This is a genomic window from Campylobacter concisus (assembly GCF_003048905.1).
Taxonomy (GTDB): domain Bacteria; phylum Campylobacterota; class Campylobacteria; order Campylobacterales; family Campylobacteraceae; genus Campylobacter_A; species Campylobacter_A concisus_V.
The window spans coordinates 115,343-171,693 of the sequence record NZ_PIRO01000001.1 but is presented as its reverse complement, the minus strand read 5'-3'; the positions used below and the strand labels follow the sequence as shown (position 1 = coordinate 171,693).

Here is a 56,351-nt window from a genome sequence, read left to right as displayed (position 1 = left end):
CATCATAATGACAGGAAACGCGACACTTAACAAGGCGATAGAAAGCGTTAGGCTCGGCGTAAAGGACTTTTTAACCAAGCCGTTTGACGTCTCAACGCTTTACGAGGCGATAAAAAGGGTCGAACTTCTTAAGCAAAAAACTCCAAAAACTATAAAAAAAGTAGAAACCAAAAGCGAAAATAACGGCTTTTTAGCCACTTCAAAGGTACTTGAAACTACGCTAAATATCGCGCTAAAAGCCGCAAGAACCGACGCTTCTATCATGCTTAGTGGCGAAAGCGGCGTTGGCAAGGAGGTTTTTGCTAAATTTATCCACGCAAACTCACCTAGAAAAGATGCTGCATTTATCGCTTTAAATATGGCTGCGATCCCTGAAAATTTGATAGAAAGCGAGCTTTTTGGCTTTGAAAAGGGCGCCTTTACTGACGCTGCGACTACCAAAAAAGGGCAGTTTGAGCTGGCAAATGGCGGAACGCTATTTTTAGATGAGATCGGCGAGATGCCTATAAATTTACAGCCAAAATTGCTTCGTGCCTTGCAGGAGCGCGAGATAACAAGACTTGGCGCTACAAAGAGCGAAAAGATAGACGTTCGCATCATCTGCGCTACAAATGCAAATTTAGAGCTTGCTATGAAAGAGGGCAAGTTTAGAGAGGATCTTTTCTACCGCCTAAACACGATCCCGCTTTTCATCCCGCCACTTCGCGAGCGTAAGGATGAAATTTTGCCTATCGCGCAGGATGCTTTGGACAAATGCTGCAAAGAGTATGGCTTTGAGGCTAAAAATTTCTCAAAAGCAGCCAAAGAGGAGCTTTTAGGCTACGACTACCCAGGCAACATAAGAGAGCTTATCTCAGTCGTGCAGCGTGCAGCGATACTAAGCGAGGGCGATGAAATTTTGCCAAAAGATCTATTTTTGCAAGCAAGAAGTAAAAAATAGGTAAAAATTTAAGTTTTTGGCTAGTAAAATTATGCAAATTAAGAAAATTAAAAGAAACCAAGGAGAGCAGATGAGAAAATTTAACGTAGCGGTCGTTGGTGCTACTGGAGCGGTCGGCGAAGAGCTTTTTAGAGTTATGGAGGAGGTTGATTTCCCAGTTGGTGAGCTTTTGCCACTTGCAAGTGCAAAGAGCGTTGGCATGGAGATCGAATTTAAGGGCAAACACTATAAAGTAAAAGAGCTAACCGAGAAAGTTTTTAACGAGCACGAGATCGATATCGCATTTTTTAGTGCAGGCGGTTCAGTCTCAGAGAAATTTGCCAAATTTGCAGCTGATAGTGGCGCAGTAGTCATCGATAACACCAGCCATTTTAGGATGGATAAAGATATCCCTCTTGTTGTGCCAGAGTGCAATCCAAGTGACATTGCTATGTGGAAAAACCGCGGCATCATCGCAAATCCAAACTGCTCGACTATCCAAATGGTGCAAATTTTAAAACCGCTAAACGACGCTTTTAGTATCAATAGAGTCGATGTTTCTACATACCAAGCAGCAAGCGGTGCTGGCAAAGAGGGCATGGAAGAGCTTGTCGTTCAGATGCAAAAATTCTTTGAGTTTAAGCTTGATGAGTGCGAGCCAAAGGTATTTGCGCACCGCCTAGCACTAAATGTGATCCCTCACATCGACGTCTTTTTGGACAATGACTACACAAAAGAAGAGATGAAAATGGTCAATGAGACACAAAAAATTCTTCACAAAGATATAGAAGTTAGCGCTACCTGTGTGCGTGTGCCAGTGCTTAGAAGCCATTCTGAGGCGATCACTATCCACTTTGACAAAGACGTGAGCGCAGATGCAGCAAGAGAAATTTTAAGCAAAGCTCCAAGCGTCGTCGTAGTCGATAATCCAGCAAATAAAGAGTATCCGATGCCTATCATTTCAAGCGATACAAATGAGACTTACGTTGGCAGGATTAGAGTTGATAATTACAGACCTAATGTGCTTCACCTTTGGTGCAGCGCCGATCAGATCCGCGTAGGGGCTGCGACAAATGCTGTCAGGATCGCGCAAAAGTGGATCGCGATGCAAGAGTAAATAAAAAGGATTTTTATTGCGTAAGATATTTGAAAAAATTTTGCTTGCTAGCAACAGCTTCACACTTTTTCCAGTAATCTTTGGACTTTTAGGTGCGATCGTACTTTTTATCATCGCAAGTTACGACGTCGGCAAGGTACTTTTAGAGGTTTATAAATATTTCTTTGCCGCAGATTTTCACGTTGAAAATTTCCACTCAGAAGTCGTTGGCGAGATTGTTGGAGCGATTGATCTATACTTGATGGCGCTTGTTCTTTATATATTTAGCTTCGGAATTTACGAGCTTTTCATCTCGGAGATCACACAGTTAAAGCAGTCAAAGCAGAGCAAGGTGCTTGAAGTGCATTCACTTGATGAGCTAAAAGACAAGCTTGGCAAAGTGATCGTCATGGTTTTAATCGTAAATTTCTTCCAAAGAGTGCTTCACGCAAACTTCACAACTCCGCTTGAGATGGCCTATCTTGCGGCTTCTATCCTTGCACTTTGCCTTGGACTTTACTTCCTTCACAAGGGAGATCACTAAAATTTTAAGCGTTTTTACGCTTAAAATTTCTCCTACATCTTTTCTTTAGCTATTTTTAGGTAATATCCATTTAAAAATTTAAAGGAAATTTAATGATTTTTATAGACGCTTGTCTTAAAAAACCTACCCCTTATACGCCTGTTTGGATGATGCGCCAAGCTGGTAGATATCTACCAGAGTATATGCGAGTACGCGCGCAAGCAGGGGATTTTTTGTCACTTTGCAAAGACTACAAAAAGGCTAGCGAGGTTACGCTTCAACCAGTTGAAATTCTAGGCGTTGATGCGGCGATTTTATTTAGCGACATTCTCGTTGTGCCTCTTGAAATGGGCATGGATCTACGTTTTGAAAAAGGCGAAGGGCCAGTTTTTAGTGAGCCTTTGCGTGATAAGGCCGCACTTGATGCACTTAGTATCGAAAAATCGACTAAAAATTTAGCATACGTCTATGACACGATCAAACTTACAAGAGAAAAATTAGCCAAAGATAAGGCGCTCATTGGCTTTTGCGGCGCACCTTGGACGATAGCTACATATATGATCGAGGGTTGTGGCAGTAAAACTTATGCGATCTGCAAAAAAATGCTCTATCAAAATCCAGAATTTTTACATCAAATTTTAGAAAAAGTGACGCAAGCTCTCATCCTTTACGTGAAAGAGCAGATAAAAGCTGGTGTAAATGCGGTACAAATTTTTGACAGCTGGGCGGCTGCGCTTGAAGAGCAGGCATATTTTGAGTTTGGATTTAGCTATATAAATAAAATAGTTGATAGCGTCAAGGCTGAGTTTCCAGAGATCCCAGTCATCGTTTTTCCAAAAGGAATAAGTGGCTATCTGGATAAAATTTCAGGTAAATTTGACGTTTTTGGCGTTGACTGGAGCACGCCAATCGAGTTAGCCAAAGAAAAACTTAGCCCAAGATATGTCCTTCAGGGCAATATGGAGCCAACAAGGCTATATAGCAAGAAGGCGATCGATGAGGGCGTGGATAAAATTTTAAGCACGATGAAAGGCGTGCCTCATATTTTCAATCTTGGTCATGGAATTTTGCCTGATGTGCCAGTTGAGAATGCAAAATATTTTATAAAACAGGTACAGACAAAAAGTGCAAGGTAATAAGCCTTGCATCGTCTTTGGACCGATAAATTCTCGCCGTTTTGGCATGAGCCTTGGCATCGATCTAAGCCCTAATCAAAAATCATGTAATTTTGACTGTGTTTATTGCGAGCTAAGTGGCGCAAAAACAGTCAATGCGATAGAAAATCCGCCAAGTGTTGACGAGATCATAAGCGATCTAAAAGAAGCTTTAAAAGCTTATCAAAATATCGACGTCATCACGCTTACAGCAAATGGCGAACCAACTCTTTACCCACACTTAAAAGAGCTGATAGCAAAAGTAAATGAGCTAAAAGGTAGCGCAAAAACACTTATTTTGAGTAATGGCTCAGGCGCGAGGGATCAAAAAATTTGTGAAGCCTTGCAAGGGCTTGATATAGTGAAATTTAGCCTTGATAGCGCGGTGCAAAGCACATTTAAAAAGATAGACCGCAACAAAAGCGGTATAGAAGTTGGCGAGCTTATAAAAGCAATGGCTAAATTTCGCAAGGAATTCGCTGGTGAGCTTGTGCTTGAAATTTTGGTTGTGGCTGGATTTAACGACAAAGAAGAGGAATTTATAGCACTCAATGCTGCGATAAATGAGATAGCTCCGCACCGAGTGGATATTGGCACGATAGATCGCCCACCAGCTTATAATGTAAAGGGTGTAGACGCTAAAAAACTAGAGGAGCTAGCCAAGCAGATAAGTGGCGTACCAGTTAATATAGCCAAAGCTCACAAAATAGAGCAAAAGTATAACTTTAGTGAAGATGAAATTCTAGAAATGCTAAGGCGTCGTCCGCAAACTATTGCAAATGTTGAAGAAAATTTTTCTGACTCTTCAAAGCAAACTATAGCAAAATTCTTACAACAAGATGTGGTTTATCTAGCCAATGTTGCTGGAGTAAAATTTTACAAACTAAGAGCATAAATGAAAAGAATCCTTACAATACAAGATATCTCGTGCGTTGGCAAATGTTCCCTTACTGTCGCACTTCCGATAATTAGCGCTCAAGGCATTGAGGCGTGTATATTGCCTACTGCGCTACTTTCGACTCATACTGGCTTTAAAAATTTCACATTTCGTGATCTGACTGATGAATTTGACGCAATAACACGAGTATGGCACAAAGAAAATATCGCATTTGATGGAATTTATACTGGATTTTTAGGCAGCTTTAGCCAGCTTGAGCTGATAGAGAAAATTTTTAATGAGTTTAGTGGCTCTGCTCCACTAATACTTGTAGATCCTTGCATGGGCGACAATGGCAAGCTCTATCACGGATTTGATGAAAAATTTGTTATGAAAATGCGTGAACTTTGCACAAAGGCTCACGTCATCACGCCAAACATAACTGAAGCAAGCTTTATGTGTGGGATGCCGTTTTTTGGCAGTGACTATACGCAAGATTATATTTTAGAGTTGCTTGAAGGCTTAGCTAGCTTTGGAGTTAGAAAGATTGTGTTAAAGGGCATTAGATACAAGCAAAATGAATGTGGCATCATAGCTTACGACGCAAAGACAAAAGAGAAAGTAGAGTATTTTCACGAGTTTTTGCCATTTCACACGAGTGGAACCGGAGATATATTTGCTTCTGTGCTTTTTGGCTCACTCATAAATGGCGAAAGCATGCAAAACGCCATCAAAAAGGCAGCAAACTTTGTGCTTAGTAGCATTAAAGTCACGCTAAAAGATAAGAGTCGTGCATGGTATGGTGTACAGTTTGAAAAGGTGCTTGGCACTCTTTCAAAATAGGCTAGCAAACTACTTATTTAAAATTTTTAATAACACAACGATATGGCAAAGATTTATATCTTTGCTAGCTGTTAGAAGTGCTATATCGCCATGCTCTTTTTCTAGTTTCTTTAGCATTTTAAAGCAAGATTGCGCTTTTTCATTATCAAGCTCGAGCTCAAATTTCTCACAAAACTCATCAAATCTAGCTTCTCTATCTTCATGAAACCACTCTCTTAAAGCAGTGCTTGGTGTGATATCTTTTAACCAAAGAAAATTTGAAAATATCTCTTTTCTTATGCCTCTTGGATAGAGTCTATCAACAAAAGCCGCCTTCATATCCAAACTATCATCTTTGATAAAATCATAAATTCTATAAGCTTTAAACATGTTGTGATTGTAGTCCTATAATGTTTATAAATAAAAAAATATTCTTAGTTATCTTATATTTTTTATGTTTGTTTAATTTACCTTGCGTTTTCTTTAAATTTAAAATAGAATAATGCAAGAATTTATTTAAGGAGGTTAAATGAAAATTTCAAATTTGATAGTTTTTTGCACTTTCTTAGCTTTATTTTCTGGTTGCATGGCACCACAATTTATACCAAAGCCATTATCGCCAGACTCAAAAGGTATAGCTATGGTAAATTCTACACCTTATAGTTGCAAAGTTTTAGGCGAGGCAGAAGGAAGCGATGAGGCAAATGGTAGAATGAATCCAACTATTGAAGGACTTAGACAAGGTGCGATAAATGATCTAAAAAATGAAGCAGTTGAAATAGTAGGACTTCATAAAAGAGTTGTGCTTTACATTATAAAAGAAGAGGCGCTTTGCTACTGGCTTTTTGAAGGTATTAAAACCTGCCCAGATGGAAGCTCGTCTGCACTTGGTTATAGAGTAAGAGCTCAAATTTTTGATTGTGGCGATAAGAATTAAACTAGGGCTAGAAAATAGTCCTGAAAAGAATAAATTTAAATTAAAGCTCGTTTTGATAAAATCCCAACATAAAAATCACTAAAAGGGTTATCATTATGAGAGGCTATAAAATTTTCTCAGGAACGGCTAATATTGAGCTTTCAAAGAAAATTTCGCAATATCTTTCACTTCCTCTTAGCGAGGCAAGTATAAAAAGATTTAGCGATGGAGAGATCAGCGTGCAAATCGGCGAGAGCGTGCGTGGAAAAGATGTTTTTGTCATTCAGCCAACATGTGCACCGACAAATACAAATTTAATGGAGCTACTTATCTTAACTGACGCTTTAAGACGTAGTAGCGCAAGCTCTATAACAGCGATTGTGCCGTATTTTGGCTACGCTAGACAAGATAGAAAAGCAGCTCCTAGAGTGCCGATCACTGCAAAACTAGTGGCAAATATGATGCAAACAGCAGGTATCGATAGAGTCGTCACTATGGATCTTCACGCAGGACAAATTCAAGGATTTTTTGATATTCCGGTTGATAACCTTTATGGAAGTATCATTTTTAATGACTACGTAAGAGCTAAAAATTTACCAAATCCAATCGTTGCAAGCCCTGATGTAGGTGGCGTGGCTCGTGCTAGAGCCTTGGCTAAAAATCTAAATCTTGACATGGTTATCGTAGATAAGCGCCGCGAAAAAGCAAACGAGAGCGAAGTGATGAATATAATCGGTGACGTAAATGGCAAAGACGTGATCTTGGTTGATGATATGATAGATACAGCTGGTACGATCGTAAAAGCAGCTGAAATTTTTAAAGAGCGTGGCGCAACTAGCGTTATGGCGTTTTGTACGCACCCAGTCCTTAGCGGGCCAGCTTACGATAGGCTAAGACTAGGCTTTTTAGATGAACTAGTGGTAACAGATACGATACCTTTAGCAGAGGAGCTTCCTTGTATAAAAGTGCTAAGTGCTGCTTCTTTATTTGGCGAAGTGATACGCCGTGTATATCACAATGAAAGCGTAAATAGCTTATTTTAATTAATCTTGGCTTTTGTTTTGAGCATTTCAGGCAAAAGCCAAATCTTTCAATATTTATTAGAATTTAATTTTTGATAAATCAAAATTTATAGCAAAAAGATAGCCTCTATTTATAGCTGGAATTTTTAAAATTCTAGCCTTCTCTTTAAAAAATTTTGGCATTATGGTTTTACAAAATGGAGTTACTAGAAGGTAAGTATCTGCGTATCCGACAGCGATCTTGCCGCTTAGCACCACGCTTGTTTGCTTTGCTAAATTTGCACTTAGCTCATCTTTTTGAGCTTTGCTTAGAAGCACGTTTAGCTCTTTTGCCGCCATATCGACACCTCGTATCGCATTACTATCATTTTTTATGATAAAAATTTCATCACTTATTTTTGTGATATTTGGCATTAAAATTTGTCTATCGGCTTCTAAAAACTCAAAGCTCTTTTGCACGCCAATAAAATATCTATCCAAAAATGGCTCACTAAAATTTAGCCTCATGAAGCTTCTTTTAAACTCACCTTTTAAATTTGTCTCATCGATAAAATAGCGTAAATTTCTCTCATCAAGATAGTTTTGAAGCTCTTTTTTGCGTAAATTTAAAAGCGGCCTAACTAGCCAAAAGTGCTTTCTCTTTTCAAGCTCGCTCATGCCAAAGAGCTCTTTTAGTCCAGCACCCTTACTAAGTTGCATCAAAAACCACTCAAATTTATCGTCAAACTGATGAGCTAGGATTAAATTTTCGTAGCCAAATTTTTGGCAAATTTCTCCAAAAAATTCATATCTTACCTCGCGCGCATTTTTTTCAAAATTTGACTTATCTAAAAAAACGCTTTTGGTATAAATTTTTTTACCAAATTTATCTGCGAGCTCTTTTGCGCTTTTTATCTCGTTTTTACTTTGCTCTCGAACATTGTAATCAACCATCGCTAGATCAAATTTGATCCCAGCCTTTTCTAAAATGTAAAAAAGTGCAGTGCTATCTATACCGTGCGAGAATGCAAGCAGGTTTGCACCTGGGTTTAGCTTTTCTCGCACATTTTGGCTTATCATTTTGCTTTTTTGATGATTTTAGCGATTAGTTTTTGATCGACCACGTCAGTGACCTCACAAAGGTAGAGTGAGCCGATCTCAAGCTCTTTTACATCGCTCTCGTTTATCAGAATTTCGCCGTCTATATCTTTATCCCAAATGTCTTTTTTGGCTGCGTAAAACATCTCGCCCTCGCTGCTTTCGCCCTCAAGAGAAGCATAAATTTGCTTGCCAATCTCTTTTTGCAAGCTCTCATTTATCGATTTTTTAGTGATTTTTTCTATCTTGTTTAGTCTTTTTGAGATGATTTTAGCTAGGATTTGCTCCATTTCAAAAGAGGCTGTGTCTTCTTCTTTCGAGTAGGCAAAGGCTGAAATTCTATCGAAATTAAACTCTTCTAAAAATTTGCAAAGCTCCTCAAAATCCTCCTCGCTCTCGCCTGGATGTCCTACGATGACGCCAGTTCGTAAGAATGAATTTTTGGCATTTCTCATCAAATTTAAAAGCTCTTTTATCTTTTTAGCACCACTTCCACGCTTCATTATCTTTAGCATGTCTTCGCTGATGTGCTGGATAGGCATGTCAAAGTAGTTGTGAAAGACAGGCGAGGCGATGATACGCGAAATGAGCTCCTTGCTGGTCGTGCTTGGATAGAGATAAAGTATCCTGGCACTCCTTACGCCCTTTATCTTTTCTATCTCGTCTATTAAATTTATAAGCCCGTCACTAACGCCTTGATCGCGCATATATGAGCTTGAGTCCTGAGATAAAAAGCTAAAGTCGTAGTAGCCTTTTTTGACCAAATTTTTAACCTCATTTACGATATTTTCGAGCGAGCGTGATTTTAGTTTTCCTTTAAAAGTTGGAATGGCACAAAAACTACATTTTTGGTTACAGCCCTCTGAAATTTTGATGTAGGCGTGGTAGTTTGAGCCAGTTATCACACGCTCTTCATTTGCTTGCAGATAAGTTTGCGGGCTAAATAAATTTTGCTTTTTTAAGATGATCTCATCGATCTTGTCATAGTCAGCCACACCGGTAAAGAGATCTACCTCTGGTAGCTCTTTCATAAGCTCATCTTTGTAGCGCTGCATAAGACAGCCAGTCACTACTAGTAAAGAGCCATTTTTACGTGCTTCGTGCATCTCAAGTATGGTTTGTATGCTCTCTTCTTTGGCGGATTTGATAAAGCCACAGGTATTTACGATGATAACGTCAGCGTCACTGATATCGTCTGTGATATCGTAGTTTTGTAATCTGCCAAGCATTATTTCAGAATCAACTAAATTTTTGTTACAGCCAAGTGAAATTAAGTGAAGTTTTGGCATTTTTATATCCAGATATTATCTATTAGCCTAGTTTTGCCAACATAAGCTGCTACTAAGATGATAGTGTTGCCTTTTTCTACTTTTGAAATTTCATTTAAATTTCTATCCGTAATTGCGACATAATCAACCTTTAACGGCTCTAGCACTTCAAGCATCTTTGTTTTGATCTCGCTTGCGTCCTCTTCGCCGTTTTGGATCAAATTTTGTGCTTTATTTAGCGATCTTGAAAGCCTTAGAGCATTACATTTATCTTCGTCGCAGATATAGACGTTTCTGCTTGAAAGCGCTAAGCCGTCTGGCTCTCTAACGATATCACAAGCCACTAGGCTGGTATTAAGAAAAAATGTCTTTATCATGTTTTGCACGATGATTAATTGTTGTGTATCTTTTTTGCCCATGTAAACGCTATTTGCACGAGTTAGACGAAATAGCTTGTTTAGCACCCTTAAGACGCCGTCAAAGTGGCCTGGCCTAGTTTTGCCCTCTAAGATGGCTGAAAATTTCTTTGGAGCGACGATTAGAGGTTCATCTTCAAAGTAAAGCTCATTAGCATCTGGGATAAAAATAGCACTAACGCCATTTTGCTCGCAAATTTTAATGTCGTTTTGCTCGTTTCTTGGATATTTGTCTAGATCTTCGCCTGGTAAAAATTGAGTTGGATTAACGAATGTTGAGACGATACTTATCTCATTTTCACTCACGCATTTTTTAATAAGGCTAACGTGTCCGTTATGAAGCGCGCCCATGGTTGGCACAAAACCGATCTTTGCGCTTGTGCTAGAGACGAAATTTTCAAGTTCTTTTATAGTTCTTATGATTTGCATTTTGACTCTTTTTGTTTGAAATTTTAACTTGGCATTGTAACAAAAAAGGATTAAAAGGGCGTAAATTTAAAAATGTAAGCAACTTTTGGCTAAAATCGGCAAAAAATTTTGGAGAAAAACTTGGATAGTTACGAATACAACGAGCTTTTAAAGAAGCTACAAACAAAAGTTGAAAACATAGGCTCTATCGTAAAGCCTGACGAGATAAAGGCTAGACTAAAAGAGATCGAGGCCACCGAGCAAGATCCTGATTTTTGGCAAGATATCGCTAAAGCAGGGGCGCTAAATAAGGAAAAAACTAAGATTTCAAATATGCTTGCAAAATTTAACGATGCCAACCAGGCAGTAAGCGATGCAAAGGAGCTTTTTGAGCTAGCAAATTCTGAAAATGACGAAGAGACTATAAATTCTCTCTTTAATGACGCTAAAAATTTAGATGAAAAGATAGTAAATCTTGAAATTTCTATGCTTTTAAGTGGCGAAGATGATGGCAAAAACGCGATCGTATCGATCCATCCTGGAGCTGGTGGCACTGAGAGTAATGACTGGGCGAGCATGCTTTATAGGATGTATCTTAGATTTTGTGAGCGTGAAGGCTTTAAGGTTGAGACTCTTGACTTTCAAGAGGGCGATGAGGCTGGGCTAAAGGACGTGAGCTTTATAGTAAAAGGTGAAAACGCTTATGGCTACTTCAAAGCAGAAAATGGCATCCACAGGCTCGTTCGCACAAGCCCATTTGATAGTGCAGGGCGCCGTCATACAAGCTTTTCAAGTGTCATGGTAAGCCCTGAGATAGATGATGATATCGAGATCGAGATCGAGGAAAAAGATCTAAAGATAGACACTTATAGAGCCAGTGGCGCAGGCGGTCAGCACGTAAACAAGACTGAATCTGCCATCCGCATCACGCACATACCAACTGGCATCGTCGTGCAGTGTCAAAACGACCGCAGCCAGCACAAAAACAGAGCTACAGCGATGAAGATGTTAAAGTCGCGCCTTTACGAGCTTGAGCTAATGAAGCAGCAAGAGGCGAGCAACAGCGTCGAAAAGAGCGAGATCGGCTGGGGTCATCAGATAAGATCATACGTGCTTTTCCCATATCAGCAAGTAAAAGACAACCGCAGCGGCGAGGCATACTCACAGACTGATGCGATACTTGATGGTGACATCAAAAAGATGATAGAAGGCGTCTTGATCGCTCAAAAGGCTGAGGCGTAATAAATTTATAAAAAGAGATGAGAGCTAAAATTTCATCTCTTTTAGCTTTGTGCAGGCTTCTTCTTTGCCTTTAAAGCAAGCCTCATCAAGATAAATTCTCGCTTTTTTATAGTTATTTTTACCTAGATAGATAAGCCCTAGATCATAGCTGGCCTCGCTTGAGCCAAGGCTTGTGGCTTTTTCGTAAAAATATATCGCTTTTTCTAAATTTTTATTGACCCCAAGGCCGTACTCGTAGATATATCCAGCACTTCTTAGTCCGTCTATATTGCCGTATCTGCCAGCTGTTTCAAACCAAAAAAGTGCTCTTAAGATATCCTTGCTAAAGCCTTTGCCATCACGAAAACAAATGCCAGTTTGCTGCATGGCTAGGACGTTGCCATCTTTTGCGTAGTCGTAAAATCTCTTGCAAGCCTTTGGATAGTTGCCTTCATTGTATAGATAGATGGCATCTGCTATTTGCTCGACCTCTGGATCAAGTGGTGGCTCACTAAGGCCAAAATTTTGTGAAATTTGATCTAACGAACATCCCCAAAATAGCAAAACACTAAACACAAAAATGATAAATTTTTTCATATTTGTCCTTGAAAATTTAGGCGATTTTATCCAATTTTATCTTATAATGCCCGCAAATTTTAAGCAAAAGGAACGATATGGATCATAATGCACTTTTAATCCAGCTTGGCTATAACGTCAATGAAACGACCACTGCTCAAATGTGTAGAATTTTAAACAATACTGATGGTCTTTTGCCAAAGAGCATAATTGAACTAAACGATCATTTAAAGCCGCATCTTTGTTTTGTGGCGATGAGTGGAAGTGAAGATAGACTAAAGATAAAAAATGTAGCTACCGTTAATGAAATAAAAGAGCGAGTTGATGAGATTATAAAGAACTGGGCTAATAAATATAAAATGGAGCTAAAAAAGATAAATGAAACAACTTATTATTTAATGGGAAAGATAAGGGACTGAAAATGAAATATGATATTGTAATTATTGGTTTTGGAAAAGCTGGCAAAACGCTAGCGGTTAAAGCTGCCGCACTTGGCAAAAAAGTGGCTCTTGTAGAGAGATCGCCAAAGATGTATGGAGGCACTTGCATAAATGTTGGCTGCATACCAACCAAACGTCTAATAACAGCCGCTAAAGAGGCAAAATTTGTAAATAATAGCGTTGAAAGCGAATATTACACGCTTAGTGTGGAAAATAAAAATAAACTAATTTCAGCTTTGAACGCTAAAAACTATGCGATGCTAAATGATAAAGAAAATATCGATGTGATCGATGGCGTTGGCTCATTTGCTAGTGAAAATAGCGTACTTGTAACAACGCCAAGCGGCGAGAAAAAGATAATAGAGGGCGACTTTATCATCATAAATAGCGGCTCAAAAGAGGCAGATGCTCCTTTTGAGGTTGTAAACTCAAATGTATTTTCAAGCCAAACGCTGCTTGATCTAAAAAATTTACCAAAGCATTTTGTCATTATCGGTAGTGGTTTTATCGGTATAGAGTTTGCATCAATGTTTGCAAATTTTGGCTCAAAAGTGACTATTGTAGGACGTTCAAAACTACTTAAAAACGAAGATGATGATATAGCTAATAGCGTAAAAGAGGCTCTTAGAGTCCAAGGCGTTGAAATTTTAGAGGGTTGCGAGATAGAGTGCATTAAAGAAAATATATTAAATTTCAAGCAAAATGGCGAGCAAAGATGCCTTAGAGCTGATGCATTTTTGATCGCACTTGGCAGAGTAGCAAATGTAGATGATTTAAATTTAAAAGCTGCTGGAGTTGAGCTAAATGAAAAAGGCTTTATAAAGACAAATGAAAACCTTCAAACAAATGTGCCAAATATCTATGCGGTAGGCGACGTGCGCGGCGGAGAGCTTTTTACTTATACGAGCTTAGATGATTTTAGGATAGTTTATTCACAAATTTTTGGTGATAAAAAGAGAAATACTAAAAATAGAAGCATTCATGCAAATGTGCTGTTTACCGATACTCCACTAGCAAGAGTTGGAGTAAATGCAAAAGAAGCTAGCAAGCTTGGGCTAAATTTTAAAGAGCTAAAGCTTAGTATGGCAACAGTACCAGGCGCAAAAGTACTAAATCACGATATAGGTATGCTAAAAGCTATTGTTGATGCACAAAGTGGCGAAATTTTAGGTGCTAGCTTTCACTGCATCTATGCAAATGAGCTGATAAATGAAATCGCAATTGCTATGAATTTAAAAGCAAACGCAAATTTCTTTAAAAATCAAATTTTCACTCATCCAAGTATCAGTGAAGCACTAAATGACTTATTTGGACAATTTTAAAAGGAAAAGAATGAAAAAATATTTATTGCTTTTATCGGCTTTATTTTTCACTGGCTGCTTAAACGTGATTGGTGTAGGACAAAAACAAGATGATTCGTGGCAGCAACCAAAGGATGAAAAAATAGTGCAAAATAAAGAGCAAATTTCAAGAAATGCGATCGAAATTTTAATACCAAAATGCCAAGAAGGCGATGCGGAAGCTTGCAACGATTTGGGTGTAAATTACGAGCTTTTAAAAGAATATGAAAATGCTTTAACAAATTATAAAAAAGCTTGCGATGCTAAGGTGCAAGTCGGTTGTGCAAATTTGGGCACTCTTTATGAGCTTGGACTTGGAGTCAAAAAAAATCCAAAAAAGGCAATTTCAATTTATAAAGAAAGCTGCAATGGCGGAGGCATGCAAGCTTGCTATCATTTAGGCAATGCTTATAGAAAGGGCGAAATCGTTAAGCGAGATTACTACTTAGCAATGCAAGCTTATACAAATGCATGCAATGCTGGCGATTTGCCAAGTTGTGCCAATATCGGAGCGATGTATGAGCTTGGTCTTGGTGTCAATAAAGACGAAAAAAGGGCTTATGGAATTTATAAAGTTGCTTGCTTTCGTGGGCTAAGTAAGGCATGCCCGCAGATGAAAAGACTAGGCACAAAGCTAGGAATGTAAGTGAAAAAGGTCTTAAATTTCGGTCTTATTTTGGCTATGGGCTTTATGCTTAGTGGTTGCTGGTCGTGGCAAAAGATGGTAAGCTTTGGCTTTTGGCAAAGTGATGAAGAGGCGAGGGCAGAGCGTCTTGAGCTTGAAAAAGAGAAGATGGTGCAAAACTGCGAGGGTGGAAATAGCATCGACTGCAACAATTTAGCTGTAAATTTTAGCAATGAAAAAGACTTTGTAAAGGCAAAAGGCTACTACGAAAAAGCTTGCAATGCTGGGCTTGCGACGGCTTGTTCAAATTTAGGTCAAATTTATGAGCAAGGGCTTGTTGATGAGCAAAAAGATATGGAAAAAGCTCTAAAACTTTATAAACTAGCTTGTGATAGTGGCGATGGCGTTGGCTGCTATAATGAGGCTATGGGGCTAAAATCCTACATCGAAAGCGAAAATTTAAAGACTCATAAGATAGATAGAACTAAGGCTGAGGCTAGAGTGCTAAGGCTTTTGGCAAAGAGCTGCGAGCTTGAGTATGCTCAGTCATGCTTTTTGCTTGCAAAGCTAAGCGGAGATGAAGTAAAGGCAGACGCACTTTACAAAAGAGCCTGCCAACTTGGCAAATGTGTGGATAGAAAGTAATAGTAGTTAAAATACTGTTCTAAAAATTCGTAATAAATCAACAAAGGCTCTTCTTGAGTCTTTTAAAATTTGATGTTTTATTCGAGAAATTCTAAAAATGCCTTCAAATGTGTGCAAATCCGGACAACATCTTGTTTTTTTGGGGTAGTCAGTCCTCAATGCTCATATAGCTTGCACCAGCTTCTTTGCTAGCTTCTTTTATCTTGTTTGTTTCTATTGTATAATTGTGATAGCCACTTAAAACGATATCTGTTGCACCATCTGCTTTATATTCATCTACAAATTTTTAATAGCATCAGATATTGCGTCGTTTTTGTACATTACAGAAGATGGGGTGTCTTTAAGTAACGTTTGGCGATATTTTCTTCAAGGTTGCCTTGTGCGCTTATATTATTTTTTAAATTTTTAGTTCCTGTACAGCTTTCAAAAGCTATTATATCCGTTTCTACACTTGCTCTTCCATACCCAGTAGCTGCGATCGAGGCATACTGATAGCCTTTTTGTTCTAAAATTTCTTTTATATCGCGTACTATTTTTATGGCACTAAAACTACTTGATAACAAAATAGATTGCAAAAATTATCTTGATTATCTAGTATCGCTACTTTTGTAGATGTTGAGCTTATATCAATACCGATGAAATACCTAAATTTATATCTATAAAAATATAATTTCTATAACTAAGAACTTGAGAGAACTGTTATATATCTGTAGCTTTTTTAAATAAAATCTAAAATTTCACTTCAACCCAAAAACTTTTATATTAAAAGTAGTATGGATTTTATCCTTTTCGCCTTTCATGACGATAGGAAATTCGGTCTTTACGATACTGTCATAGCTGCTAAGCGCATCTAAAAAGTCATAAAATTTTTGTGGCGTCCTTAGAGAGCTAGTTACATTTAGACGAAATCTAAAAAATTTTTCACTAGCGTTATTATCACTTTCTTCTATTTTACTAAGGCTTACTTCACTGAAAAATTTAGAGGCAAATTCTATAAATTTATCTTTATCAAATTTAGCCTCAAAAGCTGAAATGATAGCTCCATCTTTTTGTTTAGTTGCTTCAAGGTTTTTAAATTTGGCTTCAAATTCATTTTTTACTTTTGTATAAGATGAGGTCTGTGAATAATTTTGTCTAGTTAGGCTTTTAAATTCTTTTATGTTTGGCACGATAAAGCCAAATATCATAATGAAGCAAACTATAATAAAAGCAAATATAAAAAGTAAAAGCTTGACGGGATCTATTTTTTCTAAGCTCGTATCTTTTTTACTCATTATATCCCTCAGAATTATCAATTTTGTTTGTGCTTATAAAGCCGTACCAGCCGTTTTTACTTTGATAAAAGCTAGTATTTGAAGTCGTAAAAATAGATCTTAAAGGTGAAGCTAGAAGCTGATTAAATACATCTTTTGTTGGCGTTATACCACGAATGATAAGTGAGTTTTTATCCATAAAAACCTCTTCAAGTGTTATGCTGTCAGGCACTAGGTCAAAAAGATTGTGCAAGCTTTGCTTGAGAATAGAATTTGATGTAAAAATATCATTTGCAGATTCTATTTGTATGGCAAGCTTAGCTGAAATTTCATCTGTTGTGACTATTTTTTGACTAAGCTCTTTTTGCTCATTTGATAAAAAATTTATATTTTTTTCAATTGAATAGTTTTTGTAAAGTATAAAGAAATTTATTGCCAAAAGAGCTACAAACACAAAGCTTATAAGGCTTAGCCAAATTTTGCTAAAGATAGATATAAGTGGTCTTGGTTCCGGAGCAATAAAGCTAAATCTCATAATATTATCTCTTCTTGCATGATTTCATTCATAATATGATTTGTATTCACTGGATACACTGAAGTCTCCACTAAAAGCTCAGATTGCAGATATTGTAAAAAGGTTGCACTTGTTTTTGTGTTTTCAAAAACAATTATTTGTTCAATAAAATCGCTGCCGTAGAGAGGATTTTCGTAAAATTCTTTTACAGCCTTTACGATGTAATCAAACATCTTCATGTCATACCCAAAAATAGCAACCGATTTTTCTACATTTGTAGAAACTGGCATATTTAGTTCATAGTTTAGATCTTCAAATTCTTTTGGCTTATCATCACTTAAAAAATCATCTAAACTTTTAAAATCATCAAGCGATGTTGCGTCATTTTCTTCTTTAATTATTAAGTTATCAATATCTGTTATATCTTCTTCTTTTAGGCTTTCAGCTTCCTGGTTGGTTTCTTCAATGCCAGACATATTTAAAAAAGTAGATAACTTCATTTGTTTATCTTTAAAGATCGCAAGCGTAAACGAATGTGCATGGATATAAAGATAAAGTGTAGTTTTTGGAGAAATTCCGCGTTTTAAAAGCTCGTGAAAGAGTAGGGCAATAGGTGAGTAGATGAGATCTACACTATCTTGTCCAAATAAATTTTTATATTTTTTTATAGCATTTAAATTTGCATAAATACTCCAGCTATCCTGCATGATAAGGCTTGTAAGATTTTTAGTATTTATATTAAATTTTTTATATTCATCGAAGCTAACACTAGGAAGCGCGCCTTGCGAGTCGTCGTTAAAAAAAACTGAAACATATACACCAAAATATGTTTTTTCTTGCTCTTCTATATATTTTATGATTTTTTCATCGATATTATCGATATTTATATCTGTAAATTTAGTGTTTATAGTTTTTAAAAGTTTGCCATTTCTAAAGACCTGACCGAAGAATATGCACTCATTGCCCTCCAACATGACGCTTAAAAAAAGGTTAGAAAAAAGCTTTTTAACGCTAAAAGACATAAATCTCCTAAATTTAGTGCATAATTTTTGTTATGGTAGCTAAAAAGGGATTAAATAAGTTTAAAACAGCTCGTTTTTAAGCTTAATGAAAATCTCTTTTGTATTTAAAGCTTCATTTTTTAGCTCATTATCAAGTAGGGCCGAGTTTTTAAGGTCGTCAAAATCCTCTATCATCACATCACACATCATTTTAATGCGCTCACTATCAGCCTTGCTGACGCTACTTTGGCTCATTTTTTTGATACGCTCAAGATACTCTTTGCCATTTTTTATGTATAAACTAAATTTGATAGCAGCTTTGCTTTGATTTAGCACAGTATTTGCCATTTTGTTATAAATATCTATATCAAGTGCTTTTTGGCTTAAATTCAAGGCTTTTTCATATTCTTTGTTTTCGTATAAAAATTTTGCTTCAAGGGCGAGTTTATAGGAGTTGTCGCTATAAAAAAATAGCCCAAATAAAATAATTAGAAAGATGGCTATAAAGATAGATAGCTTATTTTTCATAAATTTCGTCCAAAATTTCTTTTATCTCATCGCTTATTTGTGGATTTTTATGCGCATATTTTTTCCACCAAATTTTTAAATTTGTTCTAAAGTCATCTTCGTTTTGTAAAATGCTCTTTCCGCCATCATTTTGTGAGGCTTGCCAAAGCTCATTTTGTATCTTCTCTTTTGCATCTTTTTGCTCCAAATTTGCCACACTAAAGGGGGCCGAGAGGCTAAAATTTATAGTTGAAAATGGCTTTGGAAGTATCATCTTATCCCAGCTTTTAAACTCCCAAAACGAGCTTGCTTCAAAATTTAGAGCATAAATTTCACAAGATGACTTTTGTGCGATCACTACTGCTCCGTCTGCTACGCTGTGTCTTGGTCCACGTGGGCCATCTGGCGTGATGATGACGTCGTGGCCTTGCTTTATTTCTCTTAAGGCTTCTATAAGCGCCCTTGCGCCGCCTTTTGAGCTGCTACCCCTAATGGTGCCGATGTCAAAAAATTTGATTATTCTAGTGATGAGCTCGCCATCTTTGTGGTCACTGATTATCACTTTACCTTGTTTTCTATTTTGCCTGCTCCACCACTGCCTATAAGCAAAGCTCATAAAGCTAAGGCGCCCGTGCCAAAAGACGACGACGCAACCATTTTGTGGTAAGAAATTTGAAGTGTAGCTCTTTTTGCAGGTTAAAAAAATGAGCCACATCAAAATATAGATGAAAAAGACGCCCATGTTTAGGGCGACCTTTTCAAGGGTGCTTTTAAATTTGCAGCTCGCCATACAAAACCATTCGTTTTGGGTTTGTGATCTTTACTTTTTGCGTAGTGCCAAGAAGCTCTTCGCTGCCATCAACTTGAACCAAAAAGTTGTTAAAACTTCGCCCAGCAACGCCGCCGTTTGCCCTTAGTTCTTCAAAATATACATCAAAAATTTTATCTTTTTGCGCCGCCACGATCTCGTCTAAAATTTCGCTGTGGCGATTTTGCAGGCGCGTGAGCCTTTCTGAAGCAGTTTTGTCATCTATTTGATTCGTAAAAGTAGCTGCCTTTGTAAGAGGGCGAGGCGAATACTTAAAACTAAAAATTTGCTCAAATCTAACTTGTTCAAGCACGTCCATCGTGTCTTCGAACTCGCTATCACTTTCGCCCGGAAATGCGACGATGATATCAGTTGAGATGCTCACGTCCGGGCACATCTTTCTAAGTCTTAGCGCGCGGTCTAAAAACCACTCTTTTGTGTATCCACGCTTCATTTCGCGTAAAACTTTGGTGTTTCCGCTTTGAAGTGGCATGTGCATAGACTTGCAAATTTTTGGATTATTAGTGAAAATTTCAAGAAATTTATCATCCATGTGAAGTGGGTGCGGGCTTGTAAATCTTATCCTCTCAACGCCATCTATCTCGCTTATCTTTACTAGCAGGTCGCTAAAATCGATATTTTCTTGTATGCCTGAAAATCTTTTACCGTAGTTATTGACATTTTGCCCTAGTAAAAATATCTCTTTTGCGCCGCTGTTTGCAGCCTTTTCTACCTCTTTTAAAATGAGGCTTGAAGGGATAGAAATTTCATCGCCTCTGGTGTGTGGGACGATGCAGTAGGTGCATTTTTTATCACATCCGATCGAGATGTTGATATGACTTTTATATGGTGAGCCTCTAAACTCGCCAAATGCGTATTCGCTCTCGTCGTGGTTGATGTCGGTTGAGATAAATTTAGGCGTATTTACTGCCTTTGTGATCTTACTAACATTTCTTGCGCCAAGGACAAAATCAACATAAGGTGCGCGCTTAAAAATTTCACTACCCAAATGGCTTGCAGTACAGCCACAAACGCCTATTTTAGCACCTCTTTTTTTGGCTTTTTCAAAGGCTCCGACTTCGCTAAAGAGCTTATGAACTGGCTTTTCACGAACCGAGCAAGTATTTATAAGGATTAAATCAGCTTCTTCTATATTTTGTGTTAAGGAGTAGTCTTCTTTTTGTGAGAGCTCAGCTATGATATGCTCGCTGTCACGAACATTCATAGCACAGCCTAAAGTTTGGATAAAGAGTTTTTTACTCATTAAAGTATATGCACTTCATACATGTAGTCGCTATCATCAAGTCCGTATTTTACGGTTCTGTGATAGACGCCTAGCCCTTTTTCTTCAAAGTGCTCGACTAAGGCGATTAGTTGTTTGTGTGTGTTTTCTTTATCAAAATAGAAAATTTTCTGACCCTCTTTTTCGACAGCTGCCTCTATTTTTTCTAGCGAAATCGTTTTTGGTTTTGCGTCTAATTCAGCTCTTGCAAGTTTTAGCTCCATTTTTAATCCTTTCAAAATCTTAAATTTTAATCGGTCAATATATCCAAAACATCATAAAAAAAGGATTAAATAAAAGTTAATAATAAGCTTAAAGTTATTAAAAGTATGGCTTATGTATAATTTCAAAACTTCACGAAAAATCCCCGAAATTTATCGTTACAATGGAGAAAAAATGGAAAGAATTTCAGATATCATCGAGTCAATTGCAAATGAAAAAAATTTAGAGATAGAAGATGTAAAAGAGCGCGTTATAAGAGCCTTGATAAATACTGCAAAAAGGGTTTATGGCGAAAATTATGAGTATGATGTGAGTATCGATGCGAATAAAAATTTAAAGCTTTATCAAAAAATTTCAATCGTAGCAAATGATGACGAGAGGCTTGAAGAGGATAATGAGCACTTTTTAAGTTTAAAAGAGGCTAAAAAGATAGATAGTGGTGTAGAGATCGGAGATGAGCTCACATACGAGCTAAGCCTTGATAACCTTGGCAGAACCGCAGCTCAAACGCTTCACAAGGAGCTTGAGTATCATATCCAGCGCCTAGTTGAAGAGAAAATTTTACAAAAATATAATGAAATGAGCGGTCACATGGTCTTTGGACCAGTTGTTAGAGTCGATAATGACGAAAACACATTTATCGAGATAGACGAACTTCGTGCCATCTTGCCACGCAAAAACCGTATAAAAGGTGAGAAATTTAAAGTGGGCGACGTGGTAAAAGCAGTCATTAGAAAAGTTTTTACAGATAAAAATTTAGGCATAAAGGTTGAGCTTTCAAGGACTTCGCCTAAATTTCTTGAAGCGCTGCTAACTTCAGAGGTGCCTGAGATAAAAGACGGTGGCATCATCATCCAAGGAAGTGCGAGAATTCCTGGCGAAAGAGCTAAAGTAGCGCTAATCTCAACCACTCCAAACATTGATCCAGTCGGCGCAACAGTCGGTACAAAGGGTGTTAGGATAAATGCCGTAAGTAAAGAGCTCCACGGTGAGAGCATCGATGCGATCGAATACACCACAGAGCCAGCGATCTTGGTGGCTCGCGCTATGGCGCCTGCGATCATCACATCTGTAAAGATCGAAGAAAATAAGGCAATCGTGACACTTGCGAGCGAACAAAAGAGCAAGGCGATCGGCAAAAACGGTATAAATATCCGCCTGGCAAGCATGCTAACTGGCTATGAGATCGAGCTAAATGAACTTGGCTCAAAAACTAGTAGTAATGCAGAAAATAATGAGCCAATCAAAGACTTAAAAGCACTTTTTGGTGATAACTAATGAAATTTCAAATAAGAAAAGCGACTAGAGCTGATATAGACGTGATATGCGAGCTTGTAAGAGAGCTTGCCAGCTATGAAAAGATGAGCGATCAAGTCACTTTTACAAATGAAATTTTTGCAGACTCTATCTTTAATAAAAATCACGCAAAAGCCCTTGTCTGCGAGAGTGAAGGTGTGATAATTGGCTATGCTATCTATTTTTACACATTTTCTACATTTTTGGGGCTTGGTGGAATTTATCTTGAGGACATTTACGTCAAAAAAGAGTTTAGAAATCAAGGCATCGGCAAGGCATTTTTTAAATTTTTAGCTCAAATTTGTAATGATGAAAATTTAAAAAGGCTTGAGTGGTGCTGCCTAAACTGGAATGAGCCAAGCATTAAATTTTATGAAAGTATGGGTGCTAAAAATCAATCTCTTGAGTGGAGAAACTATCGCTTGGACGGCGAAAATTTAGAAAAACTTTTAAATTTATAGTTCGTTTTTAAATAAAAAGCTCAAATTTACTCTTAAATTTGAGCTTGTGAGCGATTAAAATTTATATGTATATCCCAAATAAAGACCTACATTTGTCTCTTTTATTTTTGCATTATCATATTTTGTTATAGAGCTATATTTTGTTCTATCTGCTTTTAGACCAAACTCAACTGCATTGTTTTCGTTGATAGAGTATTCAGTACCAATTCTTGCACCTAGTATCCAGCCATTTGTGTTAGCTTTTTCCGAGCCATCATGAGTGTCAAATACATCCATTTTAAGCTTTGAGTAGCCAGTGTAGCCACCAAGAACTAGTTTTATGTCCTTTGTCAATTCTGGTGTATAGTCTGCGCCTACTAGAAATTTATGCGTACTCCATTTTATTACTGTGCCATCTTCATCACCAAGTGATTTTTTGGCTTGAAAGTCATATATGTAAGCTCCATAAACTCTAAAACTATCAAAATCATAGCCAGCTTTTAGTCCAATACCTGGTTGAGCTTTTTTGACTTTTGTTGTGTCATTATCGCTTTTTGCTGTTAATTTTGAATTAAAAGAGTAATCTCCTTCGATCCCAATGAACGCTCCTTGTGCTAAAGCAGCAGCACTAGCCAGGCTTAATCCTAAAGCAACTTTTAAAACTACATTTTTCATTTTTACTCCTTATTTAAAAATGTTTGGCTGGTATTCTAAATTTTATTGGATTAAATAAAGTTTAAATATTCAATTAAATATATAAAAAACATAAAATAATTCAATTGTTTTCTTATCAGAATAAAATTTATAAAATCACTCAAAAAAAGGAGTGTAAAGTGGCTAAGATGACAAAACGTGATATGGCTTATCATCTAGACGTTGATGTTGCTACGCTTTACAACTGGCGAAAATACAAGCCAAACCTTTATCGTATTGTGATGCTTGGATTTAAATTTGATGAGCTTATAGAGCAGAGTAAAAAGACTTGCAACGAGCTTTGCGAATATGAAAATTTGATCAATCAAGACATAGAAAAATTTAGTAAATAATCGTTTAAAAATCGTAATCTCTTTTATAATAGCAAGAGTTAGAAAATTCAAAATTTCTAAGATATTTTTAGCTTGATATTTTAGGTAAAAAAATTTGAGCTCAAAGCAACTGCTTCAAGCTCAGTTAAATTTACTCGTTTAGGATAGAGAGAAGCTCTTTATTGTCTTTTGTTTTTAACATTTTTGCATACAAGAATTTAAGCGCTTCGACGTCATCCATTGTCGCGATTGCAGAGCGAATAGCCCAAATTTTTTGAAGCTCATCAGGCTTTTGAAGTAGCTCTTCTTTTCTAGTGCCTGATTTTAGCACGTTGATAGCTGGGTAAATTCTGCGGTCTGAGATATTGCGGTCAAGCACGATCTCGCTGTTTCCAGTGCCTTTAAACTCTTCAAATATAACTTCGTCCATACGTGAACCAGTGTCTATTAGAGCAGTTGCGATGATGGTTAATGAGCCCCCATGCTCGATGTTTCTAGCTGCACCAAAAAAGCGTTTTGGTTTGTGAAGTGCGTTTGCGTCCACGCCGCCTGTTAGTACCTTGCCGCTTGGCGGGGTTACTGTGTTGTAGGCGCGTGCTAGACGGGTTATGCTATCAAGCAAGATGATGACGTCTTTGCCCATCTCAACTAGACGTTTTGCCTTTTCGATGACTAGCTCTGCTACGCGGACGTGATTAAGTGCTGGCAGGTCAAATGTCGAGCTAAATACCTCACCTTTTACGCAGCGCTGCATGTCTGTAACTTCTTCTGGTCTCTCATCTACTAGAAGCACCATGAGCTGGGCTTCTGGGTGATTTTTAGCGATGCCGTGAGCTAGCTCTTTCATAAGCTCAGTTTTACCGCTTCTTGGAGGTGCGACAATGAGGCCACGCTGACCTTTACCGATAGGCGTGAAAAGGTCAAGCACACGGCCCGTTAGCTTCATCGGATCATACTCTAAATTTAGCTTTTCGGTTGGAAATAGTGGGGTTAAGTTGTCAAATAACGGCCTCTCTTTTGCGTCTGCTAGAGGCATGTAATTTACCGCTTCGATCTTTAAAAGGGCGTAGTATTTTTCCTGATCTTTTGGCTCTCTTACTTGGCCGGTGATGATGTCGCCTACACGAAGTGTAAATTTGCGGATTTGAGAGTTTGAAACGTAGGCGTCGTTTGAGCTGTCGCTTAAATTTGCATCAACGGCTCTTAAAAAGCCGTAGCCCTCGTTTGTGATTTCTAAAATTCCAGTAAATAGTATAAAGCCACCTTGTTTTGTCTGGGTTTTTAGTATCTCAAATATCAAATCCTGCCTACGAAATTCGCGTGGATTTTCGACACCAACGCTATTTGCAATCTGTACTAGCTCATCTAAACTAAGCGTTCTTAGCTCTTCGATCTTGTGTCCATCTACTGGTATGTGTGTTCTTGATACTTGATGTTTTTTTGTAGTTTTTGTGTTTTGAGAAGCACTTTGCTCGGTTTGGTTATTTTCCATATTTCCTCTTTAAATGCGGGGATAATTTTGCAGAATTTCTAAGTTTCAAAAAGAAGTTTTTGAAAGTTTTGGCATTTTATAAAAATAAAACTTTGTTGTCAAGAAATGGCATAAAATAAAATTTTTGCTCAAAAATGGTTGATTTGCTATAATCTCGCCATTTTATAACGATAACAAAAGAAGAAATTTGTGCCTATTTTTGCAGTTTGCCTACCATAAATTTATATGGTGTGTAATAGGCATGTGATGCAATAATATTGGTAAAAATTTTAGATAAAAGAAAGTAAAAATGCCACAAAGTAGATGTACTCATTGTAGATTAAAATTTGATGAAAGCGTGATGATCTCAAATGAAAGCGGACTTAAATTTTGCTGTGTTGGTTGCAAAGGCGTTTATGAAATTTTAAATGAAAATGGGCTTAGCGAGTTTTATGAACGTCTTGGCAAAAATACACTTACACCGGCAAGCAACGGTGCAAATATCAAAAATTTAGCAGCAAATTTTAGCGAGCTTGTGACAAAAGAGGGCGACTTTAGTCAAATTTCATTTTTAATCGATGGCATCACTTGCTCAGCTTGCATCTGGCTACTTGAAAAGGCACTTTTTAGCTTGCCTGGCGTCTTGGAGGTAAATATCAACTCGCTTAATCAAAAAGCGGTCATTATTTTTGATGAGCAGGAGCTTTTAATAGAGCAGATAATTGAAAAAATTTATGCCGTTGGCTATATTCCAAAGCCCTATGCTACAAGTCAAAAAGAGGATGAACTAGCTAAGAAAAGAAGAAATTTTTACACAAAAGCACTAGTTGGTATCTTTGCTACGATGAACATTATGTGGCTAGCCATTGCTCAGTATAGTGGATATTTTAGTGGCATAAGAGGCGATATAAAAGATATTTTAAGCTTTGCGCAGTTTGTATTAGCAACGCCTGTACTTTTTTATACTGGTAGCGAGTTTTTCAAAGGGGCAAAGATAGCCATTAAAAACGCTTCGCCAAATATGGATTTGCTCGTTATCACCGGAGCTAGCATTACCTATATTTACTCCATTTTTGCGATGTTTACAAGAAGCGGGGAGAGCTATTTTGACTCGGTCGCGATGATCATAACCTTTGTCTTTATCGGTAAATTTTTAGAAATTTTGGGTAAGAAAAAGGCGCTTGAGACCTCAAATTTCTTAAGCGATATGTTGCTTGCAAAAGTGTGCGTTTTGGAGGATGGCAAGGACATTTTAAAAGAGCCAAAGGATGTAAATTTAGGCGAAAAGATCGTGCTAAGATCTGGCGAGAGGGCGCTACTTGATGGAGTAGTGCTTAGTGGCGAGGCAAGCGTGGATAGCTCAAGTCTAACTGGAGAGAGCCTGCCTGTGACCTTGGGAGTGGGGCAAGAGGTGAAAAGTGGCATCATTTGCCAAAATGGACAAATCATCTATGAAGCAAAGGAAATTTTTAAAAATTCTTATCTAAATCAGCTTATAAATTTGCTCCAAAATGCAGAGCTAAAAAAACCAAATATCGAGCTAGTAGTCAATAAAATCGCTTCTAAATTTTCTCTTAGCGTGCTAACTTTGGCATTTTTTACATTTTGGTTTTGGTACTTTAAATTTGGCTTTTCAGAAGCTATTGTCACGGCTGTTAGCGTCATCGTGATCGCTTGCCCTTGTGCGCTTGCACTTGCCACGCCAGTTAGCAGTGTTTGCGCTCTTGGTGTGGCTTTTAAAAATAGAGTGCTTTTTAAAGAGGCTAAATTTTTTGAGAGCCTTGCAAAGTGCGATGTAGCGGTCTTTGATAAGACTGGCACGCTCACAAAGGCGGAATTTGAAGTTAGTGATTTTTTCATAAAAGAGAGCATAAGCTTAGATGAAATTTATTCGCTAGCTCTTATATCAAATCATCAAATAAGCGTGGCAGTGGCTAAATTTCTAAAGCAAAAAGGCGCAAGAAAATTAGAGCTTAAAAATACAAATTTAAGCGTGGCAAAGGGTGTTGAGGCTGAAATTTCGGGTAAAAAATTTTATGCAGGAAGCAAGCGATTTTTAGTTGAAAATGGTATTAGCTTTGATGAAGCTGAAGAAAATGTGAGCTTTTTTGTGGGGCTTAATGGTGAGTTAGTGGCGAAATTTTACCTAAAAGATAGTGTAAAGCCCGAGGCAAAGGCCTTGATAGACGAGCTAAAGAGCTCTGGCATGAAAGTGTGTATCTTAAGTGGCGACGTGCAAAAAGTGGTAAAAAACGTGGCAGATGAGCTTGGCGTGAGTGAGTTTAGAGCAGAGATGTTGCCTGAAACGAAAGCTAAATTTATAAGCGAACTAAAAGAGCAGGGCAAAAAGGTGCTAATGGTAGGAGACGGCATAAACGACGCAGCAGCGCTTAGCCTTGCTCATGTTGCCATTTGTATGGGAAGTGGGGCGGCAATAAGCTTAGAAAGAAGCGATGTAGTGCTACTTGATGATAGTTTAAAAAGTCTAGCAAAGGCCATAAAAATCTCAAAATTTACTTACAAAACGATAAAGCAAAATTTGCTCTTTTGTCTTCTTTATAATGTTCTTGCTCTGCCATTTGCCGTGTGTGGCTATGTCATTCCGCTATTTGCTGCGCTTTTTATGTCGCTTAGCTCGCTAATTGTTATCTTAAACTCGCTTTATATTGTTAGAAAATTTAAGGAAAAATAATGGATAGCGCGACACTTGCGATGTTGGTTTTTATCTCAGTTTTGATGGGAGCATTTTTGCTTTTTGGCGTGCTTTGGGGGATAAAAAATAAACAATTTGAGGACTACCGAAAATTTTTAGACGGAGCAAATTTGGACGATGAAGAGGCACTAAATGAAGCTTATGAGTTAGAGCTTCGCAAAAAAGAAGCTCTCAAAAAAAGAGCAAAATCTAATAAAGATAAAATTTAGCTCTCAATCGTTGGCTCGCCAAAAAGTCTATTGGCCTCTTTTAGAACCCCTTGTTCTCTTTGTCTTTGAAGCTCTTCTGGCGTTTTTGGCTCTTTATTTAGCATCAAAGCAAAGTTATTTTTTTCGTTTTGTAGCTCGCTTTTTATCTCGGTTTTTGGCTCATTTTTAGTTTCAATGTTATTTGCATTTAGTCTTAAAATTTCCTCATCAAGCTCGTCTAGTTCGCTTTTTTCATTATTTTCTAAAGAGGCTTTAGGCGTCTTAGTTTGTGCTTTTTGCTCATCACTCTTTGCATTTACTATTTTCGCATTTTGTCCAAAAAGCGTACGCAATATCTCATTTAAAATTTTCCAATTTTTCTTAAAATATTTAAGATTTTCATCTTTTGCATTTACTATCAGTCCAAGCTCATTGTTATTAAAAAAGCTAAATTCTACAAATTCTTTAAAAAACTCGCCAAGATCATAATTTCTATCATAAATTTTTGTTAAAAAGAGTTCATATGGACCTTGCATTTTAGCAGGAGCTGCTTGGCTTTTTTGAGTGATGACTTCTGTGATTTGAGTGGAATTTTCGCTATTTTTTGAGATCACTTCATTTATAGCGTCATCGATATCTTGTAAATTTAGTGCTTCTATCATCATAAAAAGCATTAGCATTAGTACAAAGCCATTGTCGCTACTTACATTTAGCATACCTTTAGCTTGTGCCAAAATCCTAAAAAATCTTTCATAAACAAGTAGAGAAATTTTTGAGTCGTTTTCTATAAATTTTTGCTTTAAATTTGCCAAAATTTCATCTATTATCATCTCTGGATCATAGCTTTCAAGTTCGCTTACGAGCACTCTAATGGCATTCTTATCGTGATTTAAAACATGAGTTATTATCTCTTCGATCTTTTCTGGATCAAGAAGTCCTAACATTGATGCTACGCCATTTGCCGTGACATTATTTGCCCCGTAAATGATAGCTTGATCAAGAAGTGTCAAAGTATCTCTTAGCGATCCACCGCCACTTCTTGCTAAAATTTCAAGTGCCTCTTTTTCGTAGCTAATACCTTCTTTGCTTAAAATAAACTCAAGATGTTTAATGATGCTGTATCTGCTTATTTGCTTAAACCTAAAATGCTGCGTTCTTGAAAGCACCGTTGTTGGGAGTTTTAATGGATCAGTCGTCGCTAGGATAAATTTTACATAGCTTGGTGGCTCTTCAAGCGTTTTTAAAAGAGCATTAAATGCCTCTTTGGTTAGCATATGCACTTCATCGATGATAAAAATTTTATATCTTGCCATTGCTGGAGCATATTTTGTTTGTTCTATTAGCTCTCTTATATCATCTATCTTTCTGTGGCTAGCAGCGTCCATTTCGATGATGTCCATATGCCTTGACTCATTTGCCATTATGCATTGTGGGCATACTTCACATGGTTTTGAAGTAGGTCCTTTTTCGCATACTAAAGCTTTTGAAAATATCCTAGCACTTGAAGTTTTACCACTGCCTCTAAGCCCAGAAAATAGATATGCGTGGCTTATACGACCCTCGTCAAGTGCGTGTATAAGACTTTTACTAACTGCTTCTTGACCGATAAGTTCATCAAAATTTTTAGGGCGATATTTTAAAGCTAGTGCTTGCAATGCGGTATCCTTTTTATAAAGTTCAAGGATTTTATAAAAAAAGGCATAAATTTATGATTATTTATATATTTAATTGGCTTTAAATTTTTTATTTTAGTTTAATGAAGGCGGATAAATTTTTATATGTTTGCATAAAATTCCTAGTGTATTTGCAAAAAAATAAAAAATATCCCTTTTTATAACGATCCATAGCCGACTAGATTTAAAATTTATAATAAAAATACATAAAATTTTATGTTAAATATTTTGTATTTTTGTATGAATTGTGCTTGGTATAAAAAGCCTTGGCATATGCGCCAAGGCAAAATTTTAGATTAGCAAGAGAAGCAAGTTTTAAACTCATAAGCGGTTGGGCGCGCTTCGTAAGGCCAAACTTGAGTTTCAAATTTAAAATGCTGATAGGTATCTATGAAAAGATCGCTCATTATGGGTTTTAGATATTCGTTGTCGCGTATTAGCGCTTCAAGGCTACCACGAAGTGTGTGTGGAAGCTGTTCTATGCCACGCTCTCTGATCTCATCAAGATGAAGTTTAAATAAATTTTCATCCATCGGACCAACTGGCTCATATTTGTGCTTAACGCCGTCAAGTCCTGCCATTAGCATCGCTGAAAAGGCCAGATAAGGGTTTGCTGTGCTATCTGGAAATCTCATCTCAGCTCTAACTGACTTCTCGCCAGCGCCGTAAGGTATGCGGATACTTGCTGAACGGTTTTGGCTAGAGTATGTTAGGATAGACGGTGCCTCAAAGCCAGGGATTAGGCGTTTATAGCTATTTGTGCTTGGGTTAGTAAAGGCGGCAACGCTTCTTGCGTGCTTTAAAACGCCACCGATGTAGTATCTTGCAAAATCACTTAAATTTGCGTAGTTGCCCTCTTTATAGAATAAATTTTTACCATCTTTCCAGACTGATTGATGCACGTGCATGCCGCTTCCGTTGTCGCCATAAAGTGGTTTTGGCATAAATGTAACTGTCTTGCCATTTAGGTGAGCGACCATACGAACAACATATTTGTAGATTTGAACATTATCGGCAGCTTCGACTAAGTTACCAAATTTTACGCCGATCTCACCTTGTCCTTGAGCGACTTCGTGGTGTCCTAAAAAGACTTCAAGGCCAACTTGCTCTAAAACCTGCATCATCTCGGCTCTTAGATCTACCATGCTGTCGATTGGCTGAGTCATCAAATAGCCGCCTTTTCTGCGTGGGCGGTGACCTGTGTTGTAGCTATCTTTGAAGTCAGTAGCATCGTTCCACTCGCCTTCCTCGCTATCTACTTGATACATCGCGCAGTTTGGGCTATCGATGATTTTGACGTTGTCAAAGACAAAAAATTCATTCTCAGGGCCAAAATATGCCTCGTCACCAAGACCGCTATCTTTTACGTACTGCATTGCTCTTTTGGCTATTGAGCGAGGGCATTTTTCATAAATTTGACCTTTGTAAATGTCGTAAATATCGCAAAAAACAACAACTGTAATATCAGAAGTAAATGGGTCTAAAAATGCAGTTGTAGCTTCTGGCTTCATTATCATGTCGCTCTTATCGATTGGTTGCCAGCCATGCATAGAGCTAGCGTCCATTGGGATGCCATTTATAAAATTTTCTTTCGTAACAGCTTTTATATTGTAGCTAATGCTATGCCAAGCACCACCTAAATCAGTAAATCTAAAATCTACAAATTTGACTTCATTTTCTTTACAAAAATCAAAAAAATGATCTATATTTTGGACGAATTTTCCCACTTTTTTCTCCTTTTAATTTTTAAATTTTTCGTATTCTATCATAAAACCTAATATTTAAGATTAAATTTATATTTTATTTGAACCCAATCTAAAATTTTACTAATTCTCTATCTCTATTTTTAAAAATAGCACATTTTGAATAACCTAAATCTCTAGCTATTTGCTCGCAAATTTCACCATTTTTACCGATATCTTCTTTTGTGTGAGCGTCTGAGCCAAAGGTGATGGTTATATCTTTTTCGGCTATTAGTTCAAGTAAATTTACGCTTGGATATTGCTCGCCGATAGGCTTTCTAAAGCCAGCAGCATTTATCTCAACAACTAAATTTGCTTCTTTTATAGCATTTATCGCATCGTGTGCTAAAATTCTAATATCTTTTTTGGGTAAAAATTTAAAAATTTTAAGTAGATCAATATGCCCCATTATGTCAAATTTGCCAAGCTTAGCCGATCTTTCTACATGATCAAAATACTCTTGCCAAATTTGATCCAAGTCTTTGCCCTCGTAGCCACCGATAAATTCTGGATTGTCAAATGCCCAGCCATTAAAAAAATGCACAGAGCCTATCAGATAATCAACCTTTCTAGCAAAAACTCGCTCATCCATAAATCCATCTAAAAAATCCATCTCATAGCCAAGTAAAATTTCTATCTCACCGCTAAATTCATCTCTTAAATGTAAAATTTTGTCTTCATATCCTCGCATTTCATCAAAGCTCATTCTGTAAGCTTCATCATAGTTCATCGGTGCGTGATCACTAAAACCAAAGTATTTTGTGCCAGCTTTTATTGCGTTTTGTACATACTCTCTTGGCTCGCCAACTGCGTGCTTGCAAAGTGGCGTGTGGTTGTGAAGATCGACAGTCATTTTTAGCCTTTTAAGGTCGTTTATTTTTAAAAATGCTATCTAAAAATTTATAAATTTAAAGATAAAAATATTGCCTTTAAACTTACTTTTTATTTAAATCCTATATAATCAAGCCAAATTTTATTAGGAGCTTTTATGACCCAAGAGGAACTTGACGCACTTATGGCAGGTGGGCTAGATGATGAGTTAGATAGTGCTAAAGAAGATGCTGGCCAAGAGGTCGCGGACGTCAAAGAGGATACGGACGAGGTAACAGAAGTTGCAGAAGCAATTGATACTAAAGATGAGCCACAGTCAAAATCAGAAAGTAATTCAAAGAATGCAGAAAATTATAGAGTGAGTGCAGATGGCGTTTGGCCACCACCACCACCAACAGAAGATCACAAAATGGTTCATCAGCTTGATGACGTAACAAGAGATAGCGAAGAAAAAGCTACTCAGATGTTTGATAAGCTTGAGACGATAAATAACTTTTTTATGGACGCTGAGAGTGACTCAAATAGCCTAAAAGACACAATAAACTCAAACATTGAGCTATTTAAGACGCTAAGCGAGAAATTTCCAAATATCGCTGCATTCAGTGAGGCTTTGGAGAAAAACAACTCACTTCTTGGTACAATCGATAATATCATCGGAAATTTACAAATGGGACAAGATGAGATCATGATGGCTATGGACATGATGCAGTATCAAGACATCCATAGGCAAAAGATCGAGCGTGTTATCAACGTTATGAGAGCGCTAAGTAAATATATGAATACCTTATTTGAAGGTAAAATTGATGATGATAAGCGTGTTAGCTCCGCTGTTCACATCGCTGGTGATACAACGACTGAAAATCTTGTCAGCAACGACGATATCGAAGCCTTGATAGAAAGTTTGGGTAAAAAATAGTGCTAAAAAGGCCTGAGCTTTTATCTCCAGCTGGAAATTTAACAAAACTTAAAATAGCCCTTGAGTATGGAGCCGACGCTGTTTATGGCTCGGTGGCTAGCTTTTCACTAAGGACTAGATCGGCTAGGGAGTTTAACCTTGAAACATTCAAAGAGGCGATAGACTACACGCATGCAAAGGGAAAGAAATTTTATGCTACCATAAATGCCTTTCCTTTTAACTCTCAGATCGAGCCACTAAAAAGGCACTTGCAGACTATCTCGGCGATGAAGCCAGATGCCTTTATCATCGCAACTCCAGGCGTTATGAGTCTAGCAAAAGCCATTGCTCCTGATATTGAGATACATCTCTCAACTCAGGCAAATGTCATGAATGTGCTTGATGCAAAAATTTATCATGATATGGGCGCAAAACGAATAGTTGTCGCTCGCGAGATGAACTTAAAAGATGTCATAAAGATAAAAGAAGAAATTCCAACTCTTGATATCGAAATTTTTGTACATGGTTCGATGTGCTTTGCTTACTCTGGTAGGTGCTTAGTAAGCTCAGTGCAAAGCGGGCGTATGTCAAATCGCGGCAGCTGTGCCAACGACTGCAGATTTAAATATGAACTCTATGCCAAAAACGAAGAGAGTGGTGTGCTTTTCCGCCTAGAGGAAGACGAGCACGGCACTCATATTATGAACTCAAAAGATCTTTGCCTAATATCGCACATCAAAGAGATCGTTGATAGTGGTGTAATAGATAGCCTAAAAATAGAAGGTCGCACAAAGAGCGAGTACTATGCAGCTTGCACAGCAAGAGCCTACAAAATGGCGATAGATGATGCTATGAATGATAAATTTGACGCACAAATTTATGAAAACGAGATAAATACGCTGAAAAATCGTGGCTTTACTGATGGCTACTTGGTGCATAGACCTTATGAGCGAACCGATACACAAAATCATGTTAGCAGCCTAGAAGAGGGCACACATCAGGTAAATGCAATAAGCGAAGATGGCGAGTTTTTTAAGTGCAAATATAAAATTTTTCCAGGCAATAGCTACGAGATCGTGGCTCCTACTGGATCGGTTATAGAAGATAGTGAAAATGAAATCTCAAAGATTTATTCACAAGATGGCAAGAAATTTATCAAATTTAAACAGCTCATTACCAAAAAAGGCAAGGTTATGAGTGAAATTCATAGCGGCAATGAAAACGAGATAAGTCTTGGTATTAAGCTGCCAAAATTTAGCTTTTTGAGGGAGAAAATATGAAATTTGTTTCTATTATAATGGGAAGTAAGAGTGACTATGAGATAGTTAGTGAGGCGGCAAAAACTCTTGAAAAATTTGGCGTAAAATATGAACTGATAATCAGCTCAGCCCACAGAAGTCCAAAAAGAACTAGCGAGTACGTCACAAATGCTGAGAAAAAGGGTGCAAAAGTCTTTATCGCAGCTGCTGGTATGGCGGCTCACTTGGCTGGTGCGATTGCTGCAAATACTACAAAGCCAGTGATCGGCATACCAATGGCAGGTTCGGCTCTAAGCGGCGTTGATGCACTTTACTCAACTGTGCAAATGCCAAGTGGCATGCCAGTGGCGACATTGGCTATCGGCAAGGCTGGTGCTATAAATGCGGCCTATTTGGCGGTACAAATTTTAGCTCTTGGAGATGATGGTCTGGCAAGTGCTCTAAAAGCTGACAGAGAGGCGAAGATAAAGGCTTTAGAGGAAGACTCTTCAAAGGTTGAAGTGATACTGTAAAAAGGAGAAGCGGTGCAGACCTATCTTGGCGTTGATGAATTTTGCAAACTTGTACACTTAGAGCGTGAAGTTATCGAGGATATGATAAATCGTGGCGTTTTGAAAACCAAAGAGGAAAATGGAGAAATTTTGATAGAAGCGAGCGAAGGAACGATGAGCGTGGTGCCTAGTGTTTCGCAAAATTTATCCTTGCAGCCGCAAGGCCAAGATGGCATCAGCTTTGTTGAAAAGACGATCGGAACGATATTAAATTTACATGAAAAGGTGCTTGACGCAAAGGATGAGACGCTAGAGACCTTAAGAAATGAGAATAAATTTTTAAAAGAGGCACTCATTTCGATGCAAGAGCTCTATGACGAAGATAGAAAAACGGTCGAGACGCTCACAAAACAGCTTAAAATTTCACAGGATGAAGTTGAATTTCTAAAACGAAAATACAAGCTCATGTGGAACCAAGCGGTTGAAAATTTTAACGGACAAAAGTAGTTTATGAAGATTATAAATTTAGAGGAAAGCTTTGAAATTTACGGAGTAAAAACTCGTACTAAAAATGAAGATGAGATAGGCGGTGAGGGTAAAATTACAGCTTTATGGTCTAAATTTATGAGTGAATACTATGATGGCAAGAGTGAAATTTATAGCGTTTACTGCAACTACGAAAGCGATTTTAATGGACATTACGATAACTTCATTGGCACAAGATCAAGCCACAAAAGTGATGAAATTTTAGAGATAAAAAGTGGCAAATATGCCGTTTTTAGTTTTGCAAGAGAGCCACAAAATGTTGCAAAATTTTGGGGTGAAATTTGGAGATATTTTGAAAGTAGCGAGCTAAAAAGAGCCTATGAAATAGATTTTGAGCTTTACAGCAGCGACGAGATAAAAATTTTTATATCTATTTTAGGTTAGAAAAAAATGAATAAAAAAAACAATAGTTCAATTTTGAGTTTTATCGAAAATTTTGGTAACAAATTGCCAAATCCAACTATGCTTTTTATCTATCTTTCGATTATTACGATAATAATATCGTTTGTGCTAGAAAAGATGGGCGTTGGTGTAAGCTATCAGGCTATCAAAGATGGACAAATATCACAGCTTAATGCAAATGTTATAAATTTGCTTTCTGCTGATAGTCTTAGATCTTTTGTTTTGTCTGTGCTTAAAAATTTTACTAATTTTTATCCTTTGGGAGTAGTTTTTGCGATTATTCTAGGTATTGGTATTGCAGACAAGTCTGGACTTTTATCAGCACTTATGACAAAGATTGCCTTAAAATCTTCCAAAATATGGGTAACTCCAATTGTTATTTTTCTTGGCGTAATGTCAAATGTTGCTTCCTCGGTTGGTTATGTTGTGCTAATCCCGCTCGGAGCTATTTTATTTGCTGGATTTGGTCGCCATCCAATTGCTGGACTAGCTGCTGCTTTTGCTGGTGTTAGCGGTGGCTGGTCGGCAAATTTATTAATCGGTACAAATGACCCTATGTTTGCGGCATTTTCTATGCAAGCAGCTAGCGTGTTAAATCCAGATTATGTAGTATTAGCAACTGCAAATTGGTACTTTATGATCGCTTCGACATTTTTGATCGTATTTGTTGGCTGGTTTGTAACGGATAAAATCGTAGAGCCTAGGCTTGGCAAATTTGATTTTTTGGGTGATTTTAGCCTGAAAGAGCATAGTGAGATAAGTGCAGAGCAAAAACGTGGCTTAAAATTTTCACTAATAGCGTTGATTGTTTTTGTGATTTTACTGCTTGTGGCTATTTTGCCTTCTGGCTCTTTATTTGGAGGAAAAGGCAATGAAAGCTTTATGAAATCTACTTTTATGCATTCTATTGTTGTTTTTATGATGTTACTTTTTATAGTGGTAGGCGTAGCTTACGGTGTAGGCGCCAGGAGTATAAAAAGCAGTAATAATGCCATAAAATTTATGGAGCAATCTATTTCTGAGCTATCAGGATTTTTGGTTTTGATATTTTTTGCAGCCCAGTTTACATATCTTTTTAATACCTCAAATATTGGGCTAGTGCTTTCTATAAAAGGTTCTATTTTTCTAAAAGAGGTCGGATTAACTGGACTTAGTCTTATCATAGTTTTTATTTTTTTGATCGCTTTTATAAATTTATTTATAGCTGTTGATTCTGCAAAGTGGGCTATGATGGCTCCGATTTTTGTACCAATGTTTATGAATCTTGGACTCTCGCCAGAGCTTACACAGGCTGCTTTTAGAATAGGCGACTCTACTACAAATATCATAACGCCTTTGATGCCGTTTTTTGTTTTGATAGTAGCTTTTATGCAAAAATACAATAAGGATTTAAAAATCGGATCGGTAGTTTCTATTATGCTTCCTTATACGGTTGCATTTTTAATTTCTTGGACAGCGCTAATGTCATTTTGGTACATTTTTGATCTACCGCTAGGACCTGGTGCAGTTATACACTATGTAAAGTAAAATTTTAAAAGGAAAGCAATGACATTTTCACAAATAATATTAACCCTTCAAAACTATTGGCAAGAGCAAGGTTGCGTTATACTTCAGCCATACGACATGCCAGCTGGTGCTGGTACTTATCATCAAGCGACTTTTTTAAGAAGCCTCGGACCAAAGCCGTGGGCGACGGCGTACGTAGCACCTTCTCGCCGCCCGACCGACGGTAGATACGGCGAAAACCCAAACCGCCTGGGCGCTTATTATCAGTTTCAAGTACTCATAAAACCAAGCCCAGAAAATATCCAAGAGCTTTATCTAAAAAGCCTTGAAAAGCTTGGGTTAAATTTGAAAAATCACGACATCCGCTTTGTCGAAGATAACTGGGAGAGCCCGACGCTAGGCGCTTGGGGGCTAGGCTGGGAGGTCTGGCTGGACGGTATGGAAGTGACTCAGTTTACCTATTTTCAACAAGTGGGCGGCATCGCATGCGAGCTGATCTCTGGTGAGATAACATACGGACTTGAGCGCTTGGCTATGTATTTACAAGATGTAAATAGCGTCTATGACATCGTTTGGGATGATACAAATGGAAACATCGTAACCTATGCCGACGTTCACAAACAAGGCGAGTACGAGTGGAGTAAATATAACTTTGAAGTGGCAAACGTCGATATGCTTTTTAACCAGTTTGAAAATGCATTTGGCGAGTGTAAGCGTTGCTTGGAGGCTAAAATTTCACTGCCAGCGTATGATTATTGTATGCTAGCAGCGCATACTTTTAATGTCCTTGACGCGCGTGGAGCGATCAGTGTGACGCAAAGGCAAGACTACATCCTAAAAATACGCGAGCTTGCAAAAGAGTGTGCACTAACCTACAAAGAAAGCTTGGAACAAAAGTAAAATTTGATGAAAATAGCTGAAATTTATAAAATTTTAGATGAAATTTGCCCATTTGCGAGCCAAGAGTCCTGGGACAATAGTGGCCTACAAGTTGGCTCATTTGATAGCGAATTTGAGCGAATTTATATGAGTCTTGATTTAGATAGCGAACTTTTGCAAAATGTCTTGCCAAATTCGCTTATTATCACTCACCATCCGCTCATTTTTAAGGGGCTAAAAAGCCTAGACTACAGCTTTTATCCAAGCTCACTCATAAGAGAGATGATGATAAAAAATATCTCGCTTATTTCGCTTCATACAAACGCTGACCTTGCATTTTTAAATGAAAAATTTGTGATGCAGGTTTTGGGGCTTGAAATTTCAAGCAAAGATGGCTTTTTGATCTATGCTGATGTGAAGATGAAATTTAGTGAGCTTTGCAAATTTGTAAAAGAAAAACTTGGGCTAGAAAAATTAAGAGTAGTTCATGCAAAAGATGAAATTTCTAAAATTTGTATCTGTACTGGAAGTGGCGGAGATCTCATACAAGATGTAAAAGCAGACGTCTTTTTAACGGGTGATCTAAAGTATCATCAAGCCCTTTATGCAAAGGAAAACGGGCTAAATTTAATCGATATAAATCACTATGAAAGTGAACGTTATTTTGGTGATTTTTTAGCAAAATATTTGCAAAATCTGAAAATTGAAGTTATAATACGCAATTCTAAAAATCCATTTACATATTGCTAACAAAAAAAGGAAACATTATGAATAAATACTTACAACAATTAGTTGAATTATCTGATCTTGATAAACAAATAGATGGCTTTATACCACGCATTCAAGACATAGAAAAGGCTTATAAAAATATAGAAGAAGAGTGCGAAAACATAACGGCTAATATAGAAAGACTAGATGAAGAGGTAAGTGACTTAAAATCTCAAAGATCAGGAACAAATGCTCATATAGCCGAGTTTAGTGCTAAGATAAAAGATGTAGCTAAAAAAAGCTCAAGTGCAAAAAGCGAAAAGGAGATAAAAGCTCTAAGTCTTGAAGAAGATATTGCAAAAGAGCAACTTGAGGCTGCAAATGAAGAGATTACTAGACTTGAGAAACTAATAGATAGTAAAAATAGTCAAAAAGATGAGCTTGGTGCAAAAAAAACTGAACTTGAAGAGAATTTAAAAAATATAAAAAGTAAAACTTCATCTGAGCTTGAAAATATTGGGAAAGAACGTGAAGAAGTTTATGCCAAAAAAGACAAGCTTATCGCCACTATGAATCAAAAAATTCTCGCATTTTATGAAAAAATTAGAAAATGGGCTCATAACACAGCTGTTGTTCCTGTAAAAAAACAAGCTTGTTATGGTTGCTTTATGCAGATAAATGACAAAACTTTTTCTGCTGTTATCAAGGGCGAAGATATCGTTACATGTCCGCATTGTGGCAGAATTTTATACAAACAAGAGCAATAACACATTTCGTGATAATAATATATTACTTTCTAGCCTCAATACTCTATCTCTTTGGGGCTATCTTTTTATTTTTTTTAAGTTTTAAAAAAAAGTATCATAAGTCGATTCCAGCACGTTTTTTCCTCTTTAATAATCCTAAATTTCAAGATGCAGATGTTCATTTTCACGCTTGTTCATTTGGCGAGGTGCAGGCACTTAAACCTTTGATGCAAAAATTTGACAGCAAAGCCATAAGCGTTGTGACAAATACGGGCTTTGAAGCGGCAAGCAAAATTTGCTCTAACACGAGATTTTTGCCATTTGAAATTTTCTTGCCATTTTGGTTAAAAAAGAGCAAAATTTTAGTCATTTTTGAGGCTGAGCTTTGGCTTATGCTGGTTTTCATGGCGAAGCTAAAAGGCAGTCGCGTGATCCTTATAAACGCTAGAATTTCAGATAGAAGCTACAAAAGCTACTTGAAATTTGGCTTTTTTTACAGATATCTTTTTAAATTTATAGATAAAATTTACGCCCAAAGCGAGCTTGATAAAGAGCGGCTAAAGTCGCTTGGTGCAGGTGAAATAGAGGTCGTTGGCAACATAAAAGCTGCGTTTTTACCAAGTGTGAATAAAATTTATGAAAAGCCAAAAGCTAGAGTGATCGTGCTAGCAAGCACGCATGCTGGTGAAGAAGAGATGATTTTAGATAATTTAAATTTAAAAGAAAACGATCTTTTAATCATCGCACCACGCCATCCTGAAAGGTTTGCAGAGGTTGAGAAGATAGCAATAGAGTACGCCAAAAAGTATGATTTTAGCTTTGCGAAATTTAGTCAAACGTATAAATTTGAAGCTAAAGTAAATTTGCTTGACACTTTAGGTGAGCTTGTAAATGTCTATGCTATTAGCGATATAGTCGTGCTTGGAGGCAGTTTTGTGCCAAATATCGGTGGGCATAATCCAATCGAGTGCGCACAATTTAACCCGGTAATACTAAGTGGTGAGTTTATATTTAACCAAAAGGCGTTATTTAGCCTAGTTGAAAACATCTACATCGCAAAAGCTAGCGAGATCGGCGGCATAATAGATAGTAGTGCCAAAAAGAGCAAGATCGCCGTACAGGCTAGCGCTGATGCAATCATAGAAGATATAAGGAGCACTTTATGAGTGAAGAAAAAGCGTATAAAATTTTAGCCAAACAAAAAAATATCTCAAACAATGAGGCAAAGGAGCTAATAGATAGTGGCCTTGTCTATGCTAAGGGCCAAAAGGTGATGATCGCTCGTGCACTAATGAGCGAAAACACCAAATTTAGCGTCGAAGAGATGCCAAAGCCAAGCGTTATATTTGAAGATGAAAATTTAATAGCCATAAACAAGCCTGCTGCTATAACTAGCGAAAAAATCAGTCAAATTTATAAATTTCCACTCCTTCATAGGCTCGATAAAGATACGAGTGGCGTGCTACTTCTTGTAAAAAATAATGAATTCGCAGTGCTTGCTATAAATGAGTTTAAAAAGATGAAGGTTGAGAAAATTTATGTGGCCGCAGTTAGAGGTATCATGAGCGAGGAAGTGGTCGTAAATGAGCCAATCTTAACGATAAAAAATAAAAATGGCGCTTTTTCAAAGATATCAAAAGATGGCAAAGAGGCGATCAGCGAAATTTCACCACTCATGGTTACAGGTAAAAAAACGCTTGTAAAAGTTGCCATAAAAACAGGCAGAACGCACCAGATAAGAGTGCATTTGGCTAGCTTAAATTTACCTATCGTTGGCGATGAGAAATACGGCAAGAATAGGGCAAATAGAATGTTTTTGCATGCTTATTCTATCGCTCTTTTAAACTATAAATTTAAAGCGCCGATCCAAAAAGAATTTAACTCTCTTGGATTTGAGCTATCTAATAAATTTGAAATTTAAAGAGCAATAAAGAAATTATTTAGTAATATACGCCCTTTAATAACAACTTAGAAAGGTGATTAGTGTTCGAACAAATTAGCGAGTCTTTTAGATTAGCAGTTAGCAAGATACGTTTTGTAGATGACGAAAAAGCTCTAAAAAACGCACTTGACGTGCTTAAAAAAGCTCTTTTAAAAGCCGATGTTCATCACAAAGTCACTAAAGATCTACTTGTGTCTATTGAAAGCGAACTAAAGCAAACTGGCGTTGGTCAAAAGAATTTTCTAGATGCGATCAAGTCAAATTTAACAACTATCTTAACAGCTCCAGGCAACCAAGGCTTTGTCTATGCGCCAGTTGCACCGACCATTGTTTTGATGGCTGGCTTGCAAGGTAGCGGTAAAACAACGACAACTATCAAACTTGCAAACTATCTAAAGCTAAGAAAGAAAAAAGTTTTAGTTGCAGCTTGTGACTTGCAAAGATTAGCGGCAGTTGAGCAGCTAAGACAGCTCTGCGTTGCAAATGAGATCGATCTTTTTTATATAGAAAACGAAAACAACCCTATAAAAGTAGCAAAAGAAGCACTAGAAAAAGCAAAAAGTGGTCTTTATGATGTGCTTTTAGTGGATACCGCTGGTCGTCTTGCGATCGATGAAAAGTTGATGCAAGAGATAAAAGATGTAAAAAATGCGATAAATCCACATGAAATTTTTTACGTAGCTGATGCTATGAGTGGTCAAGATGCTGTAAAAACAGCTACAAGTTTTAATGAAATTTTGGGAATTTCTGGAGTTATCCTTTCTAAATTTGATTCTGACTCGAAGGGTGGCGTAGCTATTAGTATTGCAAAACAGCTAAATATTCCACTTAGATTTATCGGTACTGGCGAGAAAGTAGCTGATATCGAGAGTTTTATACCAGACCGCATTGTAAGCCGTATAATGGGCGAGGGTGACTTGGCCACTTTGATAGAGAAAACATCGACTATTATAGATGAGAAAGAGGCAAAACGTCTAAAACAAAAGATAAAAAAAGGTCAGTTTAACTTTAATGACTTTTTAGATCAGATGGAGAGTGTTAAAAAGCTTGGCAGCATGAAGTCTTTGATGGGAATGATACCTGGTCTTTCAAATATTGCAAATCAGATAAAAGATATAGATCTTGATAATTCAAAAGAAATTTTACATATTAAGGCTATGATAAACTCTATGACGCAAAAGGAGCGTGAAAATCCTGAACTTTTAAATAATAGTAGAAAAAGACGTTTAGCGGTTGGCTCTGGACTTTCTCAGATAGAGGTAAATCGGTTTTTAAAGCAGTTTGAAAGTGCCTCAAAACTTGCTAAGAAATTTTCAGGAAAAGGTGGAGTAAAAGGACTTACAAATATGCTTTCTCAAGCAAATTTAAAAAGACCTGTTTGATAAAAGGGTTTAAATTTGGATATTTGTTATCTAAATTTAAGCTTTATTTAAAAACAAGAGGAGAAATATAATATGGCAACAGTAGTAAGACTAACAAGAATGGGACGTAAGAAAAGACCTTTTTATCGTATAGTTGTTACAGATAGCAGAAAAAGACGTGATAGTGGCTGGATAGAAAGTATTGGCTATTACAACCCTATGGTTGAGCCAAATGTTATAAATTTCAACAAAGAGAGACTAGATTACTGGAAAAGCGTTGGTGCTAAACTTAGCGATAGAGTTGCACAAATTACAAAATAATGGTTAAAAATTTTTTATACGAATACGCCAAGTTAATTGCTGATTTTCCTGATAAAGTAAGTGTTGATCGCCACGAACTTGGTGAAAATTTTGCTGAGATAATTATAAGTGCTGATAAGGTTGATACGGGAAAACTTATCGGCAAAGATGGCAAAATGATAAACGCTATAAAGACTGTTATTATTGGTTGTAAAGCCAAAGATAATACAAGCTATAGAGTAACGGTAAAAGCTATTGAATAGTGATATTGTTGAAGTCGCTACCATCGGAAGATGTGTTGGTTTAAAGGGCTATTTAAAGCTTCACAATAAGAGCGACTTCCCAGAACAGTTTAAAAAAGGTGCAACCTTTTTTGACAAAAACAATGATCAGCTGACTATAAAAGACTACAATAGACAAAAAGAACTGGTTTTGTTTGAAAATTTTGATGACTTAGATCTTGCTAAAGCGCTTGTAAATAGAACTATATACACCACAAAAGAGCTCACTAGAAAAAACTGCAAATTAAAAAAAAATGAATTTTTTCAGTTTGATATTATTGGCTTAAAAGTTATAGAAAATGGTGAAATTTTGGGTATTGTAGAAGATATCCAAGATAATTTTGCAAATTCACTTTTATACATAAAAACAGATGAAAAGCTTATTATGAGCGGCAATCCAAAGAATTTTTACATTCCATATTTAGAGCATTTTATTATAAGTGTAAATTTAGATAATGAAGAGATTTTGGTAAAAGGTGCTATATCCATTTTAGAAAATTCATGAAATTTACATTTATTACACTTTTTGAAAATTTAGTTAAACCTTATTTTTGTGATTCTATTTTAAAACGTGCGATTAGTAATAAATTTATTGAAATCGATTTTATAAATCCAAGAAATTTTACTAAAGATAAGCATAATAAAGTTGATGATTATATGATCGGAGGCGGAGCAGGGCTTTTGATGTTTCCACAGCCTTTGGATGAGTCGATCAAATTTCTAAAAGCAAAAGATAAAAATACTCACGTGATATTTTTGACGCCAGTTGGTAAAAGATTTAATCAAAATGATGCAAAGAGGCTTTCTAAAAAAGATCACATTTGTTTTGTTTGCAGTAGATATGAAGGTCTTGATGAACGAGTTGTTGAGCTTTGGGCAGATGAAGTTTTTTGTATAGGTGATTTTGTTTTAACTGGTGGAGAGCTTCCTGCGCTTTGTATGAGCGATGCAATATCAAGAAATGTACCTGGAGTTTTAGGAAACGATATGAGCCTTGAAGTTGAGAGTTTTGAGGATAATTTGCTTGAAGCCCCATCTTTTACAAAGCCTGATAATTTTAGATCAATCTTTGTGGTTTCAGAGTTTTTAAAGGGTAACCATGCTAAAATCCACACTTTAAAAAATAAGATGGCTCACTGCAAAACAAGGTTCTTTCGCCCTGATTTATATCAAAAGCTTAAGCCACATAAATAAGGAAAAACATGAGAAATAAATACATTGAAGCATTTGAAAATGCTCAAATTGCTAGTAAAAATATTCCTGACTTCCGTGCAGGAGATACATTGCGTGTTGCTACTCGTATTCACGAAGGCGATAAAACTAGAATTCAAAATTTTGAAGGTATTTGTATAGCTAGACGTGGTAGCGGTACCGGCGAAACATTTATCATTAGAAAAATTGGCGCTAATAGTGTTGGCGTTGAGAGAATTTTCCCAATTTTTAGTGACTCAATTGAAGAGATAAAAGTTCTTAGAAAAGGTCGTGTTAGAAGAGCTAAATTATTCTATCTACGTGACCTTCGTGGTAAAGCTGCTAAGATTCGCGAACTTAGAAAGTAGTCTTACTATCTGTCCTGAAGTCTATTCAGGACTTTTAATATTCTTTATTAAATTTAATTTTTTTAAATATTTTTATCATTTTAATATTAATAAAGATCTATTTATTTTTATTGTTTTTACCGCTAGGCTATAAAAATTTAAAATATATAAAAATTTCTATATAAAGTTTCAGATACCTTATATACTAAATTTATTTATTTTCTACTTCTTCTTATTTGTATACCAAAATAAAAAAATAACACAACAAAGAATTACTCCAAACATTATTGATACAACTATCATAGTAGCATTTTTAGTTTCATTAAATGGCAAGCCTTGTGTATTCATGCCAAAAAACCCAGTTATCAGATTTAGTGGTAGCATTACAGCTGATATCATTGTCAAAATGTAAATATTTTGATTGATTTTGTCATTTTTTATACTTTGTATAAATGTATAAATATCATCTATTCTGCAGGCATACTCATTGGCCATTGTTCTAAAAACATTTGCCTCATGAGTACTATTTTTAAGCTCTTTTTTTAAATTTTGTTGCTCGCTTTGACAAATCGAAAGGGTCTCATAAAAGTGAGATATCTTGTTTTGAAATTTTCTAATCTCGTATTTTAAGAAGTGGTGTCTTTTGATAAATTTGTTAAAGTTTTTTCGACTAGCGTAAATTTTTTCATACTCGTTTAGTTCTTCTTGATGCTCTAAAATTTTATTTACATATTCATTGCATAGCTTTTTAAGAGCTGTTTCAAACTCGTTTTTATCACATTCGTGATCAAAGTCTTCTTTATAAATTTTGCCATTTTTAAATAAAAATTTATAGCTTTGTTTTTGCGTGAAAGAAACAAGCAAAATATAGTCGTATTCATCGCCATAAAAATATCCACAAACTGAACTTTTATAGCTCATTTTTTACCCTTTTAGCATAAAAATTTCTCTTAAATTTAGTAAATTCGCCTCTTTCTATTGCCTCTCTCATCTCTTTCATCAAATTTAGATAGTAGTGCAGGTTGTGAAGGCTTGCTAGCCTAAAAAATGTGAGCTCTCTTGCCTTAAAAAGGTGATTTAGATAGCCTCTGGAGTAGCGTTTGCAGGTATAGCACTGACACTGCGGGTCAATTGGCGCGTGGTCGTTTATAAATTTAGCTGATTTTATATTTATCTTGCCAAAGCTAGTAAAGAGCGTGCCGTTTCTTGCGTTTCTTGTTGGCATGACGCAGTCAAACATATCAACGCCTCGCTCCACGTTTTCTACGAGATCCTCTGGCGTGCCAACGCCCATTAGATAACGCGGCCTTAGCTCATCCATAAATGGCATAACCGCCTCAACAGTGTCATACATCGCCTCGTTGCTCTCGCCAACGCTTAGTCCTCCTATTGCAAGGCCATCAAATGACAGCTCATTTAAAGCTTCGGCGCAAAATTTACGTGCCTCATAATCAGTGCCTCCTTGAACGATACCAAAGATGTTTTGCTCTAAGCCAACGCCTTTACTTTGCATAAATTTATGATAATCAATCGCCTCTTTTGCCCATTTTATCGTTCGCTTTATGCTTAGATCGATCCTCTTTGGCTCAGCAGGTAGGGCAACCAAATCATCAAGTATCATCATAATGTCGCTACCTAGATCGTATTGCGTATCAAGAACGGACTTTGGCGTAAAATAGTGCGTGCTGCCGTCGATGTGGCTTTTAAATTTTATCCCACCATCATCGTTTTTAGTGTTTGACCTAAGCGAAAATGCCTGAAATCCACCGCTATCTGTTAAAAAAGAGCGCTCAAACTTAGAAAATCCATGAAGCCCGCCAAACTCGCGCACGACCTTGCTTCCGGGGCGCAGATACATGTGGTAGGTGTTCGCTAAGATTATCTTTGCGTCTAAAATTTCACTCATATCAAAGGCGTCTAAGCTTTTAACCGCACCAACCGTGCCAACTGGCATGAAAACTGGCGTTTGTATCACGCTATGGGCAGTTGTTAGGATACCACGCCTTGCGTTTTTATCTTTTTTTATAACTTCAAATTTCATTGTTATCCCTTATTTTCTGATTTTTTATTTTAACAAAATTTATAATATAATCTAGAAATTTTAAGGCAAAGGAACTTTTTGCAAAATAAAAATGATATCATTTTTGTAGTCGCAAATAGCGCTCAGACTATAAAATTTATAGGTGAGTTTAGCTATAAAGACGCAAAAAATTTACAAAGCATTTTTAAAAAAATCCAAAAACTTAACGGCAATATTAAATTTGATTTTAGTGAGCTAAAAAGCATTGATTACGCTGTTTTGATACTTTTAAGAAATGCACTAAATGGTAAGAAATTTGAGATCATTACAAATGATGAAAAGATAAAGGCAATGGGCGATCTTTTAAATGATGAAAAGATTGATTTTAACTATATGCCGCCGCACAATAGTCTAAATTTCTTCTCACGACTCGGTGAAAAAATTTGTGAAGGTTTTGTGAATTTAGCTGAGTTTGGCACGTTCTTGGGCGAATTTTTAATAAAAAGCGTAAAAATTTTATTTAATCCAGCCAGTCTTAGATTTAGGGAATTTAGTAACTATATAAAAGATGGCGGCGTAAATGCCGTTTTTATCGTATCCCTCACTGCTTTTTTGATAGGTGTTGTGCTTGCCTATCTTGGCAGTGCGATGCTTGCAAGCTTTGGGGCAAGTATATTTATAGTAGAGATCATGGGTATGCTAACGCTTAGAGAGGTGGCCCCACTCATCGCTGCTATCGTCATCGCGGGTAGATCAGCCTCTAGTTTTACTGCTCAAATTGGCGCTATGAAGCTAACTGAGGAGATAGACGCGATGAAGACAATGGGCTTTGAGCCATTTAACTTCTTGGTCTTGCCACGCATCATCGCCATGGTGCTTTGTGTGCCTGTCATTATCTTTATAGCTGACGCGATAAGCATCTTAGGACAGATGATCATTTGCCAAACGATACTTGATATCAGCTTTAGCGACTATTTAAATAGATTTCGCGAGATGGTTGAGCTTAGGCACTTTGCTGTTGGTATGATAAAGGCTCCATTTTTTGGCGCGGTGATAGCGATCATTGGGTGTATGAGGGGATTTGGTGTGAGCCAAAACGCCCAAAGCCTTGGAGCAATGACAACAGTTAGCGTTGTAAATGCGATATTTTGGGTTATCGCGCTTGATGCGTTTTTCGCGATAATTTTTATGTGGCTAAAGATATGAACGAGATAATAGTTGGAAAAAACATAACGACAAGTTATGGCGATAAGATAATGCACGATAATGTGAGCTGGAGCATCAAAGAGGCTGAAATTTATGGCTTTTTAGGTGGTAGTGGCGCTGGCAAAACGACGCTTATGAAGACGATGATATATCTAAAAAAGCCAAGCGAGGGCGATATATTTTTTGATGGCGTCAATATGTGGAAAAGTAGTCAAGATGAGCAGCAAGAGATAAAGTTAAAAAGTGGAACGATGTTTCAGTTTGGCGCACTTTATAGCTCGATGACGATACTTGATAACGTGGGTGTTTTGCTTCATGAGTACTCTAAATTTAACAAGCGCCAGATCGATGAGATCGCGATGTTTTGGATACAAAAGGTGGGGCTAAAAAAAGAGGTCTCGATGCTCTATCCAAGCGAGCTAAGTGGCGGTATGAAAAAGCGTGCTGCGCTAGCAAGAGCTTTGGTGCTAAGTCCAAGGGTGCTATTTTTAGATGAGCCAAATAGTGGCCTTGATCCTGTTAGCTCACGTCAGATGGATGCACTCATAAAAGAGCTTCGTGATAGTATCGGCGTGACCGTTGTCATGGTAACGCACGATGCTGATAGTATTTTTGATATTTTGGATAGATTTTTGATAATAGATAACAAAAAAATAGCCTTTGAGGGAAATATAAAAGAGCTTGAATATCTTAAAAACAATCCACTTGAAGAGCTATTTAAAATGAGGAAAAAATAGATGGAAAATAGAAATTCTTATACTATTGTCGGCATGTTTTTTATGGCTTGCCTTACAGCATTTGCGATATTTATCTGGTGGATGACTAGTAAAAATAATACAAAGGTTGATTTTAAAGAGTACTACATCCACACAACCGAGCTACCAAGTGGATTAAAGGTTGATTCAACAGTTAAATTTATCGGTGTGCCAGCAGGAAGTGTTAGCGATATAAATTTTGTCGATGATAAAAACGCTCTCATAAACATCACTATGAAGATAAGAGAGGATCTGCCGATAAAGGCTGATAGTGTAGCAAGTATCGAAGTTCAAGCTATTAGCGGTGTGGCTAGTATAAATATAAGCCGTGGCACGAAAGACTTTGCATCAGGTCAAAAGCCTATCTTACAGCTTGAAGAGAGCCTCTTTTCAAAGCTTGGAAACAACGCTGAAAACATTACTTTAAAGATAAATCAAACACTTGATAAAGTCGATAACTTTTTCTCGCCTGAAAATATTGCTCACGTAGAGTCAGTCCTTAAAAATATCGATAAATTTACACAAGTTTTAACAGACGAAGAGGGATTAAGCGAGGTTGATAGTATCGTTAAAAATGTGAAAAATTTTACAGATACTTTAAACAAAACCGATACAAAAGAACTGGTTAAAAATTTAAATAGACTAATTTCAAATGCGAACCAAGTCTTTGTGTCGGCAAATTCGGCTATCACCGGATATAATTCGCTGCAAGATCTCATCACTAAAAAGGCTAAAGATGGTGAATACGACCTTAGAAATACAGTTGGGCCGTTATTAAGAGAAGCGAGTGATTTTTTAAATGGATTTGATAAGACGCTTCGCGAATTTAGAGGCGCGCTTCAAAGGCTTGAAGACAATCCTTACGAGTTTTTCTTCACAAATCCAGTGCCAAATGACAAAGGAGATAAAAAATGAGAAATTTAATCTTTCTAACGGCTACGCTTTTATTTCTTGGCTGCTCGCTAAAGACAGATGTGCCAGTTGCAACGATGTATGAAATTCACTATTCAAATAAGGCTTGCTCAGCTGAAAATAAGCAAAAAGAGCTAAAGAATGTCTTCATCGAAAATGTAAGCGCTCTTGATATGGTCGATACTAGAAAAATTTTGATCGTAGCTGAAAATAATAAAATTAGATATCTAAGCGACGCTAAATTTGTATCTGAACCAAGCGAAATGGTCTATAAGTCACTTGTAAAAGGGCTTTATTCAAACTGTGCTGCTAAGCCGATATTTTCGCCAAATGCAAAGGATCTTAGACTAAAAGTTAGCATTATCTCTCTTCAGATAAGAGGCGACAAAGCCGAAGTCTCGCTAGCTTATGAGCTGTTTAATGCAAACACTTCGCTAAAATCTGGCATGATCACAAAAGAAATTTTTTGTCCAGATCCAAGCTCAAGTACTATTTTTGATACGATAAATAAGGCTACAAATTTAGCAATCGATACGCTAATCTCTGAAATAATCTCTTAAATTTTCTTGGCTGTAAATTTTAAATTTATAGCCAAAATAGCTTATTTTAAAGACCTTTTGTTATAATGTGAGCTTTAAAATACGGAGAATTGATGAAGAAAATTTTAATAATCGCAGATGGAACTTTCGCAAGAAATTTTTTAAACAGACTGCTTGAAACAAAATCAAATTTGCATCACTATATCGTTGTTTCAAGTGAGGATTACAGCCAAAAATCAAATTATGAAAATTTTACATTTTACCAGTTTGACCCAACTAGTCTCTCAAAGCTAAAAAGCGTGAGCGATGGCTATTTTAGTCAGTTTTGTATAGTTTGTGATGATAAAAATGAGGCGATTGCTGTTTATGAAAATTTAAGACAGATCAGCACAAAGACCGAGACTGTTTTTATGAGCTCATGGGAGCTTGATGAAAAATGTAAAGAAATATTTGCAAGCGATAAACACTTAAGCGTGGTTGATATCAGAGATATTGCAGCATCAAGGCTTATGGACTATTTACCAGATCTGCCGGTTTTAGCTGATAATATCGGGCTTAGTGAGGGCGAGATCATGGAAGTTAAGGTGCCAATAGGTAGCTCTTATATGTATCGTCACATTAGCTCAGTAGCTCAAAAAAAATGGCGAATAGCCCTCATATATCGAGGCAGCGAGATCATCTTGCCAAAGCCAAATGTAATGATACAGCCAAGCGATATATTACTAATCGTTGGTGATCCAAATGTGCTTCAAAATGTTTACCGCTCGATCAAGCGTGAAAGTGGGCAGTTTCCAAGTCCATTTGGTAGCAACATCTATGTGCTGATCGATATGATCTCAATGGACAAAGAGCGTGTTAACAAGCTTATAAAGGATAGCTTGTATTTGCATTCAAAGCTAAATAATAAACGCCTTTTTTTTAGAGTGATAAATCCAACTTTAGGTGAAAATTTAGATACTTTAAAAGCGATAAAAGAGAAAAATATCATTGTTTTGATGGATTATTTTAATAGTGATAACAAATCTATAAAATATGATGTTTTAAAGCACGATATTGGTCTAATCTTAAGCGATGATAAGTACTTTTTTAAATTTAAAAAGCTATTTTATGAGCTAAAACTTCCAGTGCTAAAAACAGGCAAAATTTTGCTTTCAAATATAAAAGAGGGCGTGATACTTGGCGATCAAAGTCAAGAAGTGGAGAATCAATCAGCCGTGATAACAGACTGCTGTGCACAGCTTGATTTGGAGATGAAATTTTACTATTTTGATAATAAGCATAGCGATGATGAAGCGTTAAGAGAGCATTTTGAGAGCATTAGTGCGCTATTTTCTAAACGTATAAAGATAGAAAATCACAATCTAAAAAATCCACTTGTAAAACTAAAAAATACAAAAGATTTGCTTCATTTTGTAATGTTTACTAAAAGCGTGGCAAATGGTGGGGCATTTGCCTTTTTATCGACAAATTTAAATAGGCTTTATAAAAAACTAAGCCAAAATGCACAGCTTTTTGTGCCAGTAAGTGAGTAAAAATGCAGACAAATTTAAATCTTAAAGAAAAAGCATCAAGCTATAAAATTTATATAAATGAGCTTGAAAGACTAGAGCTAAAAGGCAAGGTTGGCATCGTTACAAACGCCAAAGTAGCGGGGCTTCATCTTGAAAAGCTACTTAGTATTTTGAAGTGTGATGAGAAATTTATCATAAGTGTGCCTGACGGCGAAGAGTATAAAAACCTTGAAACGGTAGAGCAAATTTTAGAGCAGCTTTTTGTTAGTAAATTTGATCGCTCATCTACGCTAATCGCCTTTGGTGGTGGTGTCATAAGCGATATGACTGGCTTTGCGGCGAGCATTTATGAAAGAGGAATAAATTTCATAAATATCCCAACCACGCTTCTAGCGCAAGTCGATGCAAGTGTTGGCGGAAAAACGGGTGTGAATAATAAATTTGGTAAAAATTTAATAGGCTCTTTTTATCAGCCAAAGGCAGTTTTTTGCGAGATAAATTTCTTAAAGACGTTGCCAAAGAGAGAATTTGCAGCTGGCGTGGCTGAGGCTTTAAAAATGGCGATAACTTTTGATAAAGAGATGTTTGATTGGCTAAAGAGCATAAATTTAGATGATGAAAACTTAGCTAAGCTGGTTGAAAAGTCGGTAATTTTAAAAGCAAAAGTGGTTGAACAAGATGAGAAAGAAAAAGGGCTAAGAGCCATCCTAAACTACGGACATACCTTTGCTCACGTTATAGAAAATGAGACAAATTACAAAGAATTTTTGCACGGCGAAGCGGTGGCGATAGGTATGAATATGGCAAATCGCCTAAGCGTAAAACTAGGTCTCATGAGCGAGGTGAATGCCGAAGAGATCAGGCAGGTTTTGGTAAAATTTGGCCTTCCAGTAAACTACAAAATAGAAAATGAATATGCATTTTACGAGGCATTTTTTATGGATAAAAAGACAAAAGATGATAAGATAAATTTCATCATTGCAGATAAAATCGGCAGTGCGATTATCAAAAATGACGTCAAAAAAGAAGACGTTTTAAAAATTTTAAGAGAATTTAAATGAAAAAGATCATAGCTTTACTACTTTTTTGCTTTGCCCTTTATGCTGAAGAAAACGTTACGCTTGAGCAAAATGGCTCGCAAAATTTACAAAATAATGAGCTTATAAAAGATATTTCAAATCTAGATAACTCCCTAAAAAACAATATCTGGATCACAAGATATGCTAACTATAACACTTATCAAAGGCTTATTGATGAGCTTGAAAAAAATGAAAATGAACTAAAGAAACTGGACAAAAGCTCAAGAAGAGGCAGCGATATCATAAAGAGAATCCAAACTCTAAAAGAGCAGATAAATTTACTAAAAGAGTATGAAAAAACGCCATTTTCAAATATGCTAGCAGCTCCTGAAATGGATACTCCACCAAGGATAACAAGTCCTGTTGCACTTATATCTGGCTTTTCGTATATCAAAAAGATAAAGAGTGATAAGATCGAGTATCAAAGGCATATAAAAGAGCTCGATACGCTTTTAGAAAAGCTTGAAACAAAAGAAAATTTACTAAATAGACTAAATTTGATCGAAGAAAATGAGCAAAATAGGGAAAGCCTAAACTTGGTAAAACAAGAAATAGGCGACTTTAAAGCGGCAAAACAGATCGCTGATACAACTTATAATGTCTATGAAAAAAGAGCTGATGAGGCTATAAATTTAACCACCTCTGATATAAAAGCTCAGTTTTTAAGTATGGGCTATACAGCTATCATCATCCTTTTGACGATCGGGCTAACATTCATCGCTAAATTTATCGTTAAAAGAACAATTACTGACAATGAGAGATTTTACACGGTCAATAAATTTTTAAACGTTTTAAATATCACCGTTATCATTATAATCCTACTCTTTTCATACATCGAAAACGTCACATATCTAGTAACCGTGCTAGGTTTTGCTTCAGCTGGTATCGCCATTGCGATGAAAGATATGTTTATGAGTATGCTTGGCTGGATGGTTATTATGTTTGGTGGCTCTATACATGTTGGTGATAGGATCAGAGTACTTCATGATGGTAGTGAATTTGTAGGCGATGTGATTGATATCTCTTTGCTTAGGCTGACCGTTTTTGAGGATGTTAGCTACTCGACTTATAAGACGAATCGTCGTGCAGGTAGAATTATCTTTGTGCCAAATAACTATATCTTTACCGACCTCATCGCAAACTATGCTCATTATGGCATGAAGACCGTTTGGGATGGTATAGATATCGTTATAAGCTTTGATAGCAATCATAAAAAAGCTGTGTATCTAGCAAGAAATGTCGTTAAAAAATACTCAAAAGGCTACACTGATATCGCAAAACGCCAGATGAATAAACTAAGAAGTCAATACAGCATCAAAAATCCAAATGTAGAGCCAAGAATTTATACATTTTTTGAGCCTTATGGTATAAATGTCTCATGCTGGTATATGGCAAATTCTTATGCGACTTTGGCTCTTAGAAGTACTATTAGCGCTGAGATTATAGAAGCATTTTTAGCTCAAGATGATATAAAGATCGCTTATCCAACACAAACTATGTTTATAGGCAAAAAAGAAAATCCAAGCGATCACACCGCTCACAGCGAGCAAGAGAGTGAAAATTCTTAATGCAAAAGATATTTTTTAAAACATTTGGATGTCGCACAAATATCTATGATACTGAGCTTTTAAAAAGCTACATCAAAGACTACGAGATCACAAATGATGAAGAGAGCGCTGATATTGTGGTCATAAACTCGTGCACTGTTACAAATTCTGCTGATAGTGGTGTCAGAAACTACATAAACGGCGTAAAAAGGCGCGGGGCAAAGGTGGTGCTGACTGGGTGTGGTGCGGTTAGTAAAGGTAAAGAGCTATTTAATAGCGGTATATTTGGTGTGCTTGGAGCTAGTAAAAAGAGCGATCTAAATGAGCTTTTAAAGCAAGAAAAACCATTTTTTGAGCTTGGGAATTTAAACTCAGTCGATAAAAATATAGTTACAAATTACGAAAATCACACAAAGGCTTTTATAAAAATTCAAGAAGGCTGCAACTTTAGCTGCAGCTACTGCATCATCCCTTCGGTTCGTGGCAAGGCTAGAAGTATGGATGAGTCCATGATATTAAAAGAGGCAAGAATTTTAGCTCAAAACGGCTATAATGAGCTAGTACTGACTGGCACAAATATAGGCAGTTACGGTAAAGATACAAATAGCTCTCTTGGTAAGCTTTTGGCAAACTTGGGTAAAATTTCTGGCATAAGACGTATTCGGCTCGGAAGTATTGAGCCAAGTCAAATAGATGAGAGCTTTAGAGAAATTTTAAAAGAAGAGTGGCTAGAGCGTCATCTACATATCGCACTTCAGCACACAAGCCAAGCGATGCTAAAGATCATGCGAAGACGCAATGACGCATTTAGTGATCTGGAGCTTTTTAATGAGCTAAGCTCTCTTGGCTTTGCGCTTGGCACGGACTACATCGTGGGTCATCCAGGCGAGAGTGAGGAAATTTGGGCAGAGGCGGTGGAAAATTTTAAAAAATTTCCTATCACACATCTACATGCTTTTGTCTATTCGCCAAGGCGTGATACGCACTCAGCTACGCTAAAAAGCGATGTTAGCGGCGATGTGGCAAAAAGTAGGCTAAAAATTTTACAAGGCATAGCTTTGCAAAATAATGAAAATTTTAGAAAAAAGCATAACGGAGCTTTGAAAATTTTAGTCGAGCAAAAAAATGGTGAGTTTTACGAGGGTTTTGATCAGTTTTACAACAAAGCTAAAATTTTAAGCCAAAAAGATATAACAAAAGAGTGGGTGGAGGTAAGCGAATATGAAGTTAAGCCAGATGCCAATTATGCAAAAATTTAAATTTAATAAGAAAAATATCCTAATAATCGCAGCTGTCGCATTAATCAGCGTGCTGCTATTTGCCGTTAGCAAAGAGCCACGAAATATCACATATTCGCAATATATGCAGCTAATGGATGGAAATTTTATAGACCGCGCTGTAATCGATGACGATGAAGTCGTGCTTTATGCGCAAAACAATCGTTTTTCAATCATAAAAGAGGGCATCGATCTAAAAGAGCTTATTAAAAAAGTGCCTGTTGAAAAGACTAAGCAATATATCACTCCTGGCATGATCTGGGGATTTATCATCTTTGTCTGCTTTGTGCTTTGGTATGCTTATATCTTTAGAAGTATTAGGAAAAAAGAGGAGAGCTTG

The 56,351-nt window shown here is 36.9% G+C and carries 64 protein-coding genes (2 of these 64 running past the window's edge); 44 read left to right on the top strand and 20 right to left on the bottom strand.

Annotation, left to right across the window (positions count from 1 at the left end):
- The 6 genes from CVS95_RS00840 to CVS95_RS00815 form a co-directional block, all read left to right on the top strand.
- Positions 1-940, top strand: the 3' portion of a protein-coding gene (locus tag CVS95_RS00840; RefSeq protein ID WP_107695238.1) for a sigma-54-dependent transcriptional regulator. It extends 215 nt beyond the left edge of the window; the window shows 940 of its 1,155 coding nt (coding positions 216-1,155); its start codon lies off the left edge, out of view; its stop codon occupies positions 938-940.
- A 70-nt stretch (positions 941-1,010) separates the two neighbouring features.
- Entirely contained in the window at positions 1,011-2,036 is a 1,026-nt protein-coding gene (locus CVS95_RS00835) for an aspartate-semialdehyde dehydrogenase (RefSeq protein WP_107695237.1), read from the top strand.
- A 16-nt stretch (positions 2,037-2,052) separates the two neighbouring features.
- The gene (locus CVS95_RS00830; protein WP_085657434.1) at positions 2,053-2,559 is read left to right on the top strand and encodes a YqhA family protein; all 507 of its coding nucleotides are present in this window, start codon (positions 2,053-2,055) and stop codon (positions 2,557-2,559) included.
- Between the two features lie 92 nt (positions 2,560-2,651).
- Positions 2,652-3,674: a uroporphyrinogen decarboxylase gene (gene hemE / locus CVS95_RS00825; protein ID WP_107695236.1), complete on the top strand. Its 1,023-nt coding sequence runs from the start codon at positions 2,652-2,654 to the stop codon at positions 3,672-3,674.
- Positions 3,675-3,720: 46 nt separating this feature from the next.
- Positions 3,721-4,587, top strand: coding sequence for a radical SAM protein (locus CVS95_RS00820; protein ID WP_107695918.1), 867 nt, complete (start codon positions 3,721-3,723; stop codon positions 4,585-4,587).
- The gene (locus CVS95_RS00815) at positions 4,588-5,412 is read left to right on the top strand and encodes a pyridoxamine kinase (protein WP_107695235.1); all 825 of its coding nucleotides are present in this window, start codon (positions 4,588-4,590) and stop codon (positions 5,410-5,412) included. It abuts the gene before it with no gap.
- Positions 5,413-5,421: 9 nt separating this feature from the next.
- On the opposite strand, the gene CVS95_RS00810 is transcribed toward CVS95_RS00815, so the two are convergent.
- Complete coding sequence (locus CVS95_RS00810; RefSeq protein WP_087579994.1) at positions 5,422-5,781, bottom strand: DUF488 domain-containing protein; 360 nt, start codon at positions 5,779-5,781, stop codon at positions 5,422-5,424.
- A gap of 139 nt (positions 5,782-5,920) precedes the next feature.
- Here CVS95_RS00810 and CVS95_RS00805 point away from each other — a divergent pair, with 139 nt between their 5' ends.
- Both CVS95_RS00805 and CVS95_RS00800 read left to right on the top strand, forming a co-directional pair.
- Positions 5,921-6,328: a hypothetical protein gene (locus tag CVS95_RS00805; protein ID WP_107695234.1), complete on the top strand. Its 408-nt coding sequence runs from the start codon at positions 5,921-5,923 to the stop codon at positions 6,326-6,328.
- Positions 6,329-6,423: 95 nt separating this feature from the next.
- On the top strand, positions 6,424-7,350 hold the full coding sequence (locus CVS95_RS00800; protein WP_072594149.1) for a ribose-phosphate pyrophosphokinase: 927 nt from the start codon (positions 6,424-6,426) through the stop codon (positions 7,348-7,350).
- 57 nt (positions 7,351-7,407) lie between these two features.
- On the opposite strand, the gene tilS is transcribed toward CVS95_RS00800, so the two are convergent.
- The 3 genes from tilS to panC are packed head-to-tail and all read right to left on the bottom strand — an operon-like array spanning position 7,408 to position 10,519.
- Positions 7,408-8,388 (bottom strand): tRNA lysidine(34) synthetase TilS, encoded by a 981-nt coding sequence (tilS, locus tag CVS95_RS00795; RefSeq protein ID WP_107695233.1) that lies wholly within the window; start codon positions 8,386-8,388, stop codon positions 7,408-7,410.
- A complete protein-coding gene (rimO, locus tag CVS95_RS00790) occupies positions 8,385-9,695 on the bottom strand; it encodes a 30S ribosomal protein S12 methylthiotransferase RimO (protein ID WP_107695232.1) in 1,311 nt (436 codons plus the stop codon). Before rimO ends, tilS begins: the two co-directional genes overlap by 4 nt.
- Before the next feature lie 2 nt (positions 9,696-9,697).
- Entirely contained in the window at positions 9,698-10,519 is an 822-nt protein-coding gene (panC, locus tag CVS95_RS00785) for a pantoate--beta-alanine ligase (RefSeq protein WP_107695231.1), read from the bottom strand.
- Between the two features lie 120 nt (positions 10,520-10,639).
- Between panC and prfB the strand changes: the two genes are divergently transcribed.
- Positions 10,640-11,740, top strand: a complete 1,101-nt coding sequence (gene prfB / locus CVS95_RS00780) for a peptide chain release factor 2 (protein ID WP_107695230.1) — start codon at positions 10,640-10,642, stop codon at positions 11,738-11,740.
- A 24-nt stretch (positions 11,741-11,764) separates the two neighbouring features.
- On the opposite strand, the gene CVS95_RS00775 is transcribed toward prfB, so the two are convergent.
- Entirely contained in the window at positions 11,765-12,316 is a 552-nt protein-coding gene (locus tag CVS95_RS00775; protein ID WP_107695229.1) for a tetratricopeptide repeat protein, read from the bottom strand.
- Between the two features lie 77 nt (positions 12,317-12,393).
- On the opposite strand from CVS95_RS00775, the gene CVS95_RS00765 reads away from it, so the two are divergent.
- The 4 genes from CVS95_RS00765 to CVS95_RS00750 are packed head-to-tail and all read left to right on the top strand — an operon-like array spanning position 12,394 to position 15,345.
- The gene (locus CVS95_RS00765) at positions 12,394-12,714 is read left to right on the top strand and encodes a type II secretion system protein (protein ID WP_087585814.1); all 321 of its coding nucleotides are present in this window, start codon (positions 12,394-12,396) and stop codon (positions 12,712-12,714) included.
- 2 nt (positions 12,715-12,716) lie between these two features.
- Entirely contained in the window at positions 12,717-14,057 is a 1,341-nt protein-coding gene (locus tag CVS95_RS00760; RefSeq protein ID WP_107695228.1) for a dihydrolipoyl dehydrogenase family protein, read from the top strand.
- Between the two features lie 10 nt (positions 14,058-14,067).
- Entirely contained in the window at positions 14,068-14,721 is a 654-nt protein-coding gene (locus tag CVS95_RS00755) for a tetratricopeptide repeat protein (RefSeq protein ID WP_107695227.1), read from the top strand.
- Positions 14,722-15,345, top strand: a complete 624-nt coding sequence (locus tag CVS95_RS00750) for a tetratricopeptide repeat protein (protein ID WP_107695226.1) — start codon at positions 14,722-14,724, stop codon at positions 15,343-15,345.
- Between the two features lie 320 nt (positions 15,346-15,665).
- On the opposite strand, the gene CVS95_RS09610 is transcribed toward CVS95_RS00750, so the two are convergent.
- The 8 genes from CVS95_RS09610 to CVS95_RS00710 form a co-directional block, all read right to left on the bottom strand.
- Positions 15,666-15,908 (bottom strand): hypothetical protein, encoded by a 243-nt coding sequence (locus CVS95_RS09610; protein WP_199906324.1) that lies wholly within the window; start codon positions 15,906-15,908, stop codon positions 15,666-15,668.
- Positions 15,909-16,082: 174 nt separating this feature from the next.
- A complete protein-coding gene (locus CVS95_RS00740) occupies positions 16,083-16,619 on the bottom strand; it encodes a hypothetical protein (protein ID WP_107695225.1) in 537 nt (178 codons plus the stop codon).
- The gene (locus CVS95_RS00735) at positions 16,612-17,133 is read right to left on the bottom strand and encodes a hypothetical protein (RefSeq protein WP_107695224.1); all 522 of its coding nucleotides are present in this window, start codon (positions 17,131-17,133) and stop codon (positions 16,612-16,614) included. The genes CVS95_RS00740 and CVS95_RS00735 overlap by 8 nt, the downstream gene beginning before the upstream one ends.
- Positions 17,130-18,134 carry a hypothetical protein gene (locus CVS95_RS00730; RefSeq protein WP_107695223.1) on the bottom strand — a complete coding sequence of 335 codons (1,005 nt, stop codon included), beginning with the start codon at positions 18,132-18,134 and terminating at the stop codon, positions 17,130-17,132. Before CVS95_RS00730 ends, CVS95_RS00735 begins: the two co-directional genes overlap by 4 nt.
- Before the next feature lie 60 nt (positions 18,135-18,194).
- Complete coding sequence (locus CVS95_RS00725) at positions 18,195-18,641, bottom strand: hypothetical protein (RefSeq protein ID WP_107695222.1); 447 nt, start codon at positions 18,639-18,641, stop codon at positions 18,195-18,197.
- Positions 18,631-19,410: a lysophospholipid acyltransferase family protein gene (locus tag CVS95_RS00720; RefSeq protein ID WP_107695221.1), complete on the bottom strand. Its 780-nt coding sequence runs from the start codon at positions 19,408-19,410 to the stop codon at positions 18,631-18,633. Before CVS95_RS00720 ends, CVS95_RS00725 begins: the two co-directional genes overlap by 11 nt.
- Complete coding sequence (gene miaB / locus CVS95_RS00715) at positions 19,391-20,692, bottom strand: tRNA (N6-isopentenyl adenosine(37)-C2)-methylthiotransferase MiaB (protein ID WP_107695220.1); 1,302 nt, start codon at positions 20,690-20,692, stop codon at positions 19,391-19,393. The genes CVS95_RS00720 and miaB overlap by 20 nt, the downstream gene beginning before the upstream one ends.
- Entirely contained in the window at positions 20,692-20,934 is a 243-nt protein-coding gene (locus tag CVS95_RS00710; RefSeq protein ID WP_107695219.1) for an HP0268 family nuclease, read from the bottom strand. Before CVS95_RS00710 ends, miaB begins: the two co-directional genes overlap by 1 nt.
- Before the next feature lie 172 nt (positions 20,935-21,106).
- Here CVS95_RS00710 and nusA point away from each other — a divergent pair, with 172 nt between their 5' ends.
- Both nusA and CVS95_RS00700 read left to right on the top strand, forming a co-directional pair.
- Positions 21,107-22,210, top strand: coding sequence for a transcription termination factor NusA (nusA, locus tag CVS95_RS00705; protein WP_021090810.1), 1,104 nt, complete (start codon positions 21,107-21,109; stop codon positions 22,208-22,210).
- The gene (locus CVS95_RS00700; protein ID WP_107695218.1) at positions 22,210-22,689 is read left to right on the top strand and encodes a GNAT family N-acetyltransferase; all 480 of its coding nucleotides are present in this window, start codon (positions 22,210-22,212) and stop codon (positions 22,687-22,689) included. Before nusA ends, CVS95_RS00700 begins: the two co-directional genes overlap by 1 nt.
- Positions 22,690-22,743: 54 nt before the next feature.
- Here CVS95_RS00700 and CVS95_RS00695 read toward each other — a convergent pair whose 3' ends face one another.
- Positions 22,744-23,343 carry an outer membrane beta-barrel protein gene (locus CVS95_RS00695; RefSeq protein WP_107695217.1) on the bottom strand — a complete coding sequence of 200 codons (600 nt, stop codon included), beginning with the start codon at positions 23,341-23,343 and terminating at the stop codon, positions 22,744-22,746.
- A 158-nt stretch (positions 23,344-23,501) separates the two neighbouring features.
- Here CVS95_RS00695 and CVS95_RS00690 point away from each other — a divergent pair, with 158 nt between their 5' ends.
- Positions 23,502-23,714: a transcriptional regulator gene (locus CVS95_RS00690; RefSeq protein WP_009294027.1), complete on the top strand. Its 213-nt coding sequence runs from the start codon at positions 23,502-23,504 to the stop codon at positions 23,712-23,714.
- Between the two features lie 130 nt (positions 23,715-23,844).
- Here CVS95_RS00690 and rho read toward each other — a convergent pair whose 3' ends face one another.
- A complete protein-coding gene (gene rho, locus CVS95_RS00685; protein WP_107695216.1) occupies positions 23,845-25,185 on the bottom strand; it encodes a transcription termination factor Rho in 1,341 nt (446 codons plus the stop codon).
- Positions 25,186-25,474: 289 nt separating this feature from the next.
- Here rho and CVS95_RS00680 point away from each other — a divergent pair, with 289 nt between their 5' ends.
- Together CVS95_RS00680 and ccoS are read left to right on the top strand one after the other, a co-directional pair.
- The gene (locus tag CVS95_RS00680; protein WP_107695215.1) at positions 25,475-27,856 is read left to right on the top strand and encodes a heavy metal translocating P-type ATPase; all 2,382 of its coding nucleotides are present in this window, start codon (positions 25,475-25,477) and stop codon (positions 27,854-27,856) included.
- Positions 27,856-28,086 (top strand): cbb3-type cytochrome oxidase assembly protein CcoS, encoded by a 231-nt coding sequence (gene ccoS / locus CVS95_RS00675; RefSeq protein WP_054196567.1) that lies wholly within the window; start codon positions 27,856-27,858, stop codon positions 28,084-28,086. The genes CVS95_RS00680 and ccoS overlap by 1 nt, the downstream gene beginning before the upstream one ends.
- Here ccoS and CVS95_RS00670 read toward each other — a convergent pair.
- From CVS95_RS00670 to CVS95_RS00660, 3 genes are all read right to left on the bottom strand, one after another.
- Positions 28,083-29,720, bottom strand: a complete 1,638-nt coding sequence (locus tag CVS95_RS00670; RefSeq protein WP_107695214.1) for a DNA polymerase III subunit gamma/tau — start codon at positions 29,718-29,720, stop codon at positions 28,083-28,085. The two genes, ccoS and CVS95_RS00670, sit on opposite strands and share 4 nt — an antisense overlap.
- A gap of 314 nt (positions 29,721-30,034) precedes the next feature.
- Positions 30,035-31,465 carry a type I glutamate--ammonia ligase gene (glnA, locus tag CVS95_RS00665; RefSeq protein WP_107695213.1) on the bottom strand — a complete coding sequence of 477 codons (1,431 nt, stop codon included), beginning with the start codon at positions 31,463-31,465 and terminating at the stop codon, positions 30,035-30,037.
- A gap of 88 nt (positions 31,466-31,553) precedes the next feature.
- Positions 31,554-32,333 carry a histidinol-phosphatase gene (locus CVS95_RS00660; RefSeq protein WP_107695212.1) on the bottom strand — a complete coding sequence of 260 codons (780 nt, stop codon included), beginning with the start codon at positions 32,331-32,333 and terminating at the stop codon, positions 31,554-31,556.
- Positions 32,334-32,468: 135 nt separating this feature from the next.
- Here CVS95_RS00660 and CVS95_RS00655 point away from each other — a divergent pair, with 135 nt between their 5' ends.
- The 17 genes from CVS95_RS00655 (at position 32,469) to rplS (ending at position 45,186) form a co-directional block, all read left to right on the top strand.
- On the top strand, positions 32,469-33,227 hold the full coding sequence (locus tag CVS95_RS00655) for a chemotaxis protein (RefSeq protein ID WP_107695211.1): 759 nt from the start codon (positions 32,469-32,471) through the stop codon (positions 33,225-33,227).
- Entirely contained in the window at positions 33,227-34,486 is a 1,260-nt protein-coding gene (locus CVS95_RS00650; RefSeq protein ID WP_107695210.1) for a peptidase U32 family protein, read from the top strand. The genes CVS95_RS00655 and CVS95_RS00650 overlap by 1 nt, the downstream gene beginning before the upstream one ends.
- Positions 34,483-34,977, top strand: a complete 495-nt coding sequence (purE, locus tag CVS95_RS00645) for a 5-(carboxyamino)imidazole ribonucleotide mutase (RefSeq protein WP_107695209.1) — start codon at positions 34,483-34,485, stop codon at positions 34,975-34,977. The genes CVS95_RS00650 and purE overlap by 4 nt, the downstream gene beginning before the upstream one ends.
- Before the next feature lie 12 nt (positions 34,978-34,989).
- Entirely contained in the window at positions 34,990-35,463 is a 474-nt protein-coding gene (locus tag CVS95_RS00640) for a DUF3972 domain-containing protein (RefSeq protein WP_084041391.1), read from the top strand.
- A 3-nt stretch (positions 35,464-35,466) separates the two neighbouring features.
- Positions 35,467-35,886: a GyrI-like domain-containing protein gene (locus CVS95_RS00635; RefSeq protein WP_107695208.1), complete on the top strand. Its 420-nt coding sequence runs from the start codon at positions 35,467-35,469 to the stop codon at positions 35,884-35,886.
- Positions 35,887-35,892: 6 nt separating this feature from the next.
- A complete protein-coding gene (locus CVS95_RS00630; protein ID WP_107695207.1) occupies positions 35,893-37,431 on the top strand; it encodes an AbgT family transporter in 1,539 nt (512 codons plus the stop codon).
- Between the two features lie 18 nt (positions 37,432-37,449).
- A complete protein-coding gene (gene glyQ / locus CVS95_RS00625; RefSeq protein WP_107695206.1) occupies positions 37,450-38,310 on the top strand; it encodes a glycine--tRNA ligase subunit alpha in 861 nt (286 codons plus the stop codon).
- 6 nt (positions 38,311-38,316) lie between these two features.
- Positions 38,317-39,039: a Nif3-like dinuclear metal center hexameric protein gene (locus tag CVS95_RS00620; RefSeq protein ID WP_107695205.1), complete on the top strand. Its 723-nt coding sequence runs from the start codon at positions 38,317-38,319 to the stop codon at positions 39,037-39,039.
- Positions 39,040-39,056: 17 nt separating this feature from the next.
- Positions 39,057-39,764, top strand: coding sequence for a zinc ribbon domain-containing protein (locus CVS95_RS00615; protein WP_107695204.1), 708 nt, complete (start codon positions 39,057-39,059; stop codon positions 39,762-39,764).
- 8 nt (positions 39,765-39,772) lie between these two features.
- Positions 39,773-40,909, top strand: a complete 1,137-nt coding sequence (waaA, locus tag CVS95_RS00610; RefSeq protein WP_107695917.1) for a lipid IV(A) 3-deoxy-D-manno-octulosonic acid transferase — start codon at positions 39,773-39,775, stop codon at positions 40,907-40,909.
- Positions 40,906-41,664: an RluA family pseudouridine synthase gene (locus tag CVS95_RS00605; RefSeq protein ID WP_107695203.1), complete on the top strand. Its 759-nt coding sequence runs from the start codon at positions 40,906-40,908 to the stop codon at positions 41,662-41,664. The genes waaA and CVS95_RS00605 overlap by 4 nt, the downstream gene beginning before the upstream one ends.
- Before the next feature lie 62 nt (positions 41,665-41,726).
- Positions 41,727-43,067, top strand: a complete 1,341-nt coding sequence (gene ffh / locus CVS95_RS00600) for a signal recognition particle protein (protein ID WP_107695202.1) — start codon at positions 41,727-41,729, stop codon at positions 43,065-43,067.
- 72 nt (positions 43,068-43,139) lie between these two features.
- A complete protein-coding gene (gene rpsP, locus CVS95_RS00595) occupies positions 43,140-43,367 on the top strand; it encodes a 30S ribosomal protein S16 (RefSeq protein WP_009293992.1) in 228 nt (75 codons plus the stop codon).
- Positions 43,367-43,609, top strand: coding sequence for a KH domain-containing protein (locus tag CVS95_RS00590; RefSeq protein WP_107695201.1), 243 nt, complete (start codon positions 43,367-43,369; stop codon positions 43,607-43,609). The genes rpsP and CVS95_RS00590 overlap by 1 nt, the downstream gene beginning before the upstream one ends.
- Complete coding sequence (gene rimM, locus CVS95_RS00585; RefSeq protein WP_084041381.1) at positions 43,602-44,132, top strand: ribosome maturation factor RimM; 531 nt, start codon at positions 43,602-43,604, stop codon at positions 44,130-44,132. The genes CVS95_RS00590 and rimM overlap by 8 nt, the downstream gene beginning before the upstream one ends.
- Complete coding sequence (gene trmD, locus CVS95_RS00580) at positions 44,129-44,821, top strand: tRNA (guanosine(37)-N1)-methyltransferase TrmD (protein ID WP_107695200.1); 693 nt, start codon at positions 44,129-44,131, stop codon at positions 44,819-44,821. Before rimM ends, trmD begins: the two co-directional genes overlap by 4 nt.
- An 8-nt stretch (positions 44,822-44,829) precedes the next feature.
- A complete protein-coding gene (rplS, locus tag CVS95_RS00575; protein ID WP_021090978.1) occupies positions 44,830-45,186 on the top strand; it encodes a 50S ribosomal protein L19 in 357 nt (118 codons plus the stop codon).
- A gap of 201 nt (positions 45,187-45,387) precedes the next feature.
- On the opposite strand, the gene CVS95_RS00570 is transcribed toward rplS, so the two are convergent.
- Together CVS95_RS00570 and tgt are read right to left on the bottom strand one after the other, a co-directional pair.
- Positions 45,388-46,086, bottom strand: coding sequence for a CorA family divalent cation transporter (locus CVS95_RS00570; RefSeq protein ID WP_107695199.1), 699 nt, complete (start codon positions 46,084-46,086; stop codon positions 45,388-45,390).
- Entirely contained in the window at positions 46,076-47,206 is a 1,131-nt protein-coding gene (gene tgt / locus CVS95_RS00565) for a tRNA guanosine(34) transglycosylase Tgt (protein ID WP_107695198.1), read from the bottom strand. Before tgt ends, CVS95_RS00570 begins: the two co-directional genes overlap by 11 nt.
- A gap of 78 nt (positions 47,207-47,284) precedes the next feature.
- On the opposite strand from tgt, the gene CVS95_RS00560 reads away from it, so the two are divergent.
- The 9 genes from CVS95_RS00560 to CVS95_RS00520 all read left to right on the top strand — a co-directional run.
- Positions 47,285-48,391, top strand: coding sequence for an MlaE family ABC transporter permease (locus CVS95_RS00560; RefSeq protein WP_107695197.1), 1,107 nt, complete (start codon positions 47,285-47,287; stop codon positions 48,389-48,391).
- Entirely contained in the window at positions 48,388-49,128 is a 741-nt protein-coding gene (locus CVS95_RS00555) for an ABC transporter ATP-binding protein (protein ID WP_107695196.1), read from the top strand. The genes CVS95_RS00560 and CVS95_RS00555 overlap by 4 nt, the downstream gene beginning before the upstream one ends.
- Positions 49,129-50,061 (top strand): MlaD family protein, encoded by a 933-nt coding sequence (locus CVS95_RS00550; protein WP_107695195.1) that lies wholly within the window; start codon positions 49,129-49,131, stop codon positions 50,059-50,061.
- Positions 50,058-50,618 carry an ABC-type transport auxiliary lipoprotein family protein gene (locus tag CVS95_RS00545; RefSeq protein ID WP_021090524.1) on the top strand — a complete coding sequence of 187 codons (561 nt, stop codon included), beginning with the start codon at positions 50,058-50,060 and terminating at the stop codon, positions 50,616-50,618. Before CVS95_RS00550 ends, CVS95_RS00545 begins: the two co-directional genes overlap by 4 nt.
- A gap of 92 nt (positions 50,619-50,710) precedes the next feature.
- Complete coding sequence (locus tag CVS95_RS00540; RefSeq protein ID WP_107695194.1) at positions 50,711-52,129, top strand: COG3400 family protein; 1,419 nt, start codon at positions 50,711-50,713, stop codon at positions 52,127-52,129.
- Between the two features lie 2 nt (positions 52,130-52,131).
- A complete protein-coding gene (gene aroB, locus CVS95_RS00535; protein WP_107695193.1) occupies positions 52,132-53,169 on the top strand; it encodes a 3-dehydroquinate synthase in 1,038 nt (345 codons plus the stop codon).
- Complete coding sequence (locus CVS95_RS00530; protein WP_107695192.1) at positions 53,166-54,755, top strand: mechanosensitive ion channel domain-containing protein; 1,590 nt, start codon at positions 53,166-53,168, stop codon at positions 54,753-54,755. Before aroB ends, CVS95_RS00530 begins: the two co-directional genes overlap by 4 nt.
- A complete protein-coding gene (gene mtaB / locus CVS95_RS00525; RefSeq protein WP_107695191.1) occupies positions 54,755-55,993 on the top strand; it encodes a tRNA (N(6)-L-threonylcarbamoyladenosine(37)-C(2))-methylthiotransferase MtaB in 1,239 nt (412 codons plus the stop codon). Before CVS95_RS00530 ends, mtaB begins: the two co-directional genes overlap by 1 nt.
- Positions 55,980-56,351, top strand: the 5' portion of a protein-coding gene (locus CVS95_RS00520) for an ATP-dependent metallopeptidase FtsH/Yme1/Tma family protein (protein WP_107695916.1). Its footprint extends 1,281 nt past the window's final position; the window shows 372 of its 1,653 coding nt (coding positions 1-372); the start codon lies at positions 55,980-55,982; the stop codon falls past the right edge of the window. Before mtaB ends, CVS95_RS00520 begins: the two co-directional genes overlap by 14 nt.

Bases quoted from the DNA above. Each gene is read 5' to 3' on its own strand.
- CVS95_RS00835 (WP_107695237.1), top strand. From the start codon at position 1,011: ATGAGAAAATTTAACGTAGCGGTCGTTGGTGCTACTGGAGCGGTCGGC.
- hemE (WP_107695236.1), top strand. From the start codon at position 2,652: ATGATTTTTATAGACGCTTGTCTTAAAAAACCTACCCCTTATACGCCT.
- CVS95_RS00820 (WP_107695918.1), top strand. From the start codon at position 3,721: ATGAGCCTTGGCATCGATCTAAGCCCTAATCAAAAATCATGTAATTTT.
- CVS95_RS00815 (WP_107695235.1), top strand. From the start codon at position 4,588: ATGAAAAGAATCCTTACAATACAAGATATCTCGTGCGTTGGCAAATGT.
- CVS95_RS00810 (WP_087579994.1), bottom strand. From the start codon at position 5,781: ATGTTTAAAGCTTATAGAATTTATGATTTTATCAAAGATGATAGTTTG.
- CVS95_RS00805 (WP_107695234.1), top strand. From the start codon at position 5,921: ATGAAAATTTCAAATTTGATAGTTTTTTGCACTTTCTTAGCTTTATTT.
- CVS95_RS00800 (WP_072594149.1), top strand. From the start codon at position 6,424: ATGAGAGGCTATAAAATTTTCTCAGGAACGGCTAATATTGAGCTTTCA.
- tilS (WP_107695233.1), bottom strand. From the start codon at position 8,388: ATGATAAGCCAAAATGTGCGAGAAAAGCTAAACCCAGGTGCAAACCTG.
- rimO (WP_107695232.1), bottom strand. From the start codon at position 9,695: ATGCCAAAACTTCACTTAATTTCACTTGGCTGTAACAAAAATTTAGTT.
- panC (WP_107695231.1), bottom strand. From the start codon at position 10,519: ATGCAAATCATAAGAACTATAAAAGAACTTGAAAATTTCGTCTCTAGC.
- CVS95_RS00775 (WP_107695229.1), bottom strand. From the start codon at position 12,316: ATGAAAAAATTTATCATTTTTGTGTTTAGTGTTTTGCTATTTTGGGGA.
- CVS95_RS00765 (WP_087585814.1), top strand. From the start codon at position 12,394: ATGGATCATAATGCACTTTTAATCCAGCTTGGCTATAACGTCAATGAA.
- CVS95_RS00760 (WP_107695228.1), top strand. From the start codon at position 12,717: ATGAAATATGATATTGTAATTATTGGTTTTGGAAAAGCTGGCAAAACG.
- CVS95_RS00755 (WP_107695227.1), top strand. From the start codon at position 14,068: ATGAAAAAATATTTATTGCTTTTATCGGCTTTATTTTTCACTGGCTGC.
- CVS95_RS00740 (WP_107695225.1), bottom strand. From the start codon at position 16,619: ATGAGTAAAAAAGATACGAGCTTAGAAAAAATAGATCCCGTCAAGCTT.
- CVS95_RS00735 (WP_107695224.1), bottom strand. From the start codon at position 17,133: ATGAGATTTAGCTTTATTGCTCCGGAACCAAGACCACTTATATCTATC.
- CVS95_RS00730 (WP_107695223.1), bottom strand. From the start codon at position 18,134: ATGTCTTTTAGCGTTAAAAAGCTTTTTTCTAACCTTTTTTTAAGCGTC.
- CVS95_RS00725 (WP_107695222.1), bottom strand. From the start codon at position 18,641: ATGAAAAATAAGCTATCTATCTTTATAGCCATCTTTCTAATTATTTTA.
- CVS95_RS00720 (WP_107695221.1), bottom strand. From the start codon at position 19,410: ATGGCGAGCTGCAAATTTAAAAGCACCCTTGAAAAGGTCGCCCTAAAC.
- miaB (WP_107695220.1), bottom strand. From the start codon at position 20,692: ATGAGTAAAAAACTCTTTATCCAAACTTTAGGCTGTGCTATGAATGTT.
- CVS95_RS00710 (WP_107695219.1), bottom strand. From the start codon at position 20,934: ATGGAGCTAAAACTTGCAAGAGCTGAATTAGACGCAAAACCAAAAACG.
- nusA (WP_021090810.1), top strand. From the start codon at position 21,107: ATGGAAAGAATTTCAGATATCATCGAGTCAATTGCAAATGAAAAAAAT.
- CVS95_RS00700 (WP_107695218.1), top strand. From the start codon at position 22,210: ATGAAATTTCAAATAAGAAAAGCGACTAGAGCTGATATAGACGTGATA.
- CVS95_RS00695 (WP_107695217.1), bottom strand. From the start codon at position 23,343: ATGAAAAATGTAGTTTTAAAAGTTGCTTTAGGATTAAGCCTGGCTAGT.
- rho (WP_107695216.1), bottom strand. From the start codon at position 25,185: ATGGAAAATAACCAAACCGAGCAAAGTGCTTCTCAAAACACAAAAACT.
- CVS95_RS00680 (WP_107695215.1), top strand. From the start codon at position 25,475: ATGCCACAAAGTAGATGTACTCATTGTAGATTAAAATTTGATGAAAGC.
- ccoS (WP_054196567.1), top strand. From the start codon at position 27,856: ATGGATAGCGCGACACTTGCGATGTTGGTTTTTATCTCAGTTTTGATG.
- CVS95_RS00660 (WP_107695212.1), bottom strand. From the start codon at position 32,333: ATGACTGTCGATCTTCACAACCACACGCCACTTTGCAAGCACGCAGTT.
- CVS95_RS00655 (WP_107695211.1), top strand. From the start codon at position 32,469: ATGACCCAAGAGGAACTTGACGCACTTATGGCAGGTGGGCTAGATGAT.
- purE (WP_107695209.1), top strand. From the start codon at position 34,483: ATGAAATTTGTTTCTATTATAATGGGAAGTAAGAGTGACTATGAGATA.
- CVS95_RS00635 (WP_107695208.1), top strand. From the start codon at position 35,467: ATGAAGATTATAAATTTAGAGGAAAGCTTTGAAATTTACGGAGTAAAA.
- CVS95_RS00630 (WP_107695207.1), top strand. From the start codon at position 35,893: ATGAATAAAAAAAACAATAGTTCAATTTTGAGTTTTATCGAAAATTTT.
- glyQ (WP_107695206.1), top strand. From the start codon at position 37,450: ATGACATTTTCACAAATAATATTAACCCTTCAAAACTATTGGCAAGAG.
- CVS95_RS00620 (WP_107695205.1), top strand. From the start codon at position 38,317: ATGAAAATAGCTGAAATTTATAAAATTTTAGATGAAATTTGCCCATTT.
- CVS95_RS00615 (WP_107695204.1), top strand. From the start codon at position 39,057: ATGAATAAATACTTACAACAATTAGTTGAATTATCTGATCTTGATAAA.
- CVS95_RS00605 (WP_107695203.1), top strand. From the start codon at position 40,906: ATGAGTGAAGAAAAAGCGTATAAAATTTTAGCCAAACAAAAAAATATC.
- rpsP (WP_009293992.1), top strand. From the start codon at position 43,140: ATGGCAACAGTAGTAAGACTAACAAGAATGGGACGTAAGAAAAGACCT.
- CVS95_RS00590 (WP_107695201.1), top strand. From the start codon at position 43,367: ATGGTTAAAAATTTTTTATACGAATACGCCAAGTTAATTGCTGATTTT.
- trmD (WP_107695200.1), top strand. From the start codon at position 44,129: ATGAAATTTACATTTATTACACTTTTTGAAAATTTAGTTAAACCTTAT.
- rplS (WP_021090978.1), top strand. From the start codon at position 44,830: ATGAGAAATAAATACATTGAAGCATTTGAAAATGCTCAAATTGCTAGT.
- CVS95_RS00570 (WP_107695199.1), bottom strand. From the start codon at position 46,086: ATGAGCTATAAAAGTTCAGTTTGTGGATATTTTTATGGCGATGAATAC.
- tgt (WP_107695198.1), bottom strand. From the start codon at position 47,206: ATGAAATTTGAAGTTATAAAAAAAGATAAAAACGCAAGGCGTGGTATC.
- CVS95_RS00555 (WP_107695196.1), top strand. From the start codon at position 48,388: ATGAACGAGATAATAGTTGGAAAAAACATAACGACAAGTTATGGCGAT.
- CVS95_RS00550 (WP_107695195.1), top strand. From the start codon at position 49,129: ATGGAAAATAGAAATTCTTATACTATTGTCGGCATGTTTTTTATGGCT.
- CVS95_RS00545 (WP_021090524.1), top strand. From the start codon at position 50,058: ATGAGAAATTTAATCTTTCTAACGGCTACGCTTTTATTTCTTGGCTGC.
- CVS95_RS00540 (WP_107695194.1), top strand. From the start codon at position 50,711: ATGAAGAAAATTTTAATAATCGCAGATGGAACTTTCGCAAGAAATTTT.
- aroB (WP_107695193.1), top strand. From the start codon at position 52,132: ATGCAGACAAATTTAAATCTTAAAGAAAAAGCATCAAGCTATAAAATT.
- CVS95_RS00530 (WP_107695192.1), top strand. From the start codon at position 53,166: ATGAAAAAGATCATAGCTTTACTACTTTTTTGCTTTGCCCTTTATGCT.
- mtaB (WP_107695191.1), top strand. From the start codon at position 54,755: ATGCAAAAGATATTTTTTAAAACATTTGGATGTCGCACAAATATCTAT.